The following is a 56832-nucleotide window of genomic DNA, read 5'->3' on the forward strand; positions in this document are numbered from 1 at the left end:
CCGTCCGGGGCCGCGGCGCGGGCTGCGAGGTCGCCGTCCCCGAACCAGGGGTAGTGCAGCACGTGCGGTGACACGGGGAGGCCGGGGACGGGCACCGGGGCGAGCACCGGGATCCCGGCGGCGGCGAGCCGGGTCAGCAGCACCGGGTCCGCGGGGGCGGGGCCGGCGGTGAGCTTCGTGACCCGGCCGGCCCCGCCGCTGTCGGCGCCCGTGAGGACCGCGCGGCGGCGGGGGTTGTAGCGCAGCAGCCGGGCGGGGTCCCCCGGCTGCCCGAGCCGCCGGGCCCGGTCCGGCCCGAGCACGGCGAGCGCGCGCCGCAGCTCGGGGTCCGTGCTGATCGTCCCCACGGCCAGACGGTGACCGGGGCGTCCCGGCACGTCCGCGACCAGCACGGGCGCCGGCCGGCCGTCCCGCGCGGCGCGGGCCAGGACCTTCTCGAGCTTGTCCCCCCCGTCCCCGGCGGGGGCGTAGGCGGCGACCCAGTGCACCGCGCCCGTGGTCCCGGCGTCCACGCGGGCCACGACCGAGACGCCGGGCTTGTAGCGCAGGTGGCTGGTGCGCAGCGGGCCGCCGAGCTGGTGGCCGAAGAGCTCGGTGAGCCGGCCGGGGTCGAGGACCGCGGCGAGCGCGGGCAGGCTCTCCCAGGAGTCGGGCAGGTGCAGCGTCACGAGCGGACCTCCCGGCGGTCCTGCGCCCGCTGCTGCTCGACCCACGCGGCGAACACGCCGTCCGGCCGGGCGAGCAGCTCCTCGGGGGCGCCGTCGAGCAGGATGCGCCCGTCCTGGACCCACAGCACGCGGTCGGCGGCGAGCGCGAGGGCGGCGTCGTGGGTCACCGCCAGGGACGTGCGGCCGCGGACCAGGCGCCCGAGGGCGTCCAGCACGTCCCGGGCGGACCGGGGGTCGAGTCCGGTGGTGGCCTCGTCGAGCAGCACGACGGGTGCGTCGCGCAGCAGGGCGCGCGCGATGGCCAGCCGCTGGCGCTGCCCGCCCGAGACGGTCGAGCCGCGCTCCCCCACCGGGGTGTCGTAGCCCTGCGGGAACGCCGTCACGAACTCGTGGGCCTGGGCGGCGGACGCGGCGGCCTCGACCTCGGCGTCGGTGGCCCCCGGGCGGCCGAGCCGGATGTTCTCCCGCACGGTGCCGTGGAAGAGGACGGAGTCCTGCAGCAGCAGGGCGGTGCTGCCGCGCACCGTGCCGAGGCTCAGGGCGCGCAGGTCGTGGCCGTCGAGGGTCACGGACCCGGCGACCGGGTCCATCATCCGCACCAGCAGGGAGACGAGGGTCGACTTCCCGGAGCCGGACGGGCCGACGACGGCGACGTGCTGGCCCGCCGGGATCACGAGGTCGACGTCGCGCAGCACGGTGCGCCCGCCGTGCTCCGGGTCCCCGTACGCGGCGTCCACGTGGTGGAGGGCGATCTCCCCGCGCACCCCGGGCAGGACCAGGGCGCCCGAGGCCTCCCGCACGTCCACGGGCTCCGCCACGAGGTCGGCCACCCGCTCCCCGGATGCCGCGGCGCGGGCGATGCGCCCGGTGTACTTGGCCATGTCCCGCAGGGGCTTCATGCACGTCTTGAGATAGGTCGTGAACAGGACCAGGTCGCCCAGGCTCATGGCGCCCTCGAGCACCCGCAGGCCGCCGCCGAAGATCACGGCCGCGGTGGCCACGCCCACGATCACGTCCGTGGCCCGCTCGAGCGCGGCGGCCAGACGGCGGGACTGCACGCCCTGGGTGAGAGCCTGCCGGTTGGCGCGGCCGAAGGAGCCGGCCATGTGCTCCTCCAGCCCGTAGGCCTGGACGGTGCGGATCGCGCCGAGGGACTCGTGGGCGGTGTTCGCCAGCGCGCCCTCCCCCTGCCGGGTCCGGCGCGAGGCCTCGGTGATCCGCCCGGAGGACCCTCGGCCCACCAGCAGGAAGGCCAGGATCGCCACGACCACCACGAGGGCCAGGAGCCAGTCGAGGAAGAGCATCACCGTGCACATGACCACGAGGGTGATGACGTTGGCCAGCAGCGGCAGGCCCGCGGTGACGGCCACCTCCTGGAGCTTGCCGATGTCCGAGACGAGGCGCTGGACCGTGTCCCCGGCCCGGGAGACCGAGTGGTAGCGGTCCGACAGCGCCTGGACGTGCGCGAACACCCGTTCGCGCAGGGCGGTGGAGACCCGGGAGCCGACGAGGGCGAACGCGACCGTGGCGAGGTAGTTGGCGAGCGCGCGGAACCCCACCACCGCGACCGTGGCCAGCCCGGCGGCCGCGAGCAGCTGCCACGAGGCCTCCGGGATCCACGGGTCGACGTTGTCGGCGCCGAGGGAGAGGGACACGGCGTCGACGACGATCTTCAGCGGCCACGGCTCGAGCACGCGGAAGGCCACCTCGGCCAGGAGCACCACGACGCCGCCCGCGGCGAGCAGCCGGTGCTCGCGCAGGTGCGGGGTGAGCAGCCCGAGGGTGCGCCGGAGGGCCCTGCGGTCGAGCCGCCTGCCCCCGCTCACCGCGGCGCTCCCTGCAGTGCTCCCGGTGCGGCCGGGCGCGGTGCGGCGCCGCTGCGGGGTCGCGTGCCGGTGGGATCCGGAGGGGCGAGGTCCGTGCCGGCGAGGATGCCGTCGAGCACCGCGGTCCAGGAGCGCCGGGCGACCGCGTCGCGGCGGCCGGCGCGTCCCAGGGCACGCCGCCGGCCGGGATCGGCCACCAGCGCGTCGACGGCGCCGGCCAGCGCGGTGGGGTCCGAGGGCGCCACGAGCAGCCCGGTCACCCCGTCCTCGACCGCGGCCGGCACCTGGCCCACGCGGGACGCGACGACCGGCAGGGCCGCGGCGGCGTACTCGTAGATCTTCAGCGGCGAGAAGTACTGGTCCGCGGCGTCCTCCGTGGCGGGATAGGGCGCGACGGCCACGGCGCAGTCGGCCAGCAGCCCGGGCACCGCGGCGGGGGGCACCGCGCCGGTGAACTCGGCGTCGACGCCCAGCTCGGCGGCCAGCTCCTCGAGGGACGCCCGCTGGGGGCCGTCCCCCACCACGCGCAGGCGCCAGTCGGCGGCGGCCTCCGCGCGGGCCCGGATCAGGTGCTCCACGCCGTGCCAGGGCTTGAGCGTGCCGACGAACACGACGACCGGCGGCACGGGGTCCGGTCCCCGGGCGGCGGAGTCGCGGCACGGACGGATGCGCTCCACGTTCACCCCGTTGGGGGCGACCAGGACCCGGCCGGCCGGCCCGCCGGTGTCGGCCACGGTCCGCTCCACCCAGCGGGCGACCGGCTCGGAGACGCAGGCCGTGCGCTCGGCGGCGGCGACCTGCGCGGCGAGCGCGGCGCGGGCGGCCGCCCCGTCCACGAGGTCGCGGTGGGTCCGCTGCTCGTCGATCAGCGGCGAGTTCACCTCGAGGACGCCGGGGACGCCGAGCGCGCCGGTGATCCCGGCCAGGGCGGTCGAGAACAGGGAGTGCCGCTCGTGCACCGCGTCGGCGCCGTCGGCGACGACCCGCTCCGCGATCCGGCGGGCGGCGTCCGCCTGGGCCCGCTCCCGGGCCGCGACGCGCGCGGCGCGGCCGGGAGCGGCGGACGCGGGGCCCGCCGGGACCGGGACGTGGACGACCGGGACGTCGGCGAGGTCGGCGGGGACGTCCTCGCCGAGCCGGGTGGCGTAGAGGCGGACCTCGGCGCCGCGGGCGCGCCAGGCGCGCAGGATCTCCTGGACGTGGACGGAGGCGCCCTTGGTGCCGAACACGGGGACGCCGGGGTCGGCGCAGACGTAGGCGAGACGCATCAGCGGTCGGCTCCTTCGCGGAGGGGGACAGGTCCTGGGACGGGGTCGGCGGCTCGGGCAGGGGCCGGGGCGGGCTCTCGGGTCCGGCCACGGGGCGGCAGCAGGCGCGGGGCCTCCGGGGGGCGTGCGGCGTGCCGGACAGGGCCCCGGGCCGGGTCGGGCTCCGCCCGGTCCGGGACCGGCGGGGGCAGCAGCGCCTGCAGGGCGGCGGCCTGGCCGGTCGAGTCGTAGTCCCGGGTCACGAGGGCGCGGGCGGCCCGGGCGGCGCCCACCCGGTCGAATCCGGGGTCGGCGACCGCGGCGAGCGCGCCGAGCAGGGCGTCGTCGTCGTCGGCGGGGACGAGGACCCCGGTGCGCGGGGCCGCGTTGCGGACCACCTCGGGGATGCCGGTGACGTCGCTCGCGATCACGGGCACGCCCATGGCCATCGCCTCGAGCAGCACGGTGGGCAGGCCGTCGGCGTTGCCGTCGGCGCCCACCGTGCACGGGGCCGCGAAGACGTCCGCGGCGCGCAGCAGCCGGCCGACCTCGGCCTGGGTGCGGGGCCCGACGAGGTCGACGACGTCCCCGGCGCCGAGCTCCGCGACCAGGGCGCGCAGCGGCCCCTCCAGCTCGCCGCCGCCGGCGACGGTGACGGACAGCCGCCCGCCCTGCTCCCGGTACCGGGCGGCCGCCCGCACGAGGCGGTCGAAGCCCTTCTTCTCCACGAGCCGCCCCACGGCCACGACCCGCAGGGTCTCCCCCACGGGCGCGGGGTCCCGGTAAGGGAAGCGGGCGAGCTCCAGGCCGTTGCGCACGAGCCGCAGCCGGTGCGCGTGCGCGGGGAACGCGGAGGCCAGGTGCCGCCGGTTGTACTCGGAGATCGCCACCACGTGCTCCGCCCGCTCGAGGGTGCGGCGCAGCCGGGCGGGGTCCACGGACTCGTGGAAGATGTCCTTCGCGTGGGTCGTCACGGAGAACGGCACCCCCGTGAGCCGGGAGGCGATCTCGGCGACGTGCGCGGCGAGGGTCGCGAAGTGCGCGTGCAGGTGCGTGATGCCCTGCTCCACGACCCGGGTGGCCAGCGCCACCCCCTGGTGGACCTCGGAGGCCTCCGTGCCGGCCAGCTCCGGGAGCAGGGCGGCGAAGCGGGGGCCGAAGCCGGGGACCACCTCCGCCGCGCGGGCCAGGACGGCCCAGCCGGCGGAGGCCCGCTCGGGGCGCTCCACGTGGTGGACCGGTGCCTGGACGCGGGCCGGCTCGGGGTGGAAGCGCGGGTCGGTGCTGTGCCGGAGGGCGAAGATCGTGAGGTCCTCGCCCTGGGCCTCCCGGGCCAGGACCTCGGTGACCACGAAGGTCTCCGAGAAGCGGGGGTAGACCTTCAGCACGTAGCCGATGCGGTGGCCGCTCACCGGAGGCCTCCGGCACGGGCCGGCACGGCCTGCGCGGGCTCCGGCGGCGGGCCCGCGGGCAGGAGCCGCGCCGCGAGGACGGGCACGGCGTGCAGTCCGTCGAGCGCCAGGTGCCGGCGCAGGCGCACGGTGCCGACCACGCGGTGCAGCCAGCCGCTGAGCGCGGCGCCGGTGAGGGCGTCGGCGGTCAGCACGTCCACCGCGCCGTGGGCCTGGAGGGCGCGGGCCCGGATCAGCTGCTCCTGCCGGGGCCGGTCGCGCGGGACCAGGAGCGCGGGGGTGTTCGTGGTGAGGATCTCGGCGACCGAGTTGTAGCCGCCCATCGACACCACCGCGCTCGCGTCCACCACCTCCGCGAGCGCGTCGGGCACGGACGGCAGGACGAGGGTGCCCGGCACGGCGGCGGCGCGCACCTGCTCGGCGTGCTCCTCCGGCATCTGCGGACCCGTGATCACCACGTGCCGGTGGCCGTGGGGCACCCGGGCGCGCGCCGCCGCGAGGGTCAGGCGGTGGCCGTCGGAGCCCCCGCCGGCCATGGTGAGGACGTAGGGGCGGTCCACGCCGCTCGTGCGCCGTCCGGCGGCCCGGCCGGTGGCGAGGTAGCCGGTGTGGCGGACCAGGTCGGCGAGCTCGGCGGGGATCTCGCCGGAGGCCACCGGGTCGTGCACCGCGCGGTCGCCGTACACCCAGATCTGGTCGTAGACCTCCCGCACGGGGTCCAGGTCCCCGAGCGCGGCCCACTCGCGGGCCGCGGCCGCGGGCTCGTCGAGGACCTCGCGCAGGCCGAGGACCACCGCCGTGCCGGGGCTCCGGTCCCGGAGCCTGCGCAGCGGCTCCAGCAGCTCCCGGTCCACCCCCCAGGCGTGGCGGTCGACGACGACGAGGTGCGGGCGGAAGGCCGTGAGCGCGGCGTCCACCATCCCGGAGCGCAGGGCGGTCAGGTGGCGCATGCCCACGGAGAGGTTGCGGGGCGCGTAGCCGCCCGCGCCCTTGCGGATCCCGGGCAGCACCACCCAGTCGAAGCCGTCGGGGCGCCCGTAGGACGTGGCGGCGTCGATGCCGGTCAGCAGCATGCCCGTCACCGGGCGCCCCGTCAGCGCCGGCAGGTGCTGGGCGAGGGACCGGGCGAGGGCCAGGTTCCGGCGGGTGTGGCCCAGGCCCTGGGAGTCGTGCGAGTACAGCACCACCCGCAGCTCGTCGTCGCTCATCGTGTCCTCCTCGGGGGATCAGCGCCGGTGGGTCCGGCGCCGGTGCGGCTGCCGCCCACTGTGGCCGAGGGACATGATGAGAACATGAGCCGTCGATGAAAAGGTTCTCATCTGCGGACGCCCGGCCCGCCGGGACCGGCCCGGAGGCCCCGGCGGGCCGGTCCGCCCGCGTGGACCGGCCGCGGGCCGGCTCAGCCGCCGAAGACCGGCGCGACCGCCTTGACCAGCTGCTGGCCGCCCAGGACGGCGAAGAGCAGGGCCGTGATGCCCAGGGCGATGTTGGTGTGGAGCTTGTTGGCCCACTCCTTCGGGATCCGGCTGCCGTTGAGCAGGCCCAGCAGCGTGAGGGCGAGGAACGGCATGAACAGCGAGCCGAGGACGCCGTAGGCCAGGATCAGGCCGATCGGCTGCCCCAGGGCGAAGAGGACCATGGGCGGGAACGTCAGCCACAGCACGTAGAAGCGGAAGTACTTGCCGCCCACCCGGGTGTCGGGGTGGCCGGACTCCTTGCCGCGGATGTTGCCCCAGAAGTCCGCGAACATGAGGGAGACGCCGTTCCAGACGCCGATGATCGAGGAGAAGGACGCGGCCCAGAAGCCGATGAGGAAGCCGGTGCCGACCACGTCGCCGTACTCCGCGCGCAGCACGGCGTAGAGGTCGAGCAGGCCCTCGTCACCGGAGCTGAGCGCCACCCCGGCGGAGCGGACCACCTCGGCGCCCACCACGAGCATGGCGATGACGAAGACCCCCGTCACGACGTAGGCCATGGAGTTGTCGATCCGCATGACGCGCATCCACTTGGGCGTGTACCACCCCTTCTCGCGCAGCCAGTAGCCGTAGGCGGCCAAGGTGATGGTGCCGCCCACGCCCCCGGCGAGCGCCAGCGTGTAGAGCACGCCGCCCTCCGGGATGACGGGCACCAGGCCCGTCAGCATCTCGGGGATGTTGGGGGCGGCGATGACCGCCAGCCCCACCACGGTGACGAACATCAGGCCGACCAGGGCGGCGGTGACCTTCTCGAAGAAGGAGTACTTCCCGAACCACACCATGACGAAGCCGAGCAGCCCCATGATGATCGCCCAGGCCCACAGGGGCAGGACGGGGAACACCGCCGCGAGGGGCAGCGCCGCCGAGGACATCGCGGTGGCGCCGTAGACGAAGCCCCAGATCATGATGTACGGGCCGAAGTACCAGGTGGTCCAGCGGCCCAGTGACCGCCAGCCCTCGAAGATCGTCCTGCCGGTGGCCAGGGTGAAGCGCCCGGCGCCCTCCACGAGGATGATCTTGAGGATCACGCCGAGGATCACCGCCCACAGCAGTCCGTACCCGTACCGGGACCCGGCGACCAGGGTGGCGACCATGTCGGCGGCGCCGACGCCCGTGGCGGCCACCACCAGGCCGGGGCCGATGATCTTCCACTTGGCGGGCGCCCCGCCGTCGTCGTCCGTGCGGGCTCGGTGGGCCGCGAAAGACTTCTCGTTCGCTTCGCTCATGCTGGTTCCTCGTCAGATCGGTCCGTCGGGTGGCCGGGGCCGTGCCCCGGATCACCCTACCGGGCCGGTGCCGATCAGAGCTTGGCGAGGCGGTAGCCGGCTCCGCGCACGGTGACGATGCGCTCCGCGCCGAGCTTGTTGCGCAGGTAGCGGACGTAGACGTCCACCACGTTGGACGAGCCGTCGAAGTCGTAGCCCCAGACCTTGTTCAGCAGCTGCTCGCGCGTCAGCACCTGACCGGGGCTCTCGAGGAACGCCCTGGCCATGGCGAACTCCCGGGCGGAGAGCTCGACCTGCCGGTCCTCGAGCACCGCGCACCGGGTCCCGACGTCGAGGGCGAGCCCGCCGTAGCGCAGCCCGTCGGCGGTCTGCTCGGCCACCGCGCGGTCCCGGAGCCGGGCCCGGACGCGGGCCAGCAGCTCCTGGAACCGGAACGGCTTCGCGAGGTAGTCGTCGGCCCCCTGCTCCAGCCCCGCGACGGTGTCCTCGACCGAGTCGCGGGCGGTGCACATGATCACGGGGATCGAGAAGCCCAGGGACCGCAGCACCGAGAGCACCTGGAAGCCGTCCATGCCCGGCAGACCCACGTCGAGGACGAGCAGGTCGAACTCCCCGGTGCTCGCGTAGTCGAGGGCGCTCGTGCCGTCCTCGACCACGGTGGTCGTGTAGCCCGCGGCGCGCAGGCCCTTCTGGATGAAGCGCGCGATGCGCTCCTCGTCCTCGGCGATGAGGATGCTGGCCATGGGGTGCCTCTACTTCCTGGAGGGTGCGGGGCTGAGGTCGGGACCGGGCACGGGGGCCGGAGGCACCGCGGCACCGGACCCGGCGGCACCGGACGGGGGGACCGGGGCCGCGGCGGGCGGGGACTCCGGCAGCCGGAGCGTGAACGTGGCGCCGCGGCCGGGGCTCGACCGCAGCCCCACGGTCCCGCCGTGCCCGTGGGCGATGGCGGCCACGATCGCGAGGCCGAGCCCGGAGCCCTCCACGGTGCGCCCGGTCTCGGCCCGGCCGAAGCGCTCGAAGATCCGCTGCTGGTCCTCCGGGGCCACGCCCACGCCGGTGTCCCGGACCCACACCTCGAGGCTGCGCGCGGGGGTGTCCTCGCCGGGCGCGGCGGGCCCGGTGGCCCAGGCGGCGCCGAGGGCCACGAGGTCCCCGGGGGCGGAGAACTTCACCGCGTTGGCGGCGAGCTGCACGACCGCCTGGGTGAGCCGCTGCGCGTCGGCCACGACCTGCCCCTCGGCCCGCGCCTCGAGCTCCCAGCGCCGGTCCCCCAGCGCGCGCAGCCGGTCCATCGTGTCGTCGAGCCAGGCGGGGACGTCCACGGGGCCGGGGCGGATGAAGTCGGCGCGCTGGGCCTTGGCGAGCAGCAGCAGGTCCTCCACGAGGCGGTTCATCCGCTCGATCTCGTCGAGGAGCATCGCCCGGGTCTCCTCGACGTCGGCGGGGTCGTGCTCGTCCATCAGCTCGAGGTTGCCGTGCAGGATGGTCAGGGGGGTGCGCAGCTCGTGCGCGGCGTCGTCGAGGAACTGGCGCTGCTGGACGAAGGCCGCCTCGATCCGGCTGAGCATGCCGTTGAAGTTCACGGCGAGCTGGCCCACGTCCGAGTCGTCCTGCGTGACGGGAACGCGTCGCCCCAGGTCGTCCGGGCTGATCTGCTCCGTGGCCCGGCGCAGGCGGGTGATCGGGGCGGTGACCCGGCCCACCAGGACGTAGGCCACCAGCCCCGCCACGACCGTCGTGAGGGCGGCGATGCCGAGGTAGCGCCACAGCGAGTCCAGCACGATCCGGCGCTGGGCGCTCATGTCGAAGCCGACCACGAGGTAGCCCTGGCGCGGGTCCTCGTCCAGGACCACCGAGATGACGCCGAGACGGAGCGTCCGGCCGTCCTGCTCGAGGTCGAAGACGACGGTCTGCCCGGGCCGGGCCCGCTCCACGGCCGCGGCGAGCGTGGCGGGGGCGTCGAGCTGGAACCGTGACCGGTCGGCGTGCTCGAACGCCGGCTCGCCGCCGACGAGCGCGAGGATGCTCTCGTGCTCCCCGGGCACCGTGGTGGTCATGAAGGTGTAGAAGAGCTGCGGCAGGTCCGTGAACGGCTCCTCGGCCGTGGCGTCCAGGTCCTCCGAGAGGGAGGCGTCCGGGCCGAGCGGTCCGCGCTGCGCGAGCCGCTGCAGCTCCCCCGCCTCCTGGACGATGTCCTGGCGCACGGACTCGTCGAGGTCCACCAGGCGCAGGTAGTGGGTGATCCCGCCCACGGCGAGGAGGGCGACCGCCAGGAAGGCGATGGTCGTGGCGAGCACCCGGCTGCGCACGGACCGCAGCTCCGTCCGCACCCTCTCCCACCGCGCGCCCGACATGCGCCCCAGCCTATCGACGGCACGTGAGAGGCAGATGAAGGAGGGACGGGCCGTGCGGCCCGTCCCTCCTCCCGGTCCGGGGTCCTGCCCCCGGGCTCAGTACTTCTTGCTGCGCGGCTTGCGGAACGGCTTCTCGCCGTCCCGGTCGCCCGCGGAGTACCCGGAGCGCTTGCCCTGGTAGCCGCCGCGGGAGTCGTCGCCCCGGGCGCCGCCGCCGCGGCGGGGGCGGTCCTGGTAGGAGGACGAGGTGCTGCGGGGCCGGGTCCGGCCGCCGGCGCCCGGGCCGCGGTCGGCCTCGAGCTGGATGAGCTCACCGTTGATGCGCGTGCGGGAGAGCCGGTCCAGGGTGGAGGCGGGCAGGTTCTCGGGCAGGCCCACGAGGGTGTGGGTCGAGCGGATGTCGATCGCCCCGATCTGCTCGCCGCTCAGCCCGCCCTCGTTGGTGAGGGCCCCCACCACGGAGCCCGGCGAGACGCGGTGCCGGTGGCCGACGGACATCCGGTAGGTGGCCATGCCCTTCTCGGTGCGCGGCTCGCGGCGCGGACGGTCGTCGCCGTCCCGCCCCGGACGGTCCCGGTCGCGGGTGCGCTGCACCGGCTCGGGCAGCTCCTCCACGAAGAAGGGCCGCCCGTCCTGGGCCATCACGGCGATCGCGGCGGCGATCTCCACGGCGTCGACGTCGTGCTCCGCCTGGTACTGCTCGACGAGCTCGCGGAACTGGCCGAGGTCCTCGGACTCCATGGTGTCCGTGATCTGCTGGGCGAACTTGTCCTTGCGGGTCTGGTTCACGTCCTCCGTGGAGGGCATGCGCATGAGCTCCACCGGCTGGCGGGTGGCCTTCTCGATCGCGCGCAGCAGGTACTTCTCCCGCGGGGTCATGAACAGGATCGCCTCGCCGGAGCGCCCGGCGCGGCCGGTGCGCCCGATCCGGTGCACGTAGGACTCGGTGTCGTGCGGGATGTCGTAGTTGACCACGAGCGAGATGCGCTCGACGTCGAGCCCGCGGGCCGCGACGTCCGTGGCCACGAGGACGTCGATCTTGCCCTCGCGCAGGGCCTCGACCGTGCGCTCGCGCATGTTCTGCGGGATGTCGCCGTTGATCGCGGCGGCCGCGTAGCCGCGGGCCTTGAGCCGGTCGGCGACCTCCTCGGTGGCGGCCTTGGTGCGCACGAAGACGATGACGCCGTCGTAGTCCCCGACCTCGAGGATGCGGGTCATGGCCTCCATCTTGTGGGAGCCCATGACCTGCAGGTACCGCTGGCGGGTGTTGGTGCCCGTGGTGGTCTTGCCCTTGACGGCGATCTCCTGCGGGTCCCGCAGGTACTGCTTGGCGATCTTGCGGATCGCGGGGGGCATGGTCGCGGAGAACAGGGCGACCTGCTTCTCGACGGGCGTCTGCGAGAGGATCTGCTCGACGTCCTCGGCGAAGCCCATGCGCAGCATCTCGTCGGCCTCGTCGAGGACCACGTACTGCAGGTGGGACAGGTCGAGGGACCCCTTCTTGAGGTGGTCGATCACGCGGCCGGGCGTGCCGACGACCACCTGGGCGCCGCGGCGCAGCCCGGCCAGCTGCGGACCGTAGGGGGAGCCGCCGTAGACCGGCAGGACGGTGAAGTCCTCGAGGTGGGTGGCGTAGGAGGAGAACGCCTCGCCGACCTGGAGGGCAAGCTCGCGGGTCGGGGCGAGCACCAGGACCTGGGTGTCGCGGGAGACGCCGTTGACGTCGGAGAGCTCGGCGAGCCGGGACAGCGCGGGCACGGCGAAGGCCGCGGTCTTGCCGGTGCCGGTCTGGGCCAGGCCCACCACGTCCTTGCCCTGCAGCAGCACCGGGATGGTGGCGGCCTGGATGGGCGTGGGGTTCTCGTAGCCGACCTCGTCCAGGGTGGCGAGCACCCGGGAGTCGATGCCGAGCTCGGCGAAGGTGATGGTGTGCTCCTCGGCGGTGCCGGGGGTGCTGGGGGTGTCGACGGTCATGGAGAAGTGCCTCGTTATCTGTGCGGGTGGCGGCCCGGGAGCATGCCCAGGGGCGTCGGCCACGGTCGTGGTGTCCGGACGTCCCTGCCAACCACTTGGAGCCCCGCACGGGGCGGGAGCGTCGGACTCGGCGCGGCACGGGCCGCGGCCGAACACGATGCGCGGACGGCATCGCGTTGCACGAGAAAGTGAGGGAGTGACCGGATTCGGTCCGTCCAGTCTAGCGCACGCGACGGCGCGGTCAGCCCCGGCGGCGCACCAGCACGAGGTGCTTCTCGTCACGCACCTCGGTGTAGCCGGCGCCGTAGCGCTGCCGGGCCCAGCCGGCCACGTCCCCCGGCGGGTTCCCGCCCCACGCGGCCCCGAGCCGGTCGACCACCACGTAGTCGGGGGCGGGATCGCCCTCGGACCCCAGCCAGTGCACCTGCGCGCCGGGCACGAGGTGGTGCAGGAGGGTCAGGTCCGTGGCCACGCTCGCCCCCTCGGGGACGGCCGCGACGACCGCGGCCTTGGCGCCCGCCCGGGGGTCCGGACGGTAGGCGGCGGGGTCCACGAGGTCGGCCAGCGGGCGCCCCGGGACCATCAGGAGCGCGACGACGAGCGCCAGTGCCGGCGCGGCCCGGGCGAGCCGCCGGAGGCGTCCGCCGCGCAGCCGCAGCACGGCGTCGAGCAGGGCGACGAAGACAATGGGCATGAGGACGGCGCTGTAGTGCCAGCCCGTGCCCCAGTAGCCGTGGTTCGGCGAGAGCATCCGCCAGAGCAGCGTGGGCAGCGCCACGAGCGCCAGCGGCGAGCGCACGGCGACCACCACGCCCACCGCCAGCACGGCCAGCCAGGTGTGCGCCTTCTGGCCCGGCAGCACCAGGGAGACCAGGGCCCCGGCGGGGTCGGCCGCCACCGCTGCGAGGTCCAGCCGGTCCGCGTACGCGAACCGGCCGTCCGGGCTCAGGGCGGGCAGCACCACGGTCACCGCGAGCGCGGACCAGGCCGCGCCCCACGCGGCGAGGGCGAGCCCGAGCGCCACCGGGCGCCGGTCCCCGTCCGCCTCGCGGTGCGCCCGCCAGGCGAGCACCAGGCCGAGCACCGCGACCGTGACGCCCAGGTCCTCCTTGACGAAGGCGACGGGGGCGGCCCACAGCGCGGCCGCCGTCCACCGCCGCTCCACCAGGCAGCCGAGGGCGAGAACCAGCAGCGGCAGGGCGAAGGCCACCTCGTGGAACTGCACCGCGACGGCGGCCTGCAGCCCGAAGCTGATCCCGTAGGCGAGCCCCAGGGCCGCGCCCGGGCCCGGGCCCAGCGCCCGGACCGCGAAGCCCGTCAGTGCCCCCGCGGAGACGGCCACGAGGACGTCCTGGACCACGAGGAGGGTCAGCGCGGACGGGAACAGCGCGTAGACCGGCCCCAGCAGCACCAGGATCGGGTGGAAGTGGTCGCCCAGCAGGTTCACGCCGTGGCCCTTGATGTGCACGACCGGGCCGTCCCCGGCGGCGTAGGACTTGGCGAGCTGGGTGAAGATCCCCAGGTCCCAGGACGGGACCTCCCAGCGGTGCCACTGGAGCAGGGACCACCACACGTACAGGACGAGCACGAGGAGCCCCACGCCCAGCGGCACCAGCCGCGCCCGCCCGGTCAGCGGCGCGGGACGGGCCGGCGGGGCGGCGCGGCGGAGCGCGGTGGCGGGCATGGCCTCCTCGGTGGCGGGGGGGGCGCCGTCGGACAGGACTGCCATCATGGTCTCATGGCCGTCACCGCTCCCCCGCCCGCCCGCCGGCTCCCGGTGGCCCCGGACGCCGAGCTCGTGTGGGACCCCGAGGGCGCGCTGCACCTGGGCCAGACGCTCGGCGTGCTGGGCCGCGGCAGCGCCGATCCCCTGGTCCGGGTCGCGGCGCCCGACGCCGTGTGGGTCACCGCCCGGACGCCGGCGGGCCCGGTCACGGCGCTGTTCTCCCGCACCGGCGCCGGCCGGCCCCTGCAGCGGCCCGTGCGCGTGCGCGCGTGGGGACCGGGCGCCGAGCAGTTCCTGCTGGAGGCCCCGCGCTGGGCGGGCGCGGAGGACGCGTGGGAGCGGTTCGAGGCCTCGGACGCCTTCGGCGCGCTCCCCCACCGGCTGCGCGTCGCCCGGCACCACCACCCGGGGCTGCGGCTGCCCTCGACCGGCCGGGTGCTGGACCGCGCCGTGCTCTCGGTGCTCGAGCAGCGCGTCACCGTCCGCGAGGCCGTGGCGGCCCACCGGCAGCTCGTCCGGCGCCACGGCGAACCTGCCCCCGGTCCGGCGCCGGAGGGGATGCGGATCGCCCCGACCGCCGAGGCGTGGTGCCGGGTGCCCGTGTGGGAGTGGCACCGGGCGGGGGTCGACGGCGCCCGGGCCGCCACCGTCCGCCGCGTGGCCGGACGGGCCGCCGCCCTGGAGCGCCTGGGCCGGGCCCCGCTGGACGCCGAGCTGCACCGGGGGCTGCGCTCGATCCCCGGCCTGGGGCCCTGGACGGTCGCGGAGATCGTCCAGTGCACGCACGGGGACCCGGACTCGGTCAGCGTCTTCGACTTCCACCTCGCGGACACCGTGTGCTGGTTCTTCGACCGGCGTCCCGGCGACGACCGCCGGATGCTGGAGCTGCTGGAGCCGTGGCGGGGCGACCGGCAGCGGGTCGTGCGCCTGCTGCGGGCCTCCGGCTTCCGCAAGCCCTCGTTCGCTCCGCGGCTGCACCCGGAGGACCACCGGCGCCGGTGAGCGCCGGTGGCCCTCCGGCGCGTGCCGGTGAGGACATCCTGTCCTTGCTGGCACGGCCGCACCGGCGGGCGTTCAATGGAGCCATGACCACCGAACACGTGATCCAGGAGCCCCACGGCGTGGGCTACACCGAGCGGATGAACAAGCTGCGGGCCGGGGTGCTGGGCGCCAACGACGGCATCGTCTCGGTCGCCGCGACGGTCGTCGGCGTCGCGGGCGCCACCGCCAGCTCGAGCGCGATCCTCACCGCGGGCGCCGCCGCGCTCGTGGGCGGGGCCCTGTCCATGGCCCTGGGCGAGTACGTCTCCGTCTCCAGCCAGTCGGACTCGCACCGGGCCCTGATCGAGAAGGAGGAGCGGGAGCTCGCCGAGATGCCCGAGGCGGAGCTGCAGGAGCTCGCCGAGATCTACCAGGCCAAGGGACTCTCCGAGGACACCGCACGGCGGGTCGCGGAGGAGCTGACCGAGCACGACGCCCTGGCCGCGCACCTCGACGCCGAGCTCAACATCGACGCGGAGGACATCGTCAGCCCCTGGAACGCGGCGGTCGCCTCCGCGCTGTCCTTCCTGCTCGGCGCCCTGCTGCCCCTCCTGGCGATCCTGCTGCCGCCGGAGGAGTGGCGGCTCCCCGTGACGTTCGTCGCCGTGCTCGCGGCGCTCGCCCTGACCGGCTGGCTCGGGGCCCGTCTCGGGGGTACGCCGCAGACAGGTCGCGCGGCCCTGCGCGTCGTCGTCGGCGGCGCCCTCGCCCTCGTCGCCACGTTCGCCGTGGGCTCCCTGCTCGGCGTCACGGGCCTCGTCTGAGCTGCCCCGGCACCCCCGGTGCCCCCGCGCCCGGGGGCACCGGGCGGTCCGGGCACGACGACGCCGGGCCCCGCCTCACGGAAGAGGCGGGGCCCGGCGCGGTGGTGCGGGAGGGGTCAGGCGTTGGGCGCGTCCTGGGACTGCTTGGCGACCTCGGCGCGGACCTCTTCCATGTCGAGGCCCTTGACGGCGTCGATGACCTGGTCGAGGGCGGAGGCGGGCAGGGCGCCCGGCTGGGAGAAGACCAGGATGCCCTCGCGGAAGGCCATGAGCGTGGGGATCGACGAGATCTGGGCCGACGCGGCGAGCATCTGCTGCTCCTCGGTGTCGACCTTCCCGAAGACGATGTCCTCGTGCTTCTCCGAGGCGGCCTCGTAGGTCGGTGCGAACTGCTTGCAGGGTCCGCACCACTCGGCCCACCAGTCGAGCAGGACGATGTCGTTCTCGGCGATGGTCTGGCCCAGGGTGTCCTGGGTGATGTCAACAGTAGCCATGCCCTCCAGCGTAGAGGCAGAGCCGGCCGGGGGCACAGGATTTCACTGCCGGCTCAAGACCGCACCGCCGGCGCGCACTAGACTGGGCGTCCGGGCCGGGCCTCCGGCGCGGGCTCCGGGACCGGGACGCCGGTCCGGGGACAGACCCCGTGCACGCCGAGGTGCGCCATGAACTTCGAGATCGGCATCTTCTCGCTGGGCGAGGTGGTCCCGGACCCCGTGACGGGCACCCGGCCCGACAGCCGCCAGCGCCTGCGGGACATCATCGAGCAGGCCGAGGCCGCGGAGCGTGCCGGGCTCACCGTGATCGGCGTCGGGGAGAACCACGGGACGGACGTGGTGGCGGCCTCCCCCGTGGTGCTGCTCTCCGCCATCGCCGGCCGCACCCACCTCCTGCGGCTCACCACGGCCGTCTCCGTGCTCACGGCCGGGGACCCGGTGCGGCTCTACGAGCAGATCGCCATGCTGGACAACATCTCCGGCGGCCGGGCCGAGATGATCGTGGGCCGCGGCGCCTCGCAGCGCGTGCTGCGCGCCCTCGGGCTGGAGCAGCAGGACCACGACGCCCTGTTCGAGGAGAAGCTGCGCCGGCTCCTCACGCTGCGGGAGACCAGTCCCCCGACCTTCGCCGGTCCGCTCGCCCGGGACGGCGTCGAGCTCGAGCTCGAGCCGCGCCCGCTGCAGCCGTGCCTGCCGATCTGGCTGGGCAGCTCCGGCACGCCGGCCTCCGTGGCCCGCGCCGGCGCCCTCGGGCTGCCCCTCGCCCTGCTGCGCACGCACGGCCCCTTCACCGGGGCGGTGCCCGTCGTCGAGGCCTACCGGCGGGCCCTCGAGGCGTCCGGCCGGGACGTCGGCACCCCGGTGGGCCTGAACGTGCCGGGCTTCGTCGCGCGCACCCCGGCGCAGGCCCGGGAGCTCAGCCACCCCTACTTCGCGGCGGGGGCCCGCAGCCACGGGCCTGTCGGGCCGGCGGATCCCCGCTGGTCCCGGGAGGAGTACGACCGGGAGTGCGGCCCGGACGGGACCCTCGTGGTGGGGGACGTGGACGAGGTGGTCGCCAAGATCGTGGCGCAGCAGCGCGCGCTCGGCCACCAGCGCCTCCTGCTCCGGATGGACGCGGGAGGCGTCCCGCACCACCTGGTGCTCGAGTCGATCACGCTGCTGGGCGCCGAGGTGGTGCCGCGGGTCCGCGCCGCCCTGGGCTGACGCCCGGTGCCGGGACCCGGCGCTCGGGGCCGGGGACTCCGGCTCAGGCCGGCGCGGGGGACGCCGTGAGCACCACGTTCTTCCCCCAGAGGTCCTCGGTGTAGCAGCTGACGATGACCAGCCGGTCCGGGACGATGCGCCAGATGTCGCTGTCCTTCAGGGTGTTCTTGTCGTGGGTGACCACCGAGTCCACCACGTACTCCAGCGTCCCGGACCCGGTCTCCAGCTCGATCTCGCTGCCCACGAGCCCGGGATCGCTCAGCCGGTTGAACGGGGCGTCCCGGTCCTCCCAGCTGTGGCCGGTGATGTACGTGGTGTTCTCCGAGCCCTCGCCCGGCATGCCGTACGGGGTGAGCCAGTAGCCGTCCAGGGTGTCCGGCGGGACCAGCAGCTCCGTGGCCAGCTCCTGCTCGCTCGGCGTCAGCGGCAGGACGGTCACGTCGAACCGGGCGTCCTCGACGGTCAGCCGCACGGGGGCCGCCGCCGCCGGCCGGTCGGCGGCGGGCGCTGCGACGGACGGCGTCCGCGTGGCCGCCGCGCTCGGAGGCATCACCGAGGATGCCTCCACCGGCGCGGTGGCCGTCGGGGCCGGGGAGCCGGTGTCCTCCGCGCCCCAGGGGCCGGTCAGCAGGACCGCGGACAGGGCGGCCACGGCGCCGAGACCGCCGACGGCGGCCCAGCGCGTGCCCGCACGACGGCGCGGCGCGGTCTGCTGCTCGGGTGCGTCCATGCTGGCGTCCTCCGGGGGTCGGCTCGGGAAATGGCTGCGCCCTGGTGCCGCGCGAGCGCGGCACCAGGGCGGTCAGCGGTTCGGGATCAGGCGCGGGCGCGGCGCACCCGGAAGGCCACGGCCCCGGACACGGCCGCACCGGCGGCCAGCAGGCCGGCCAGCACGCCGGTGCTGAGCCCGCCCTCCTCGGCGGTTTGCATGTTGATGCCCTGGTTCACGCCGGAGTCGGTGCCGGCCCCGTCGTCCGAGTCGCTCCAGTCGTCGGAGCCGCCCCCGGCGCCCAGGACGTCGCAGTTGCCCTGGAAGAGCGCCACGAGATCGGCGCCGTCCTCCATGAAGACCTCGCCCTGCGCGCGGGCGTCCACGGCGGCGGCCTGGAAGCCGGCCGCGGCGGCGGAGCTCGCCGCGTAGGCCTCGTCCACGGCAGGATCGCTGCTCGAGGCCGCGTAGGACTCCTGCAGGCGCAGGATCTCGGTCCAGGCGCCCTGCGCACGGTCGACGGTGGCGTCGTTCACGATGGCGTCCTCCAGCACGGCCTGCTGGGTCTGGAGCTGGCCCAGGACCGCCTGGTCGGTGACGAGGGAGTTGAAGTGCGTGCCCGCGTCGTAGAGGTGGTCGGCGGCGGTGACCAGGTTGGTCACCGCGGTGCTGGCGGCGGGGGCCACACAGGTGTCGGCATGGGCGGCGGGGGCGCCCAGGAACAGGCCTCCGGCCAGGACGGCAGCCGACGAACCCGCGGCCACCCACTTCTTCACAGCAGTCATATCGGTCTGTCTCCTCAATCATTCAGAACCCCGGGCCTGCCCCTGGGGTACCAGCGCGCGGCACAGTCCTTCCCAGCGTCCTCGGCGTGGCACGCCGGCGGGAGCGCTGCGGGGTCGGTCGTGCTGCTGGTCATCCGGAGTAGGGGGTCCCGACGTGCCGGCTCGGGGAGTGCTGGCACGTGGCCGGATGATGCTGTCGCCTCAAGCTACAAGGATATTCATGTTCTTAGCAATTGTTAAGGGTGGAACGGCGCGGCGGCGCCGTCGGCGTGTCCCCGGATCAGGGGACTCGGCGCGGAATTCCGCGCGGGCCGGGGCACCTCCGGCACCCGCCCGGGCACCGCCCCGGCGCTCTCCTGGCGGCTGGGGGCGGCGGGTGCGTCCCGGCGGCGGGGGACGTGGTGACCCCGCCGTGACCGGGGACGACGAAGGCCCCGGTCCGCGGACCGGGGCCTTCGTGGTGGAACTCGTGGCAGATGAGGGATTCGAACCCCCGTAGGCATTGCCAGCTGATTTACAGTCAGCCCCCTTTGGCCGCTCGGGTAATCTGCCGGGGTGCTCCCGCCGGCCCTTCCGGACCGGTGGTGGCCGCCCCCGCGTGCGGGAGCAGTTCAACAGTACAGAAGATCCGGCGCGATGCGAAATTGCCGGGGACGGCTCAGGCGGCGAGCCGCTCGCACACCTGCTGGAGGAACTTCTCCGCCTGCTCCGCGGTGATCTCGCCGTGGGTCACGGCGTCCGCGAGGTCCTCGGCGACGCCGATCAGCCGCTGCGCCGCCTGGGGGTCGAGCCGTTCGGTGGCCGAGGCCCCCGTGCCCGGTCGGGCCGGCGGCGCCGTCCCGTCGGCGGTCGCGGCCGCCGGTCCCAGCCCGATGCCCATCAGCAGGACCGCCGCCAGCGCGGTGGCCGCCACGGCGCTTCCGCGCCGGGTCCGCCCCGGGCCGGGCGTCACGTCGTCGTGACCCTCGGATGTGCTCATGCCGCCATCCTGGGAGACCGACCTGGACGGATCCTTGGGCGCAGGTCACGAAACGGTGACGGGGCCCTCCCCGGTAGGCTGGGACACAGTCCTGCGGGCCGCACGCCGCCCGTCCACCGTCCCAGCCCAGGAGGCAGCATGGCCAGCGATTCCTCGTTCGACGTCGTCAGCAAGGTCGACAAGCAGGAGGTGTCCAACGCCCTGAACCAGGCCCAGAAGGAGATCGCGCAGCGCTACGACTTCAAGGGCGTGGGCGCCGAGATCGACTTCTCCGGCGAGAAGATCCTCATGAAGGCGAACTCCGAGGAGCGCGTCAACGCCGTCCTCGACGTCTTCCAGTCGAAGCTGGTCAAGCGCGGCATCTCCCTGAAGTCCCTCGACGCCGGGGAGCCCTTCGCCTCCGGCAAGGAGTACCGGATCGAGGCCTCCGTGAAGGAGGGCATCGCCCAGGACCAGGCGAAGAAGATCACCAAGCTCATCCGCGACGAGGGCCCCAAGGGCGTGAAGGCCACCATCCAGGGCGACGAGCTGCGGGTGTCGTCGAAGTCCCGCGACGACCTCCAGGACGTCATCACGCTGCTCAAGGGCTCGGATCTCGAGGTGGACCTGCAGTTCATCAACTACCGCTGAGCTCGTCCCGCGGCGCGGCTCGCGCCGCTCCCCCCGTGCGACGACGGAGCCGCCCACCTCGCGAGGTGGGCGGCTCCGTCGTCGTCGGCGGGCGGGCTCAGCGGCGGCCGATCCCCGCCATGCCCTCGAGCCGGGCCACGCGGTCCGCGGTCGGCGGATGGGTCCGGAACAGGCTGGAGGCGCCGCCGCCGCGGAACGGGTTGGCGATCATCAGGTGCGAGGTGTTGACGAGCTTCTGGTCGGCGGGGTTCAGCGGCCGGGCGTTCGTGCCCATCTCGATCTTGCGCAGGGCGGAGGCCAGCGCGAGCGGATCGCCCGTGAGCTGCGCGCCGTCCTCGTCGGCGTCGTACTCGCGGGTGCGGGAGACCGCGAGCTGGATGACGGTCGCGGCGAGCGGCGCCAGGAAGGCCAGGAGCAGCCCCACGAGAGGGTTGCCGCGGTCACCGCCCCGCCCCCCGCCGAAGATGGCCGAGAACTGGAGGAACTGCGCGGCCGAGGTGATGATGCCGGCCACGGCCGCGGCGATCGAGGACGTGAGGATGTCCCGGTTGTAGACGTGCATCAGCTCGTGGCCCAGCACGCCCCGCAGCTCGCGCTCGTCGAGCAGCTGGAGGATGCCCTCGGTCACGCACACCGCCGAGTTCTCCGGGTTCCGTCCGGTGGCGAAGGCGTTGGGGCTCATCGTCGGGGCGATGAACAGACGGGGCATCGGCTGGTTCGCCCGCTGCGACAGCTCCCGCACGATCCGGTAGTAGCCCGGCGCCTGCTGCTCGGTGATCGGGATGGCGCGCATGGAGCGCAGGGCGAGCTTGTCGCTGTTCCAGTAGCTGTACGCCGTGGACGCCAGGCCGATCAGCGCGAAGACCCAGATGAAGACGCTGCTGCCCGTCCCGCTCGCCACGACCCACCCGATGGCCAGCAGCACCGCCCACAGGCCGCCGAGCAGCAGGACGGTCTTGAGCCCGTTGTTGTGGCTGTGCATCGCGGGTGCGGCTCCTTCATCGGGAACGGGGGTCTTCCGTTGGGCACAACGGCGCCGGCGGCGCCGGTCTTCCCGGGCCGGGCGACGCCCAGGGTTCTCCCAGCCGGCGCCGGGCGTGCTCGTCGCCCGGTGCCGGAGGGATCGCCGCGGTCACCCGCCGGGGGTGGGAGGAGTGGCACCGCCGGCACCGGGCTCCGGGCTCCGGGGACGGGTTCCCCGGCCCGGTTGCTCCGGTCGACGGGAGCTCCTCGGCCGGAGGCACCGTTGCCGCGGGCGCCGTTGCCGCGGGCTCTGACGCCGGGGCCTCGGGGGCCTCCGGAGCCGGGGACTCTGCCGGGGGCTGTTCCGCGCCCGGGGTCTCCGGGGCCGGGACCTCCTCCGCGGGTGGCTCGGTGCCCGGGCTCTCGGTCACCGGCGTCCTGGGCTCGGTCGGCCCGGCGGCCGGGGGTTGCTCGACAGGGGCCTCCCCGGCCGGGCTGCCGTCGTCGTCGGCCGCGGGCAGCGGCGCAGGAGTGCCGCCGCCGGCCGCCGAGGAGCCGCCGGGGGTGCCGCTGTCCGAGGGCCGTCCACCCGCCGCCGCGGGCCGGGGCGCTCGGCCGTCGTCCTGGACGCTCCCCCGGGTGGAGGGGGCCGCCTCGGTGCGACGCCCGGTCGACGCGCCGGCATCGGCGGCGGCCTCCCGTGAGCCGGCGGCCGGTCCGTCCGTCGTGGCCGCGGTGGTGATCGTTCCGCCGCCCGCCCCGGCGGTCCGTGCCTCGGCCGCGGCCTCGGTCAGGGGGCCGGGGGACGGCTCGGAGGTCGGCAGCGACAGCACCCCGCCGGCACCACCGGGCACCGCTGCACCGGCGCCGCGGGCCATGGTGGCCGCGCCGTCGTCCCCGGCGGAGGCCGCGGGTGCGGAGGCCTCCGGCGCGGAGGGGCCCGTCGCGCCGGAGCCGCCGAGGCGCCCCGTGGCCTGTGTCGTCCCGTCGCCGGGACCGCCGGAGCCGGTCACGACGATCCCGGCCAGCGCCGCCGCGGCCGCCAGGGCCCCGGCGCCGAGCAGCACCTTCCGGCCCCGCCGGGTGACGTGGACGGCGGCGAGGGCCCCGCCGGCCACGTCGGTGCCCGGGGCCGCGCCGAGTCGCCCGGCGCTCATCCGTCCCGCGGCCCGGACCAGCTCCACGAGCTCGTCGGTCCGGACGTCCCACAGCGGCACCCCGGCGAGCACGGGCAGCAGCCAGCCGCGCAGGCCTGCTTCGGTGTCCTGCAGGTACAGGTGGTCGGCGGTGCAGCGCGGGCACTCGTCGAGGTGGTCCTGCACGGCCTGCGTCCGCTCGGCGGACAGGCCGCCGTCGGCGAAGGCGCCGAGGTCGGCCGCGCAGTCCGCGCACCCGGCGAGGGTCGGCAGGTCCTGCCTGGCCCGGCGGTAGGCGGCCCGCAGCCCGGCGCGCGCCTCGAGGTGCAGCGCGGTGGTGGCGGCGGGGCTCAGCCCGAGCACCGCGGCCGTCCGCTCGAGCCCGAGGGCCTCGACCTCCAGGTGCCACAGCACGGCCTGCCACGACGCGGGGAGACCGAGATAGATGCCGGTGACCGTCCCGGCCGCGCTCGCCCGCTCCACGCCGGCCCGGCCGACGACGGCGACCAGCCGTGCCCGCAGGAAGACCCCCGGCCCGTCCTCGTCCTGCGTCTCCTCGCCGAGCTCCGCGAGGACCTGGTCGAAGGCGGTGCCCGCCAGCTGCTCCGCGTCCTGGCGGCTCGGCGTGTGGAGCCGCGCCACGACCACGGCGGTGTGCCAGTGCCGGTCCCGCAGGTCCGGGAAGGCGTCGGGCTGCTGCGCCCGCACCGCGGCGAGCAGCTCCTCGTCGGTGCGCGGGGTGCGCCCCTGGGCGAGCGGCTCGGTCGTGCGCGTCATGGGGTCTCCGTCGGTCTCGGGAACGCTCGGTCACCTTGCGGTGCGGGCGACCCGGGAGCGGTGCCGCAGGGCCGTGCCCCCGGCGAAGACGATGACGGCGCACGCCGACGGCGCGCGGTTCCAGAACTGTGGACCCCCCGGTCCCCCGAGCCCATGGTAGAGCGCCCCGGCGGAGCGCGGCACGCCGCTCCTGTCACGAGCCGTTCCCGTTCGTAACACAGTGCCGCCGAGGGCCGTGGGGCCGCCGGGCGACGCCAGGTCCCAGGAGGCGCGGGCGGGGCGGGGCGCTCAGCGGTGGGAGCGGCCCTTCCCCTGGTCGGCGTGGCCGCCGGAGCGGCCGGGCGCCCCGTCCGACCCCCGCTGGTGGTCGCGGCTGTGACGCCCCGAGTGCTTCCGCTCGCGGGACCCGTCGTCGTCCCAGCTCGTCCCGCGGTGCCGGGGCCCGCGCTCGGCGTACCGCACCCCGGGGGCGCCGGCCCCCTGCTGCGCGTGCCGGCGCCCGGGAGCGGCGTCCGAGCGCGTGGGGTCGCTCGGCGGTCCGGCCGTCCGGGCCGGGGGCGCCGGCGCCTTGAACGGCGCGGGGCTCGCGTCCACGACCGGCTGCGGCGTCAGGACCGACGGGACGGGCGAGGGGGTGCCCGCCTCCCGCGCCGGTGTGGGAGCGGTCGTGGGGGCGTCGGCCCTGCGGGCCGGCGGCGCGCTCCTCGGCGCGTCCCCGGACGACGCGTCCCGGGCAGCTCCGGCTCCATCGCCCGACGCCGCGCCGGGCGTCCCGGTCTTCGGGGCGCGGTCCCCGCCCGGCACCGACGCCGGCCGCTCCGCACCGGACCGCGGCGGGGTGGCACCCCCGTCCCCGGACGGTCCCGGCACGCCGCCGGCGGCCGCCGCAGCGCCCGCGTCGTCACCGCTGCGGCCGGCACCGGCCACAGCGTCACCGGCCAGGTCGTCATCGCTGCGGTCGGCGTCGGCCACGAGGGCCGCGGCCTCCGGCCCAGCACCGTCCTGGGTCGCGCCGGCCGGGGCGTCGCCCGGCGTCTGCCCGGCCGCGGCCTCGTCCGACCCGGACGGGCTCCCGTCGCGCTCCGCCGCGGAGACCCCGGCACCGGACTCGTCGTCGTCCTGCTCCGCTCCGGCCGCAGGACCGTCCGCGCGAGGCTTCTCCAGGTCCTCGGCGGTGCGCGGCGCCCGCTCGGCGGCGAGGCTGTCGGCGGCCGGGACCGGGTCGCCCCCGCCGGACACGCCCACCGCGGCGACCGCCACGGCGGTCGCCAGGGCCCCTGCGCCCAGGAGGACCTTCGTCCTGCGGCTCGACCACGGCGAGGTTCCCGGCGCGTCCTCCGGACGGGCACGGGAGGCCCCCGCGCCGGCGGCAGCGACCCCTGCGGGGGCACCGGCCGCGGCGGCGCCCGTTGCGGCCCCTGCTCCGGCGGCCGCGCCGGTCCCCGCACCGGCGGCGGCGATGAGGTTGGTGAGCTCGAGGGACTCGGTGCCCCACAGCGGCAGACCGGCCAGGACGGGCAGCGTCCACGTGCGCAGGCCCGTCCCGATGTCCTGTCGGCCCAGGTACTCGGCGGTGCAGCGGGCGCACCCGTCCAGGTGCGCCTTGACGTCCCGCCGGCTCCGCTGCCCGCGGGTGCCCCGGACGAAGTGGGGCAGCTCGGCGGAGAACTCCGCGCAGTCCGGTCCCGCTGCCCGGTCCGCCGAGGCCTGGCCGTAGAGCCCGCGGAGACCCCGGACCATGTCACGGTGCAGACCGGCGGCCGCGACCGCGCCGAGCCCCAGCGCCGCCGAGGCACGGCGGGCGCTCTGGCCCAGCACCTCGGTGCGCCAGAGGAAGCCCTGCCACTCGGCGGGCAGGCCGCTGAAGACCCGGACCAGGGACGCGGGGTCGGCGGGATCGTCCGGCAGCGCGACCGGCCGCGTGCCGCCGTCGGCCTCCCGCCCGACCATCCACACGACGAAGGCGCCGAGGAAGGCGCGGGGTCCGCCGCCCTCGCCGACGATCTGCTCGATCCGCCCGAGAGCCGCCGCGGCGACGCCCTCCGCCTCCTCCGTGCTGCCGGTCCGCGACCGCGCCACGGCGAGGGCCGTGCCGTGGTACCGCTCCCGCAGCACCCCGAAGGCGTCGGCGTCCCCGGAGTGGGCGGCGTCGAGGAGGACGTCGTCACGGAGCGCCTCAGGGTCGCCGGCGGGGCCGTTCGGACGGGCGTGGGCAGGACGGGTCATGTCTGTCTCCGTGGTGGTCGCGGTCGTTCGGGAAGAAAGAGCTCCGGGAACGTCCCGTCCGACCCGCGGGCGCGCACGCCACGACGACGGTGCCGGACCCCCATCCCCCGCGCACATCGTAAGCGCAGGTCAGAGGCGGGTGAAAGCCGGTGCCCGCCGGTGCGACCAGAACTGTCACGAGGGATCGACCATGGCGGACACGGGCGGGGCGGATGCGTCCCGCTATTGTGAGTCCATCGTGATAACGCTACGGTAGAAGGATGCAGACAACGGAACGCCCCGCACCGGACACCGCCCGGGCCGCCGCGTGGTCGGACCTGTTGCGCTCCCACGGCCGCCGGGTCACCAAGCAGCGGCTGGCCGTCCTCGACGCGGTGGACCGCCGCCCGCACTCCACCGCCGACGAGGTCCTCGCGGACGTCCGCACGGTGCTGCCGGCGATCACCCTGCAGTCCGTCTACGTGGTCCTCTCCGACCTCACGGCCGTCGGCATGCTCCGCAAGTTCGAGCCGCCCGCGTCCCCGGCCCGGTACGAGACCCGCACCGGCGACAACCACCACCACGCGTACTGCGTGCGCTGCGGAACGGTGGCCGACGTCGACTGCTCCGTCGGCCACGCCCCGTGCCTCACGCCCTCCGAGCACCACGGCATGCAGCTGCTCACCGCCGACGTCGTCTACCAGGGCATCTGCGCCGACTGCCTCGCGGCCGGAGCCGCCCCCGCGCAGGCCGCCCCGGAGCAGCCCTCCGCAGAGCAGCCCCTCCCCGCCGCGGGCTGACCCGCCCGCCGGGACTCAGCTCCGCCCGGTGCCGTCCCCGGCCGGAGCCGGCCCGGCCTCGGCGCCCCCTGCCTGCCCCGGCTCCTTCTCCACGAGGGCCAGGAGCTCCCGGAGCTGGTCGGCGGTCAGCGTGGCCACCGGGGGGTGCGCGTTGATGCTGACCTTCCGCGCCCCGGCGTCGAGGGCGAAGCGCAGCGCCTGGCGGGCCGGCGCGGAGCGGACCTCCAGGGTGGTGTCCAGCACGGCGACCTCGGGCGCGGACGTGAACAGCAGGAGGGTGTCCGGCGCGGCGCCCTCCTCCTGCGGCTTCGCGTAGACGGGCACGGCGCGCCCGTCCTGCACGCGCGCGCCGAGCAGCAGCACCGCGTCCGGGGCCAGGAGCCCGGCGAGCAGCTGCGACATGTTGTTCTCGAGCATCGCGGCCTTCACGGCGTCGTTGCGCGGCGCCCGCATCGCCCACTCCACCTGGGGGCGGCTGATCCGGCAGCCGCGGTGGGCCGGGTCGATGACCAGGTGGTCGTGCTGCGGGTCGTCGGCGAGCATCTTCAGGACCTTCACGGCGGACTCGCGCAGCAGCACGGGCTTGCCGCCGTCCGGGTGGTGGCGGTCGAACATGGCCTGGGCCTCCGCCGCCGAGGTGTAGGCGGCGAGGGACCGCGTGCCGTCCGGCTCCCCCAGGGTCTGGACGCGCAGGGTGGACTCCGGGCCCACGGCCTCCCCGCCCGGGCCCGCCACGAGGTCGCTGGCCGTGACGTCCAGCAGCAGGGAGCCCGCCATGCACTGCCGGACGACCTCGATCATCGCCTTGTTGTCGGGGGCGCTCACGAACCGGTCGACGGCCGCCCGCACGAGGGGGTTGACGACTCCCTCGGGGTCGGCCTGCTGCTCGGCGCCCGGGGCGAGGACGGGCAGCTCGACACCGTCCCGCCGGGCGAGCTCGAGGGCCCACGCGGGGATCCGGGCGCGGGTGCGGGGGAAGCGCTCGAGGTGCGCCAGGACGTCCTGGGCCGTGAACGGCCCCTCGGTCCCCCACTGGCGGGGCTCGCCGTCGAGGTCGTAGGTCCCTCCGATCCGGTGGGTCGGCTCGGGCCAGCCCTCGGCGAGGATCACGACCGTGGCCGTGAACCACGTCCCGCGCCCCGGGACGTGGACGTTCTCCCGCAGCTGCTCGACGGCGGGGATGACGGCGCTGTCCTCCTTGATGGGCCCGGCGGTGCCGGGCACCACCTCGTCGCCCCGCTGCTCGCGCACGCGCAGGTGCACGCGCCCGCCCTGGACCTTGAGGTCCACGACCATCCGGTCCCATCCCGGCTCCGTGCGCAGCACGGAGAGCACCCACGAGCCGATCGTGTTCAGCAGCTCCTGCCGGGCCGATCCGGGGGTCGGAGTGGCGGGGGTCTCGCTCATGCGGTGGCTCGTTCCCGGCCCGCGAGGGGGCCTGCTCTGATCGTGTGGTCACGGGACGGGCGCGGGGCCGGGCGCGGCACCCGCGGGGCCCCGAGGGTCTCGCCCCACCCTACCCAAGCGGTCCCCGGCCGCCGCGGGCGGAGCGGCCGTCCGGCGCCCCCGCCGACGCACCGGGCGGCGCCCGCCGTGACGCTCCCGCACCCGCGAGGGTTGCTAGCCTGGACGCATGACGAAAACGCTGCAGGAACTGATCGACGAGTCGATCTTCATCTCCACCGAGTACCAGGCCAGGCTGGCCGAGCTGACCCAGGGCGCCGGGTGGGACGTCGACTTCTCCGCGCCGGCGTTCACCCTGCAGACCGAGCCCCCCGTGACCCTGACGCCCTATCTGCTGGGCACCGAGTCCGCCTCCCGCGGCTCCTGGATCTGGTCCTGGCAGGAGCTGGGCCACTTCCCGGCCGCGGTGGTCTCCGCCGCGGTCCAGGCCCGCGAGGCCGGGGAACGGCTGGGCGTGGACGAGCTGTCCACCGACGAGCTGCCCGTGGCGGAGGGCCTCGCCCGCCGGCTGACGCTGGCGGCCAAGGCCGTGACGGGCGTGTACGCGCACTACCCCGCGGGAGCGGGCGGCGGCGTCACCGCGTGGCTGCTGCTGGACGGACCCGAGTTCGAGCTCCCCGAGCTCACCGTGGAGCGGATGATGCGGGTCATCGCCGAGGCGCTGACCACGGACACCGCGGTGGACCACAACCTCGCCGTGGACTCCTACGCCAAGCTGCGCGGCGCCCACATCGAGTGGGACACCGAGGCCACGTGCGTGGTGACCGTGCGGGACGGCGCGCAGCGGTTCTGGTTCGACGACCACCAGATCTCTGGTGTCGAGCCCGCCGAGCCGTCCGTGGGCCCCGAGATCCTGGTGGACCTGGCCGCGGACGCCCAGGAGCGCGCCGCCACCCTGCGCGAGGACCGTGCCGCCGCCGAGGCCACGGCCGCCCGGCAGGAGGCCGAGCCGCACCGCGCCGCGGCCCCGGCGGCTCCCGCGGAGACCCCGGTGCCCGAGGAGGCCCCCCGGGAGCAGCCCGAGCCGATCGAGGTGCCCGACTTCGTCGAGACGGAGCACGTCCGGCCCGAGCCGGCCGAGGAGCCCCGGCCGGCCGAGGAGCCGGCCGCCGCGCACGCCGGTGCCGCCGAGACCGACCTCCCGTTCGACCAGGAGCCCTCGGACCGGGAGGTGCGCCCGGGCCGCGTGAGCACCACGGTGGTGCCCGGCCCCGAGCCCGTCCGCCCGGCCAGCGAGGAGGTGCCCGAGCCCGCCGCCGCGCAGCACCGGGAGCCCGCCGCGGAGCCGCAGGTGGAGCGCGAGGTCGTGGCCGGCCCCGGTGTCCCGGGCGGCGCCGGGACGGAGCCCGTGGTGGAGGGCGAGGAGACCGCCGAGGAGGAGCAGGGCGAGCGGAAGAAGGGCTTCTTCAGCCGATTCTTCGGCCTCTGACCCCCGGCGGTACCCTCGAGCGTGACCGCCTACAACACCGCACCCGGCCCGGATCCCGACGAGCAGTCGAGGACCCGGGCCGGAGTGCTGTCCGGATTCGCCGCCTACGGGATCTGGGGCCTGCTCCCGCTGTACTTCGTGGCCCTGGAGCCGGCCACGCCGGTGGAGATCGTGGCGATGCGCGTGCTCTTCTCCCTGGTCTTCTGCCTGGCGCTGCTGGCGCTCACCGGGCAGCTGCACCCCCTGGGCCGGGCGCTGCGCGCTCCGCGCACCCTCGGGACCCTGGCCGTGGCCGGCCTGCTGATCGGGGCCAACTGGTGGCTCTACACGGTCGCCACGACCACGGGGAACACCCTGGAGGCCTCCCTCGGCTACTTCATCAACCCCCTCGTGGCCATCCTGCTCGGCGTGCTGGTGCTGCGGGAGCGGATGCGGGCCCTGCAGTGGACGGCCGTGGGGATCGGGTTCGTGGCGGTCGTGGTCATGGCCGTCTTCTACGGGCGGGTGCCGTGGCTCTCGCTGGGCCTGGCCTTCTCCTTCGGCTTCTACGGCCTCGTGAAGAACCGGATGGGCGGGTCCTACCCGGCGATCGTGACGCTGACCGTGGAGACGATGGCGCTGACCCCGGTGGCCGCGATCGTCGTGGCGCTGCTCGGGGCGGACGGCAGGCTGACCCTGGGCAGCGAGGGCACCGGCCACCTCCTGCTGATGCTGTCCTCGGGCGTGATCACGGCCGTGCCGCTGATCCTGTTCGGGGTCGCCGCGACCCGCCTGCCGCTGAGCACCGTGGGCATGATCCAGTACGTGGCGCCCATCGGGCAGTTCCTGCTGGCCGTGCTCGTGTTCGGCGAGCAGATGCCCCTGGAGCGCTGGGTCAGCTTCTGCTTCGTGTGGCTCGCGGTGCTGCTCCTCGTGCTGGACGCGGTGCGCGCCCCGCGGGCGCGCCGCGCCTGAGCACCACGCGCAGGAGGGCTCCCGGCGCCGCGCGGCGCCGGGAGCCCTCCTGCTGGTCCCGGGGGTGCGGGACGGGGTCAGGTGGTGCGGACGTAGTCGTCGCCGCCGAAGCCCTGGTCGTTGTCCGGGACCTCGGGGGTGCGCCGCAGGTGGAGCACGGCGGCGATGAAGCCGCCCCACACCGTGCACACGGCCACGATGAGCATGATGATGGCGGGAGTGGTCATCGGGGGTCCTCCTGGGATCCGGTGGTGCTGGACGTGGTGCCGGAGCTCCAGGGCGCCGTGCCGGTCGCCGCGGCGGGGGCCTCCGCGTGCCGGCCCGTGGACCCGGCCGTGCCCTCGGCGAGGGCGCGGTAGGAGAAGTCCTGGTCGAGGGCCGGGGTGCGCAGGGCGGTGTCCGACCAGTGGGAGAGGTGCCGGTCCCCCTCCATCCGGTTCCGGTCCGTGAAGGCGTCCAGGATCGCGGGGGACGGGCTGAGCTCGTTCGCCCGGGAGGCTCCTGGCCACGGGAGCTTCGAGAGCACGTAGGCGATCACGATGAGCCCGATCGCCATGCCCCAGCCGAACGTGTTGACGAACCAGGTGGGCATCTCGCCGTAGCCCTCCGCCACGGTGGTGGTGAGCGTGTCGATGAGGATGTAGCCCAGCACGATCGGGGTGAGCCCGCCGGCCACGACCATCCAGGTGCGCCCCAGCTTGAAGGAGGACACCGAGTTGAGGTGGTCCCGCAGGGTCGGCAGCGCGGAGAAGCCGGCCGTCAGGAGCATCACGGACACGAGTGCCGCGGCCACGATGCCGAACTGGTTGACGAAGTTGTCCGTGACGTCGAGCAGGTTCAGCCCCGTGGTGGTCGTGAACAGGGCCAGGGAGATCAGCGCCATGGGCACCACGACAGCCACCACGGCGGTGCGCCGGCGCAGGCCGAGCTTGTCCTGGACCGCCGCGACGACGACCTCGACGATGGACACGAGCGAGGTGAACCCGGCGAAGGTCAGCGACGCGAAGAACAGCACCCCGATGAGGGTGCCGAGGGGCGCCTGGGAGATGATCGTCGGGAACGCGATGAACGCGAGGCCGATGCCCGAGGTGGCGACCTCGTCGACGCCCACCCCGGCGACCCCGGCCATGAAGCCCAGTGCCGCGAAGACGCCGATGCCGGCGAGGATCTCGAAGCTGGAGTTGCCGAAGCCCACCACGAGACCGGAGCTGGTGAGGTCCGTCTTGGGCTTGAGGTAGGACGAGTAGGTGATCATGATGCCGAAGCCGACCGAGAGCGAGAAGAAGATCTGGCCGTAGGCGGCGACCCACACGGCGCTGTTGCCCAGTGCGGCCCAGTCCGGGGTGAACAGCGCGTTCAGGCCGTCCGTTGCACCGGGCAACGTCAGGGCGATGACGACGATCACGAGGAACATCAGCACCAGCAGCGGGATGAGCACGAGGTTGACCCGGCCGATGCCCTTCTGCACGCCCAGCAGCAGGACCACCAGCAGCGCCACCCAGGCCACGGCGGTGGTGCCCAGGACGCTGGGGACGAAGTCGAACGCGACGGTCACCTCGTCGGAGGTCTGCAGGACGTCCGCGAGGAAGAACGTGCCGGGGTCCTCGCCCCAGGCCTTGCTGAACGAGAAGAACGTGTAGAGCATCGCCCAGCCGAGGATGACGGCGTAGTACACGGCGATCACGAAGCTGATGCCCATCTGCCACCAGCCGATCCACTCGGTCTTGGGGTGCAGGCGGCGGTAGGCCAGCGGCGCCGAGGCGCGGAAGCGGTGGCCGATGCCGTACTCGAGCATCAGCAGCGGCAGACCGGCCGTCAGCAGCGCGACGAGGTACGGGATCAGGAACGCCCCGCCGCCGTTCTCGTAGGCGATGTAGGGGAAGCGCCAGATGTTGCCGAGGCCGACGGCGGAGCCGATCGCGGCCAGGATGAAGACGGTGCGGCTGGAGAACGCCTCGCGTGGCGCGGCGGCACGGCCGGGTGGGGACTGAGGGGTCATGGTCGTCCTCGGGTGCGGGAAGTGGTCTGCGGACGGCTACAGGCTAGCCCGTGGGACCGCGGGAACCACACCTGGCGCCACGGCCCGTGACGTACGGTGCGGAGCTCGCTCAGGCCTCGCGGTGGACGACGGCGTGCGCGAACGCCACGAGCGCGCGCTTGGCCACCGTGTCCGGCAGCGGCTCCAGCGACGCGATGGCCTCGTCGGCCCACTGCCGGGCGATCCGCCACGCCTCCTCGGTGGCCCGGTGCCCCGAGACCGCGGCCACGGCCCGGGCCAGGGCCTCGTCCGAGGTGAGGTCGGAGTCGAGGTGCTCGAGGGCGCGCACCGCGTCGGCGTCGCCCTCCCCTCCCATCCGGCGCAGGATGAGCACCGGCAGGGTGGGCACCCCCTCGCGCAGGTCGGTGCCGGGGGACTTCCCGGAGACCTCGTCCTCGCCGGTCACGTCGATCACGTCGTCGGCGAGCTGGAAGGCGATGCCGACCTTCTCCCCGTACTCGACCATGACGTCCACGACGTCCTGGTCGGCCCCGGCCAGGACCGCGCCGAAGTGCCCGCACGCCGCGATGAGGGAGCCGGTCTTGCCCGAGAGGACGTCGAGGTAGTGCTCCAGCGGGTCCTGCCCCTCGCGGGGGCCGACCGTCTCGTGCAGCTGGCCGAGCACGAGCCGCTCGAACGTGTCCGCCTGGATCTTGAGGGCCCGCTGGCCGAGCTCGGAGACCATCGAGGAGGCGCGGGCGAAGATGAGGTCGCCGGTGAGGATGGCCACCGAGTTGCCCCACACGGTCTGCGCGGTCGCGACGCCGCGGCGCAGCGGCGCGGAGTCCATGACGTCGTCGTGGTAGAGGGTCGCCAGGTGCGTGAGCTCCACGACGGCCGCGGACTCGAGGACGGCGTCGTTGATGCCGCCGCCGATCTCCCCGGCCAGCACGGTCAGCAGGGGCCGCACGCGCTTGCCCCCGGCCTGGAGCAGGTGGCGGGAGGTGACGTCGGCCAGGTGGTCGGCGCTGCGCACCGCCTCGTCGAGCCGCTCCTCGATCCGGGCCAGCGACCCGAGCACGACCGGGCCCAGCCGGTCGTCGGACGCGATGAGGTCGAAGCCGGCGGGCAGCCTCACCTGATCGGTGCCGAGACCTGCGGCGGGGCCGTCGGCGCTCGGGGAGGAGGATTCAGTCACGGTCCACCACTCTAGCGAGTTTTCGGGGGGCGGGTGTTGCCGGTCGCGGGCGTCAGGGCGTCCAGGAGGGAGACCACCCGGTCCTCCCACGTGGCGGCGGGGCGGTCGGAGAGCTCCGTCATGACCCGGACCACGAAGCGCATCAGGGCGGGCACGGCCATGCCGGTGCGCACGGCCGCCTTCATCACGGCGGGGCTGCCGATGAGCTGGGCCAGGACCCGGCCCTGGGTGAAGTGCGCGCCCCACTCCTGCCGGACCCGGTCGGGGTAGCCGGCGAGCACGAGCTCCCGCTGGGCGGGGCCGTTGGCGGCCGCGGCCGCCACGACGTGCTCGGCGGCGTAGCGGGCGGACTCCATCGCGTTGGAGATGCCCTCCCCGTTGAACGGGGAGACGAGGCCCGCGGCGTCGCCCAGCAGCAGCATCCCCGGGACGTGGTGCGGCGTGCGGTTGAACGCCATCGGCAGGGCCGCGCCGAGCACGCGGCCGCGGCGGTGCTCCTCGTCGAACGTCCACTCGGCGGGCATGGACGCGGTCCAGTCCGCGAGCACCTTCCGGTAGTCCAGGTCCCCGAACGCCGGGGAGGTGTCCAGGATCCCGAGTCCCACGTTGGCGGTGCCGTCCCCGACGCCGAAGACCCAGCCGTAGCCCGGCAGCAGCGCCCGCTGCGGGTCGGTGCCGTCGGTGAGCTCGAGCCAGCCCTCCATCCAGTCCAGGTCCGAGCGCGGGGACTCGAAGTAGGCGCGCACCGCCACCCCCATCGGGCGGTCGTCCCGCTTGTGCAGCCCGGCGGACACCGCGGTGCGGGAGGAGTTGCCGTCGGCCGCGAGCACGACGTCCGCCCGGTGCTCCTCGGTCTCGCCGGTGCGCCGCCCGGCGGCGTCGAGGACGTTGGCGCGGGCGCCGACGACCCGGCCGGAGCCGTCGCGGAGCACCCCGGTCACGGCCCGGCGCTCGAGCACCCGGGCCCCGGCGGCGCGGGCGTGCCCGGCCAGGTGCTCGTCGAAGCCCAGCCGGGTGCGCACGAGCCCGTAGGGCGGGAAGTCGCTCAGCTCGGGCCACGGCACCTCGACGCTGCGCTCGCGGGCCACGAGCCGCAGCCCCCGGTTGCGGGCGTAGCCGAGCTCGGGCCCGTGCGGGAGGCCCATGAGCCGCATCTCGCGCACGGCGCGCGGGGTCAGCCCGTCGCCGCAGACCTTCTCCCGCGGGAACGCGGTCTTCTCCAGGACGGTGACCTCGATCCCGTGCGCCGCGAGCCAGTACCCGGCCGTGGCGCCGGCGGGGCCGCCGCCGAGGACGAGGGCCCTCATCGGGCGGGGGCGTCCGCGGCGGGCTTGACGGCCCGGTGCACGGCCACGATGCCGCCGGTGAGGTTGCGGTACTGCACGCCGGTCCAGCCGGCCGCGAGGATCTCGGCGGCGAGGTCCTCCTGGTCCGGCCACGCCGCGATGGACTCCGCGAGGTACCGGTAGGCCTCCGGGTTGGACGCCGCGCGCGCGGCGATCCCCGGCAGCGCCTTCATGAGGTACTCCGTGTAGACGGTGCGCAGCGGGGCGGCCGTGGGGGTCGAGAACTCGCAGATCACGAGCCGCCCGCCCGGCCGGGCGACCCGCAGCATCTCGGCGAGCGCGCGGCGGTAGTCCTGGATGTTGCGCAGCCCGAAGGAGATGGTCACGGCGTCGAAGGACGCGTCCGCGAACGGCAGCCGGGTGGCGTCGGCCTGCACGAACTCGATGTCCGGGCGGCGGGCGCGGCCCACCTCGAGCATCCCGAGCGAGAGGTCCGCGGCCACGACGTCGACGCCTGCGTCCGCGTACGGCTCGGACGAGGTCCCGGTCCCGGCGGCGAGGTCGAGGACCTTCTCCCCCGGGACGGCGCCGACGGCCTCCGCGACGACCCTGCGCCAGCCGCGGGTCCGCCCCAGCGAGAGGATGTCGTTGACGAGGTCGTAGCGGGGCGCCACGTCGTCGAACATGGCGGAGACTTCGTGCGGCTGCTTGGACAGGTCTGCTCGGTTCACCCGGTCATTGTCGCACCTCGCTCCGACGCCCCCGCCCGGGCCCCTCCCCCGGCGCCCGCCCCGGACGCCCTCCCGGCGGCCCCGCCCGCGGGAGCGGGACCGGGGGCTGTCCGGCGGTCGGCCTAGACTGGGGGGCGATGTCTCCCACCGCCCCCGCCGCCGACCCCGCAGCCGCCCCGCCGGTCCCCGTGCTGCACGCCCTGACGGTGCCGCTGTCCGCGCTGGGCGCGGACCCCGCAGCCGCCCCGGACCTGCGGGACCTGCTCGCCGGACCGGAGCTGCTCACCTGGACGGTGGACGGGCGCGGACTCGTGGCCTGGGGCCGGGCCGCCGAGCACACGGTGCGCGGCGCGGACCGGTTCACGGCGGCCCGCGTGTGGTGGGACGACCTGGTCGGCGCGGCCGTGATCGAGGACCGCGTGGGAGTGCCCGGGACCGGGCTGACCGCCTTCGGCGCGTTCACGTTCGCGACCGCCTCCGCCGTGGACTCCGGGCTCGTGGTCCCGGAGCTGCTCGTGGGCCGCCGGGGCGACGTCGCGTGGGCGACCCTCGTGGTGGCCGTGGCCCCCGGGACCCCCTTCGCGCTGGGCGCCGACGACGTCGCGGCCGCCTGGCTGCGCCGGATCGGCTCCGCCCCCGGGCGCCCGCCCGCCGCGAGCGGGCCGCCCGCGGCGCCGGCCGTGGTCCGGCTGTCCTCCGGGACCCTGGGCGAGCACGAGTGGACGGAGGCGGTGCGCGAGGGCGTCGAGCGCATCCGCTCCGGCCGGATGGAGAAGCTGGTCCTGGCCCGGGACGTCGTGGCGCGCACGGACGCCCCGCTCGATGCCGTGGCCGTGGTGCGGGACCTCGCCCGGCGCTACGAGCAGTGCTGGACGTACTGCGTGGGCCTCGGCGGGGACCCCGCGGGCGCGGGCCGGCTCATGGGGGCCACCCCCGAGATGCTGGTGCGGGTCCTCGACGGCGTGGCCCACGCCCGGGTCCTCGCCGGCACCCTGGACCGGGACGCCGCGCCCCCGGACGAGGACCCGCACGAGTACGCCGCGCGGGTGCTCGGCGAGTCCGAGAAGCAGCAGCACGAGCACGGGTTCGCGATCGACTCCCTCGAGGCGTCGCTGGCCCCCTACACCGACGCCGTCACGACCTCCCCGGAGCCGTTCATCCTCGAGCTGCCCAACGTGTGGCACCTCGCCTCGGACGTCACCGCCGCGCTGCGCCCGGGCCCGGCCGGGGACCCGCCGTCCTCCCTCGAGCTCGCCGAGGCCCTGCACCCCACCGCCGCGGTGTGCGGGACGCCCACGGCGGTGGCCGCCGCCGCCATCCCGGAGCTCGAGCAGATGGACCGGGGACTCTACGCGGGCCCCGTCGGCTGGCTCGACGCGGCCGGCAACGGGGACTGGGGCATCGCCCTGCGCGGCGCGGTGCAGGAGGACGAGCGCACGGTGCGGCTCTACGCCGGGTGCGGCATCGTGGCCGCCTCCGACCCCGAGTCCGAGCTGGCCGAGACCTGGGCGAAGCTGCGGCCGATGCTCCAGGCCCTGGGGCAGCCGGCCGGCGGGGCCCCGGAGCGCCTCGTGCCCGCCCCGGGCCTGTCCGCCGGCTGAGCCGGAGCCGGGCTCGCACCGTATCCTGGTGCCCGAACACGCGCGGGGCCACCGCCCCGCAGGGCCGGCCCCGCGCCCGGCCCGTCCGCGCCGACGACCACTGCTCCCACCGGAGGAACCCCGCATGCCCCGTCCGACGACCCGCCCGTCCCGCGCGCACGCGCTGGCGGCGCTGTCCGCGATCGCCGCCCTCGCCCTGACCGCCTGCACGTCCGAGAGCCCCTCCGGGGAGGCCGCGGACGGCGGCGGGGAGACCGCGGGGGCCACCGCGTCCTCGGCCGTGGCCCTGGTGGAGCCCGGGTTCCTCACCGTGTGCTCGGAGTCCAACTACCCGCCGTTCGAGATGGAGGAGGGCGGCGAGATGGTCGGCCTCGACATGGACCTCGGCCGGGAGATCGCCGAGGACCTCGGCGTGGAGATGAAGAACGTCACGCTCGCCTTCGAGTCGATCCAGTCCGGCGCGGCCCTCGAGACCGACCAGTGCGACGTCGCGATCTCCGCCCTGTCCATCACCGAGGAGCGGCGGACGGTGATGGACTTCTCCGACCCCTACTACGACAACGAGGTCGGCCTCGTGACCGACGGGGCGGACGGGGTCGACTCCATCGACGCCGCCCGCGAGGAGCAGGTGCGGGTCGGGGTCATGCAGGGCACGGTCGGCGAGACCCAGGCCCGGGAGCTCGGCCTCAACGCCGTCCAGTTCGAGGACGCCACCACGCTGTTCACCGGGCTCAGCACCGGGAGCGTGGACGCGGTGCTCGACGACGTCACGGCGATCGCCCAGCACGCCCAGGACGACCCGGACTTCGTGGTGCAGGAGACCGCCGACCTCGACGACCAGCTCGGCGTGGCCGTGGCGAAGGGCGACGAGGCGATGCTCGGCGCGGTCGACGCCACCCTGGACCGCATCGAGGAGGACGGCACGCTCGAGAAGATCGTCGAGACGTGGATCCCCGTCCAGGAGAACTGACCCGGGGCCGGCGACCCGCACCCGGGACGCCGGCCCCGTCACCGTCCCACCCGTACCACCCAGAACGGACCAACCCATGGCCATGACCATGCACCAGAGAGCACGGCTCTCCCGCGGCGTCCAGTACGCCGTCCTGATCCTCGTCGTCCTCGCCCTCATCGCGGTCGCCGACTGGCCGCTGCTGGTCGAGAAGGTGTTCAACCCGGCCATCGCGGCCCAGCAGTTCCCCGGCATCATCGTGGTCGCGCTGAAGAACACGCTCATCTACACGCTCCTCGGCTTCGCGGTCGGCCTCACCGGCGGTGTGGTGCTCGCGCTCATGAAGCTCTCGTCCGTGGCGCCCTACCGGTGGCTGGCCACGATCTACATCGAGTTCTTCCGCGGCGTGCCCGCCCTGCTGGTCTTCCTCGCCTTCGGCTACGGCATCCCGCTGGCCTTCGGCTTCCGCTTCAACCACTACGTCACGGTGATGATCGCCCTGGGCCTCGTGGCCGCCGCCTACATCGCGGAGTCCCTGCGGGCGGGTCTGCAGGCCGTGCCGAAGGGCCAGTACGAGGCCGCGCGCTCCCTGGGCATGTCCCACGCCCGGGCCATGGTCACGATCGTCATCCCGCAGGCGCTGCGGATCGTGCTGCCCCCGCTGACCAACGAGGTGATCCTGCTGACCAAGGACTCGTCGCTGGTCTACCTGCTGGGCATGGGCGTGGGCCAGTACGAGCTCACCAAGTACGGCCGCGAGGCCATCTCCGGTGCCGGGGCGGGGCTCACGCCGCTGGTGGTGGCGGGTGTCTGCTACCTCATCATCACGGTGCCCCTGGGCATCCTGACCCGCCGCTTCGAGTCCAAGACCGACCGCATGAAGAAGTCCTAGGAGCCTGACTGTGAGCACTGCATCCTCCCCCACTCCCCGGTCCGGGCCCGGCGGCGCCGACGGCCTCGCGGACGCGGCCTCCGTCGTCGTCGAGGGCCTGCACAAGTCCTACGGCTCCCTCGAGGTCCTCAAGGGCATCTCCCTCAGCGTCGGCGCCGGCCAGGTGGTCTGCCTCATCGGCCCCTCCGGCTCCGGCAAGTCCACGCTGCTGCGCTGCGTCAACCTGCTCGAGACCCCCCAGCAGGGGCGGATCACGATCGGCGACTTCGAGGTCACCGATCCCGAGGCCGACGTCGACCGGATGCGCCGGCACGTGGGCATGGTCTTCCAGCAGTTCAACCTGTTCCCGCACCTGAACGTGCTCGAGAACTGCACCGTGGCCCAGCTCAAGGTGCTCAAGCGGGACCGGGCCGAGGCCGAGCGGATCGCCCGCGGCAACCTGGAGCGCGTGGGCCTGGCCGAGAAGGCGGACAACTACCCCGACCAGCTCTCCGGCGGGCAGCAGCAGCGCGTGGCGATCGCCCGGGCCCTGTCGATGGACCCGTCCCTCATGCTCTTCGACGAGCCGACCTCCGCCCTCGACCCCGAGACGGTGGGCGACGTCCTGGCCATCATGCGCAACCTCGCCGCCGAGGGCATGACCATGCTCGTGGTCACCCACGAGATGGAGTTCGCCCGCGACGTCGCCGACAAGGTGGTGTTCATGGACGGCGGGGTGGTCGTCGAGGAGGGCCCCGCAGCCGAGGTGATCCGCCACCCCCGCGAGCCCCGCACCCAGGCGTTCCTCTCCCGCGTGCTCAACCCCACGCAGGTGCAGGCCCCGGAGCAGTGACCCGGCGCGGTCCGGGCCCGCCGTCTGCGGACGACGGGCCCGGACTCATATCCACGACAGACCCGATCGAGGACATCAATACCTCAGGCATGTGAATCACCCCCTGGTGGATCCCTGGGTCTTTGCCTCATATGACCCGGATCACAGCTCTGCCAGGCTGGACGCAGCCAGGGGACGCACTGCCGGTCTCCCCCGCTTCCTGCCTTGTCCACGCGCTGCCCAGAGAGGTCCCGGGGAACATGACCCAACCACACACCATCATCGCGGAGAACCCGCTGCTCGAGCAGAGGACCGCCCGCTTCGTGGCGTTCATCATCTGCCTCGCCCTGCTCTTCGACGGCTACGACCTCGTCATCTACGGCGTGGTCCTGCCGGGCCTGCTCGCCGACCCCACCCAGATCGGGACCCTGGAGCCGGCCGTCGCCGGCCTGGTGGGCTCCTACGCCCTCATCGGCGTGCTCATCGGCTCGCTCGTCTGCGGGGCCATCGGCGACTTCTTCGGCCGCCGCCGGCTGCTGATCACCGGTGTCGCCTGGTTCTCCGTGGGCATGTTCGTCACCGCGCTCACCACCAGCGTGCTGGCCTTCGGCGCGATGCGCTTCCTCACCGGCATCGGCCTCGGCCTCGTGATCGCCACCGCCGGCGCCACCATGGCCGAGTTCGCCCCCGCCGGCCGCCGCCAGTTCTACAACGGCATCGTCTACTCCGGCATCCCCGCCGGCGGCGTCTTCGCCGCCCTCGTGGGCATCGCCTTCCTCGCCGACCTGAGCTGGCGCGGGCTCTTCATGATCGGGGCCCTCCCCCTCCTCCTGCTCGTCCCGCTCATGCTGTGGAAGCTCCCCGAGTCCCCGCGCTGGCTGCTCACCCGCGGCGAGACCGAGCGGGCCGAGGCCGTCGCCCTCCGGACCGGCGTCCCGCTGATCGAGGAGCAGGTCATCCAGACGGTGGGGGCCGCACCGCGCAGGACCGGCTACGCGGCCGTGTTCTCCAGGCAGTTCGCCCTGGCCTCGATCCTGCTGGGCTTCATGTCCTTCTGCGGCCTGCTGCTCACCTACGGGCTGAACACCTGGCTCGCCGTCATCATGAACGGCTACGGCCACAGCATCAGCCCGCTGTACTTCGTCCTCGTGCTCAACGGCTCCGCCCTGGTCGGCGGTCTGCTGGCCTCCCGCCTCGCGGACCGCACCGGGCCGCAGCGGATGATCGCCACGACCTTCGCGCTGGCCGCGATCGCCCTGGTCCTGATGACCTTCAGCTTCCCGCTGCCGCTGCTGTTCCTCTTCATCGCCGTGGCCGGCGTGGGCACCATCGGCACCCAGGTCCTGGTCTACGGGTTCCAGTCGAACTACTACACCACCAACGCCCGGGCCGCCGGCGTGGCGTTCTGCGCGAGCATGGGCCGGTTCGGCGGCATCTTCGGCCCGATCATCGGCGGCTGGCTCGCCGCGGCCGGCTTCGGCGGCCCCCAGGCGTTCTACGTCTTCGCCGGCGTGGCCCTGCTCGGTGCGCTGGTCACCCTCGTGGTGCCCCACCAGCGCGGGCTGGAGGAGGCCGAGCACCGGGTGGAGGAGCTCGCCGGGCACCCGCAGGCGCCCGCCGAGCAGGAGGCGCCCACCGTGCGCGGCTGACCCCGCGGCACCGCCTCCGGGCCCCGTCCCCCTCGCCGGGGGGCGGGGCCCGTCCGCGTCCCCGGCCCCGGGGCGCCGGCCGGCGCAGGGCACCCGGCGCACCTCGAGACCCCTCAGCGGCCGGTGCGGCCTCCCGCACGGTTGTCCGGAGCCGTGTCCTGCGTGGTGTCCTGAGCCGTGTCCTGCGCGGCGGCCTCCGCGGCGGCCCGGGCGACGGCGGCCCGGATCCGCGCGTGGAGGTCCCGCAGCCCGCGCCGGTCCACCACGACCTCCAGGACCGAGCGCCCCCGCACGGGCGCGGCGAGCGCCTGCTCGAGCTCGGCGACGCCGGCCGCACGCCGGTGGGCCACGCCGTAGCCGGCGCACAGCGCGTCGAGCCGGGCCTCGTGCGGGGTGCCGAAGAACCGCTCCACGACCGCCCGGTACTCCTCCTGCTCCCCCAGCGCGCCGTGCTCCAGGGTCGTGAAGATCCCCCCGCCGCCGTCGTTGAGGACCACGAGCTGGAGGTCGGGCTCGCGCTCGCCCGGGCCCAGCAGCAGGGACGAGACGTCGTGCAGGAACGTCAGGTCGCCCAGGAGGGCACGGACCGGCCGGCCGCCGCCGAGCGCCGCGCCGGCGGCCGTGGCCACCGTCCCGTCGATCCCGGCGAGCCCCCGGTTGGCGAGCACGAGCGGGGAGTCGGGGCCGGGCCGTGCGGCCAGGTCGAGGTCGCGCACGGGGTTGGAGGAGCCCGCCAGCAGCACGGCCCCGTCCCGCCGGCAGGCCTCCCACACCGCGGCGGCCACGGCCGGGCCCGTGGCCCGCCCCGGCGGCTCGGCGGCGAGCAGCCCGGCGACGGCGCCGTCCGCGGCGGCGCCCGCCTCCCGCCAGGCCTGCGCCCAGCCGGGGGCGCCGCGGCCGGTGAAGGCGGCCGCCTCGGCCCAGCTCGTGAGCACCCGCTCACGGCGCCGCCCGGGCTCGTACCAGGCCACGGGTGCCGGCCGCACGGCTGCGGTGGCGACGTCCTCCCGGGCGAGCAGGGCCCCGACCGGGCGGGAGAGCGTGGGCCGGCCCACGAGCAGGACCCGCTCGATCCGCCGGCCCAGCGGGGAGTCCAGCAGCAGCCGGTAGGCCCCCACGGCGTGCGGGCCGCTGCGCGCGTTCGAGGAGGGCTCCGCGAGCAGCGGCAGTCCGCACGCCTCGGCGAAGCGTGCCGCGTCCGGTCCGGCGCCGTCCCCGGCGACGACGACGGAGCGCGCCGTCCCGGCGTCCGGCGGCGGGACCGCGACGGGTCCGGCCGCCACCGCGGCCGGCCCCGGGTCCGGCCGTGCTCCCGTCCGGGCGGCCAGCAGCCGGGCCCGGGCCGCGAGCACCGGGCCGTCCTCCGGCGCGGGGTGCAGCGGCTCGCGCAGGGCCACGTTGAGGTGGACCGGTCCCGCCGGCCGGGGCCCCTGCGGTCCACGGCCGGCCAGGGCGGCGAGGACCTCCTCGAGCCGGGCGGGCACGTCGTCGTCCGGGAGGAGGTCCACGGCGGCGCGCACGTGGTCGCCGAAGATCCCGGGCTGGCGGGTGGTCTGGTTGGCGCCGGTGCCCCGCAGCTCCGGCGGGCGGTCGGCGGAGAGCACCACGAGGGGCACCTCGGCGTGGTCGGCCTCCAGCACCGCGGGGAGCAGGTTGCCCACGGCCGTGCCCGAGGTGGTGAGCACCCCGGCCGGCCGGCCGGTGGCCCGTGCGATGCCGAGGGCGGTGAACGCCGCGCTCCGCTCGTCCACCCGCACGTGGACCTCGAGGGCCCCGGCGGCCTGGGCGGCCGCCGCGGCGTAGGCCAGCGGCGCGGACCGGGAGCCGGGGGCTACGACGAGGTGCCGCATCCCGGCGGCGACGAGCTCCTCCAGGACGGTGCGGGCGGTGTCGAGAGAGGGTGTGGTCACAGGAGACCAGGGTAGTCCGGGAACGCAGCGGTCCCCGGCCCGCCGCGGGGCGGGCCGGGGACCGGTGGGCTCCGGACGCCTCCGGAGGCGGGGCTCAGTAGGAGCGGGACGCGGTCCTCGCGGCCGCCTTCGTCTCCGCGGTGGCCTTGCCCTTGTAGCCGCGGTAGCGGGGCCCGCGCTCGCCGTTCTTGCGCCGCTTGTGCTGGTTGCGGCCGTGGCCCGGCCGGTCGTGGATCGCACCGGGGAACTCGGGCTCCCCGGCCCGGTCCACGGCGAAGACCTGGGCCACGGACGGCCGCGGCAGCGACCACTCGCCCTCGCCCTGGCGGGTCTCCACCACGTAGTCCGGGAAGTAGGAGCGGGGCTCCTCGAAGGAGCCGTCCTCGCCCGGGTGCTGCACGGCCACGTAGACCATGCGCTCGCGGTCGTGGATCACGGGCCCGCAGGTCTCGGCGTCCTGCGGCACGGCGAGGAACTGCTCGACGTTGCCGCGCTCGCGCCCGGACAGTCCCACCTTGAACAGTCCGTCGTTGTAGCCGATGGTCCCCGGGGCGCCGTCCGTGGAGATCCACAGGTTGCCCTCCGTGTCGAAGGCCAGGTTGTCCGGGCAGGAGATCGGGGAGACCTTCTCCACCGGGTAGCCGGAGAAGTAGGTGGAGGCGTTCTTCGCCGGGTCCCCGGCGACGAGGAGGATGTTCCAGCCGAACTCGGTGGCGTCGGCACGGTGGTGGCGCTCCGTGATCTCGATGACGTGCCCGTCGCGGTTCTGGGTGCGCGGGTTGGCCTCGTCCGGGCCGGCCTTGCCCGGGGTGCCGCGGTCGGTGTTGTTGGTCAGCGCCACGTAGACCTTGCCGGTGTGCGGGGAGGGCTCGACGTCCTCGGGGCGGTCCATCTTGGTGGCGCCGACCTGGTCCGCGGCCAGGCGGGTGAAGACGAGGACCTCCTCCACGGACATGCCGGCCACGGCCGACTCCCCGTCCACCACCAGGGGCAGCCACTCGCCGGAGCCGTCGAACGCGCCGTCGGAGGGCAGCCGGCCGGAGCCGTCGATCTCGGCCGCGGTGTCCCCGGTGAACTTCGCGACGTACAGGTTGCCCTCGGAGAGCAGCGTCATGTTGTGGGCGCGGTCGCCCTCGACGTACTTCTGGGCGGAGACGAACTTGTAGAGGTAGTCGAAGCGCTCGTCGTCGCCGGAGTAGGCCACCACGGTGCCGTCCTCGGCCACGCGCACGTTGGCGCCCTCGTGCTTGAAGCGGCCCAGTGCGGTGTGCTTGACCGGGGTGGAGGCGGGGTCCTGGGGGTCGAGCTCCACGATCCAGCCGAACCGGTTCGGCTCGTTCGCGTAGCCCGGCAGGGTCGAGTCGAAGCGGGGGTCCACCTCGTGCCAGCGCCGGCTCGGGGCCTCGGCGGCGATCCCGTAGCGCTTCTGCTCGGCGGAGCCGTTGCCCTTGAAGTACTGGTTGAAGTTCTCCTCGCCGGACAGGACGGTGCCCCACGGGGTGGTGCCGCCGGCGCAGTTGTTCTGCGTGCCGAGGACCACGGTGCCGGTCGGGTCGTCCTGCGTCCTCAGCAGCGCGGAGCCGGCGGCCGGGCCGTCCACGGCGAAGGGCGTGCTCAGGGTGATGCGCCGGTTGCGGGCTCCGCCGCGGACGTAGGACCAGGGCCGGCCGGGGCCGGTGCGGGCGATCTCCACGACGGACATGCCGTGGGCGGCCATGGCCACCCGGGCCACCCGCTGGAGGTCGTCCTGCTGCTCGGCGGGGAACATGAGGTTCTCGTTGGTGTACTCGTGGTTGTTCACGAGCACTCCGCTGCGCCCGCCGCGGTCCTGGAGGATGTCCAGGTAGTCGCTGTTGTAGCCGAACTGGGCCGCCTGGGACTCCGGGGTCTGCCGGAGGGGGTCGAACTCCGGGGAGTCCTCGAACAGGGGGTCGCCCCAGCGGATGATCGGGGACCAGTCGAAGCCCTCGGGGACCGTGAGGTCGTCCACGGTGTTCGGCACGGGGGCGATGGGCGCGAAGGACAGCCCGGGGCGTCCGCGGCCGTGGGCCTGGGCGGTCTCCGGGGTGGCGCCGACGACGCCGACGGTCACGGCCGCCGCGGCGCCCAGGCCCAGGGCGGAGCGGCGGGACAGCGCCGCGCTCGCGATGTCGCGGAAGTAGCCGTTGCCGGAGGTGTTGCACTCCGGTCCGGCGCAGGCGCTGCCGCACTTGAGCTGGCACGTGACGGGGCTGCGCTTGCCACGTGTGTGGCCGAGCAGGGGCAGGACGGTGCGCTTGGCGGTGTCGGTCATGGCTCTCCCAGGGGACGGGGCCCGCGGCGGACCGCGGTCGGGGAACGGGTGCTCCGCCACTGCACCACCGCCCGGTGAGGCCCCGGGGGCGGCCGTGCGAACCGCAGGTGAACGGGCAGTGACCGGCCGGGGACCCATCCGCCTCTGATCAGCGGGTCCGTCCCGGGTCGAGTTCACTCAAAGAAACAATGCGCCGGCGGATTCCGCGGCCGTCCCGGTTCTGGGATGCTCGAGGCGTCAGACCGTCCCATCCGTCCAGCGCCCCGGACCGTGACCGGGAACGTCCGGAAGACCCCCCTCCTTCTGCTCGATCCGCCCACGGGCCGTGCCGCCGCGGCGGCGGAGCCGGCCGGGACACCGGCGGAGGAGGCGCGCGATGCACACCGAACCAGAGGGGGGACTGCTGTCCCCGCGGGAGCACGGGGGGAACGTTCCGCACGAGCACGGCGCGCACGGGTACCGGCGTGCGGCCGTGGACTGCCTGAGCATCCACCGCGCGTGGGACCTCCACCCGGGGGACTGCCTGCACGGACGGATCATCGCCTCCGTCCGCGGGGTGGTGGGGCTCGCCTGCAGCCCCGTGGCGGTCTTCTCCTTCACGGGCGACGACCCCGAGCACACGGCCCAGACCCGGATCGGCGCCGCCCACCCCGACATGGAGCTCGGCTGCGACGACGTGTGGCGCGCCGCCCGGGCCTGGGTCCGGGGCCACGGGCTGCACGAGGGCGAGCCGGTGGACCTGGACCGGCTCCGGGCCGAGGTCCTGGGGGTCGCGGCTCAGGGGTGAGGCGCGACCCCGGCCAGGGCGTGCACGCGGCGCAGCCGCTCCAGCCACCACCGGCGCCGGTCGGCGGGCACGGCGTGGCGCGCCAGCAGCTCGGGGTCCGGGACCGCGTCCCGCAGCTCGAGCATCCCGCCCACCGGCCGCAGCGGCTCCCGCAGGACGTCCGCCCGCATGAGGGACACCGTCCCGAGCCCGCAGGCGTACGGGAGCTCGGGCAGGGCGGCGGCGAGCGCGAGACCCGCCCGGATGCCCACGGAGGTGTCCAGGGCGGAGCTGACCACCGCCGGCAGGCCGGCCTGGGCGACCACGTCCAGGGCGCGGCGCACCCCGCCCAGCGGGGCCGCCTTGACCACGAGCAGGTCGGCGGCGCCCGCCCGGGCCACCGCCAGGGGGTCGTCCTCCTTGCGCACGGACTCGTCCGCGGCCACCAGCACCGCCACGCCCCGGTCGGCGAGGCCCTCCCGGACGGCGGCGAGGCCCTCGATCGTGGGCACGGGCTGCTCCGCGTACGCGAGCCCGTGCCGTCCGAGCCGTTCCAGGGCCGCGAGGGCCGTGGGCACGTCCCACCCGCCGTTGGCGTCCACCCGCAGCTCGGCCTCCGGCAGCAGGGCCCGCACGGCCGCGACCCGGGCGTCGTCGTCCCCCGGCCCCTGGCCGCGCTCGGCGACCTTGATCTTCACGGCACGCACCCCGCCCCCGAAACCGGCGAGGACCTCCCGGACCCGGGCCGCCGGCACGGCGGGCACGGTCGCGTTGACGGGGATGCGCGTGCGCCGGGGCGCCGGGAAGCCGTGCCACGCGGCGTCGACCGCGGCGCGGAGCCAGGCGCCCGCCTCGGCGTCCCCGTACTCGGGGAACGGGCCGAACTCCCCCCACCCCGCCGGGCCGCGCAGGAGCACCGACTCGCGCACGTCGACGCCGCGGAAGCGCACCCGCATCGGCAGGGCGACGACGTGCGCGTGCGCGAGCAGGTCGTCGAGCGGGGGCAGGACCACGGCGGGGAGCATGCTCCCCAGCCTAGGCGGCGCCTCTCAGCCCGCTCCGATCCGTGCGTGGAATGATGAGGGCTCCGCGGGTGCCCGCACGGCCGCGGCCGTGCCCGCGCCCCGACGATCCGCACCACCGCCCAGGAGCTCGATGACCACGACCGCCCGCCGCCCCGCCCCCACCATCCTGCAGATCCTGGGCCACCTGCTCGGCGCCGCCGCCCTGTGGGCGTCGGCCGCGCTGGTCGGGGTCGTGGCCCTCACCACCGCGACCGGGCAGTGGCTCGACGAACTGGCCCTGCGCCAGGCGAGCGGCGCCTTCCCCGACCTCTCCGACCGCGCCGCCCAGCTGCTCGACTCGGTCCCGTGGGTGGTGGGCGCCGTCTCCGCCCTGTGCCTCGCGGTCCTGGCCGTGCGCTCCCGGCGCCTCGCCCCGGCGGTGGTCGGGGCGGCGGTGGTCGTGCTCTCCAACCTCACGGTCCAGCTGCTCAAGCGGGTGCTGCTGGAGAAGCCGGACCTGGGGATCCAGGAGGCCGCCGTCAACTCCTTCCCGTCCGGGCACACGGCCGCCGCGGCCGCCGCCGTGGCGGTGGTGCTGCTCGCGGCCCCCGCCTCCTCCCGGCCGGTGGTCGGGCTGCTGGGGGCGGCCGCCACGACCGCGACCGGGGTGGCCACGCTGCTGAACGGCTGGCACCGGCCCTCGGACGTGGTGGCGTCCCTGCTGGTCGTGGCGGGCTGGGCGGCCTTGGGCGGGCTCGTGCTGCGCCTGACCGGGCCCGTGGAACGCCCCGTGCCCGGCGGGGGCCTGACCGCCCTGCTGGCCGTCTCCGGCGCGGGGGCCCTGCTGGTCGGCCTGCTGCCGCTGTGGGCGGCCCTACGCGTGCCGGGCGGGGGCTGGGCTGCGGTCGCGGCGTGCGCGGCGATCCTCGGGGTCAGTCTCCTGGCGGCAGCGGCGCTGACAGCGCTGCAAGCTCCTCGGTCGCGGCGTCCTCGGCCCTGATCCGCTCGAGCCGGTCCAGGAGGATCCGCGCCGCCCCCGGGTTGTAGGGCAGGCGGAACATCGAGGCCGTCACGGGCCGCATGCCGTCCGGCTGCGCCGCGGCGGCCTCGCTCGCGTCCACCCGCTCGATCGCGGTGCGCATGAGCCGGGCCTGCTGGAGCACGAAGCCGCGCTCCACCGGGTTGCCGTGGCCGGGGACGAAGACCTGGTACCGGTCGAGGGCGGCCAGGCTCTCGAGGGCCGTGGCCCAGCCCCGCGGGTAGGAGTCGTCGAAGCTGGGGTCGGCGCCCTGCTCCACGAGGTCCCCGGTGAACACGACGTCGTCGACGCCCACGCAGAGGTCGTTGTCGGTGTGGCCCGGGCCGAAGGAGAAGAGCACCGCCGCCCGCTCCCCCAGGTCCACCCGGGTCAGGGCGGGGCGCCGGCCCGTGCCCGGCAGGTGCCGGTTGGGCACGACGAGACGGGTGTCCGGCCCCTCGGCGGCGGCCATCTCGGGCTCGTGGGTGCCCACGAAGGAGCGCTGGAAGTCGCCGTGCGCCTGGATCGCCGCCGCGCAGCCGCGGTGCGCCCAGAAGTCCTCGGCCCCGGCGCGCTGGAACACGGCGTTGCCCAGGAAGTGGTCGTAGTGGGCGTGGGTGTTCACCACCGTCAGCGGCAGGCCCGTGAGCGAGCGGACGGCCTCCAGGATCTCGCGGGCTTGGCGCGGGCCCGCGCCCGTGTCGATCACGAGGGCGCGACGGGACCCGAGCACGACCCCGGAGTTCAGCCTCCAGTTGTCCGTGCTCACGGCGAAGACGCCGTCGCGGATTTCGTTGATGCGCGCCACCCGACCAGGGTACCGACCGCCGCTGGCTATCCTGGCAACCATGACCGTTCCGTCCTCGGGCCGTGCGGCCGGAGGCGCCGGCCGCTATGCTCCGTCCCCCTCGGGGGACCTCCACCTCGGCAACCTCCGCACGGCGCTGCTCGCGTGGGCCCTCGCGCGCTCCACGGGCCGGGGCTTCGTCCTGCGCGTCGAGGACATCGACCGGGTGCGGCCGGGGGCGGCCGAGCGGCAGCTCGCGGACCTCGCCCGGCTGGGCCTCGACTGGGACGGCCCGCCCCTGCTGCAGTCCTCGCGGGAGGCCGAGCACCGGGCCGTGGTGGAGCGTCTCACCGCGGCGGGGCGCACCTACGAGTGCTACTGCACGCGCCGGGAGGTGCAGGCGGCCGCGAGCGCGCCGCACGGGGCCCCGGGCGCCTACCCGGGCACGTGCCGGGACCTCCGCGACGCCGAGCGGGCGCGGCGCCGCCGCGAGCGGCCTCCGGCGGTGCGGCTGCGCGCGGACGTGCGCTCCCGCACGGTCGTGGACCGCTGGGCCGGGGCGTTCACGGGGCTCGTCGACGACTTCGTGCTGCTGCGCAACGACGGCCGCCCCGCCTACAACCTCGCGGTGGTCCTCGACGACGCCCACCAGGGCGTGGACCAGGTGGTCCGGGGCGACGACCTGCTGCCCTCGACCCCCCGGCAGGCGTACCTGGCCTCGGTGCTCGGTCTGGACGAGCCGGAGTGGGTGCACGTGCCGCTCGTGCTCAACGCGCACGGGCAGCGCCTCGCCAAGCGGGACGGCGCCGTGACCCTCGCCGAGCTCGCCGCGGCGGGGCACGGCGCCGAGGAGGTGCTGGGCTGGATGGCCGCGTCGCTGGGCCTCCCCGGCCCGCTCCGGTCGGCGCAGGACGTCCTCGCCGTGTTCGACGAGGACGTCCTGCCCCGGACGCCCTGGGTCGTGGACCCCGCCCGGTGGGCCGCTCAGGCGCGCGAGGACGCGGAGGTGCCGGCCTCCTCCGGGGCGTGCGGGTCCTCGGGCTCGGCCAGGAACCGCTCGTAGGCGGGGGTGGTCAGGAAGGCGGGGTAGTCGTCGCCCAGGGCCACCTCCTCGAAGATGGCGCGGGCGTCGTCGAAGCGGTCGCCCTCGGCGCGCTCGATCCTCGCGAACTCCTCCTCCAGCAGCTCCTGCACCCAGTCCCGGGTGATCTCCTCGCCCTCGTCCGTGATGGCGCGGGTGTTCACCCACTGCCAGATCTGGGAGCGGGAGATCTCCGCGGTCGCGGCGTCCTCCATCAGGTTGTGGATGCCCACGGCGCCGTTGCCGCGCAGCCACGCCTCGATGTAGCGGATCCCCACCTCCACGTTGTTGCGGATCCCCACCTCGGTGATCCTCCCCTCGGCCGAGGCGATGTCGATGAGCGCCTTGTCGTCGGGCACCACGTCCTCGCGGAGCCGGTCCAGCTGGTTCGGGCGGTCGCCGAGCACCGCGTCGAAGACCTCGCGGCACACGGGGACCAGGTCGGGGTGGGCCACCCAGGATCCGTCGAACCCGTCCTCGGCCTCGCGTGTCTTGTCGGCCTGCACCTTCTCGATCGCGGTGCGGTTGACCTCCTCGTCCCGGCGGGAGGGGATGAACGCGGCCATCCCGCCGATGGCCATCGCCCCGCGGCGGTGGCAGGCCCGCACGAGCTGCTCGGTGTAGGCCCGCATGAACGGCTGCGTCATGGTCACCGCGTTGCGGTCCGGGAGGATGAAGCGGGGCCCGCGGGTCCGGAAGTTCTTGATGATGGAGAAGATGTAGTCCCAGCGGCCGGCGTTGAGCCCCGCGGCGTGCTCCCCGAGCTCGTGGAGGATCTCCTCCATCTCGAAGGCCGCGGTGATCGTCTCGATCAGCACGGTGGCGCGGATGGTGCCGCGGTCCGTCCCCAGCATGGACTCCGCCCGGCTGAAGATGTCGTGCCACAGCCGCGCCTCCTGGTGGGACTCGGTCTTGGGCAGGTAGAAGTAGGGGCCCAGGCCGAGCTTCTTGAGCCGGCGCGCGTTGTGGAAGAAGTACAGGCCGAAGTCCACGATGGCGCCCGCGATGGGCTCGTCCCGCACGGACAGGTGCCTCTCCTCGAAGTGCCACCCGCGGGGCCGCACCACGATGGTCGGGTTGGCCCGGGCGTCCCTGTTCTTCAGCGCGTACTTCTTGCCGTCCGGGTTGGTGAACTCGATGGTCCCCTCGAGCGCGTCGATGAGGTTGAGCTGGTTGGTGACCACGTTCGTCCAGTGCGGGGTGTTGGCGTCCTCCATGTCCGCGAGCCACACCTTCGCCCCGGAGTTGAGGGCGTTGATGGTCATCTTCCGCTCGGTGGGACCGGTGATCTCCACGCGGCGGTCATCGAGCCCGGGCGGGGGCGGGGGCACGCGCCAGGAGTCGTCCTCGCGGATCCTCCGCGTCTCGGGCAGGAACGTGGGGTCGGTGCCGCGGGCGATCGCCTTGCGCCGCTCCTCGCGGGCGGCCAGCAGCTCGCGCCGGCGGGGCTCGAACTCGCGGTGCAGCGCCGCGAGGAAGCCGAGCGCGTCGGGGGTGAGCACACTGTTCTGCCGGGGCACGTGGTGACCGGTGAGGGTCACGCCGTTGATCGTCACGGGGTTGCTGGTCATGGTCATCATGGCTGGGTCCTCGCCTGAAGAGTGTCCTGGGGAGTTCGGGTGGGGCGGCTCCGGAGGGCGCCGGAGCGGGTCGTCGTCGGATGCGGCGCGGCCGGGGACCCTGTCGGGCCCCCGGCCGGTCACGGCCGTTCGGCTCAGGGCCGTTCGGCTCAGAACTGGGCGGTCTCGGTGGACCCGGCCAGCGCCGTGGTGGAGGACTGCGGGTTGAGGACGGTGGAGACCAGGTCGAAGTAGCCGGTGCCGACCTCGCGCTGGTGGCGGGTGGCGGTGTAGCCGCGCTCCTCGGCCGCGAACTCCCGCTCCTGCAGCTCCACGTAGGCCGTCATCTGGTTGCGGGCGTAGCCGTGGGCGAGGTCGAACATCGAGTAGTTCAGGGCGTGGAAGCCGGCCAGGGTGATGAACTGGAACTTGAAGCCCATCGCACCCAGCTCGCGCTGGAACTTGGCGATCGTGGCGTCGTCCAGGTGCTTCTTCCAGTTGAAGGACGGCGAGCAGTTGTAGGCGAGCATCTGGTCGGGGTGCTCCGCGTGGATGCCGTCGGCGAACTTCTTGGCCAGCTCGAGGTCCGGAGTGCCCGTCTCCATCCACAGCAGGTCGGCGTACGGGGCGTAGGCGTTACCGCGGGCGATGCAGGCCTCGAGGCCGTTGCGGACCTTGTAGTAGCCCTCCGCGGTGCGCTCGCCGGTGACGAACGGCTTGTCGCGGTCGTCGACGTCCGAGGTGATCAGGGTGGCCGCCTCCGCGTCGGTGCGGGCGATGATCAGCGAGGGGACGTCGGCGACGTCGGCCGCGAGCCGGGCCGCGCTCAGGGTGCGGACGTGCTGCTGGGTGGGGATGAGCACCTTGCCGCCCAGGTGGCCGCACTTCTTCTCGGAGGCCAGCTGGTCCTCCCAGTGCACGCCGGCCGCGCCGGCCGCGATCATGGACTTCATGAGCTCGTAGGCGTTGAGCGGGCCGCCGAAGCCGGCCTCGGCGTCGGCCACGATCGGGACCAGCCAGTCCTCGACCGTGCTCGTGCCCTCGGAGTGCTCGATCTGGTCGGCGCGCATCAGCGCGTTGTTGATCCGCCGCACGACCGCCGGGACGGAGTTGGCGGGGTAGATCGACTGGTCGGGGTAGGTCTGGCCCGCGAGGTTCGCGTCGCCGGCGACCTGCCAGCCGGAGAGGTAGATGGCCTTGAGACCGGCCTTGACCTGCTGGACCGCCTGGTTGCCGGTCAGGGCGCCCAGGGAGTTGACGAAGTCCTCGGTGTGCAGCTTCTCCCACAGCTGCTCCGCGCCGCGGCGGGCCAGGGTCATCTCCTCCTGCACCGTGCCGCGCAGGCGGACGACCTCCTCCGCCGTGTAGTCGCGGGTGATCTGCGCCCAGCGGGGATCGGCGTCCCACTCCTGGCGGATCTCGTCGGCGGTCTTGGGGGCGTTGGGGTAGGACATGTCGGCTCCTCGTTGAGTGGTCCGAGAACGGGTGCTTCGGCTTCGGGGTCACCGGGAAGTTCGCTCTTCCGTGGTGACACATCCCACTTTGCCCCAGTTCAAGGCGGATCAACCCCACATTTCTCATCGAACTTTCGCCATTTTTCGTCTATCGTGAAGAAATGACGACCAGCGCTTGGGGCACCGAGGAACCGACGACGGCGGAGCCGGCCGGCAGCACCGACCTGATCGGTCTCGGCCGGCGCATCCGCTCGCTGCGCAAGGACCGCGGCATGACGCTCGCGGAGCTCGCGGACCGGGCGGGCACCGCCACCTCGCAGCTGTCCGTGATCGAGAACGGGCGCCGCGAGCCCCGGCTCAGCCTGCTGCGGCGCCTCGCCGAGGTCCTGGGCACGAGCGTGGACGCCCTGCTCGGGGCCGAGCCCGGCACCCGGCGGGAGGCGCTCGAGATCCAGCTCGAGCGCGCCCAGCGCTCCCCGTTCTACGAGCAGCTGGGGCTGCCGACCGTCCGGGTCAGCTCCGCGCTGTCCACCGAGGTGCTCGAGGCGCTCGTGGCCCTGCAGGAGCGGCTGGCCGAGGCCCTCGAGAAGAACTCGGCCACCCCGGAGGAGGCTCGCCGGGCCAACGTGCAGCTGCGCCGGCTCATGCGGGCGCAGGACAACTACTTCCCGGACCTGGAGCAGGCCGCCAAGGAGCTGCTGACCCTGGGCGGCTACTCCTCGGGGCCCGTGTCCAACTCCGTGATCTCCGAGATGGTGGGCAGGCTCGGCTACAGCATCCACCACGTCACCGACCTCCCGCACTCGACCCGCTCGGTGACCGACCTGCTCAACCGGCGGATCTACCTGGTGCAGAGCCCCCGGGCGGACCACGACCCCCGGGCGGTGCTGCTCCAGGCCGTGGGGCACCAGGTGCTGGGCCACGAGCCGCCGAAGGACTACGCCGAGTTCCTCGCCCAGCGCGTGCAGACCAACTACTTCGCCGCCGCGGTGATGCTCCCGGAGGACAAGACCGTCCCGTTCCTGCTCGAGGCGAAGAAGGACCGGGATCTCTTCCTGGAGGACCTCAAGGACCGCTTCGCCGTGTCCCACGAGACGGCGGGCCACCGCTTCACGAACCTGGCCACCCGGCACCTGGGGATCCGCACCCACTTCCACAAGGTGCACTCGTCCGGGGTGATCCACAAGGCCTACGAGAACAACGGGCTGGCGTTCCCGACGGACCACACCGGGGCGATCGAGGGCCAGATCTCCTGCCGCAAGTGGTCCGGGCGCACCGTCTTCGACCAGCCCAACCAGTTCACGGCGTTCGCCCAGTACACGGACACCCCCTCCGGCACGTACTGGTGCTCCACGCGCACGGAGCTCTCGAGCCAGGGCGTGTTCTCCATCGGCGTGGGCGTCGCGTTCACCGACGCCCGCTGGTTCCGCGGCCGCGACACCCCGCACCGCACGGTGTCGACCTGCCCGGACCCCTCGTGCTGCCGGCGCCCGCCCGAGGAGCTCAGCCGGGTGTGGGCGGGCCACGCCTGGCCCAACACCCGGGCCCACTCGCACGTGCTCGCCGCCCTCCCGGAGGGGGCCTTCCCCGGCGTCGACGAGCGGGAGGTCTACGAGTTCCTGCAGGCGCACGACGACGCCTGAGCCGGCCCCGCGGGCCGCCGGCGCGGTCTCCCCGCACCCCCGGGACCGCCTCCCTACACCCGTAGTGGCTGGCCACTGCCCGGGAGCGGGCGTAAAGTTCTGTGGGACCTCTGCTCCACCCACCCCCCTGGACGCTGCGCTCCACCGGGCCGGCTCCGGGCGGAAAGGACACCATGCCCCAAGAGATAGCCCAGACGATCGCGATCGTCATCTACTTCGCCGCCATGATCGGGATCGGCCTCTACGCCAACAGCAGGACGAAGAACCTCGACGACTACATGCTCGGCGGGCGCAACCTCAAGCCCGGGACCGCCGCCCTCAGCGCCGGTGCCTCCGACATGTCCGGCTGGCTGCTGCTCGGTCTGCCCGGCGCGGTGTTCCTCTCCGGTCTGGTCGAGGCGTGGATCGCCGTCGGCCTGATCGTCGGCGCGTGGGTCAACTGGAAGTTCATCGCGCCCCGGCTGCGCTCCTACACCGAGGTCTCGCACAACTCGATCACGATCCCGTCCTTCCTGGACAACCGGCTCAAGGGCGGCAGCCGGCTGCTGCGCATCGTCTCCGGGCTCATCATCCTGGTGTTCTTCACGTTCTACGTCTCCTCCGGCATGGTGGCCGGCGGGCTGTTCTTCCAGTCGTCCTTCGGCTCGACGTACCACGCCGGGCTGCTCCTCGTCGTCGGCGTCACCATCGCCTACACGCTCTTCGGCGGCTTCCTCGGTGCGACCTACACGGACGTGGCCCAGGGCCTCCTGATGTTCGCGGCCCTGCTCCTCGTCCCCGTCGTGGGCGTGATCAACGTGGGCGGCTTCGGCCAGATGGCGGAGAACATCCGCGCCGTCCAGCCCGACGCCCTCTCCATGGTGTCCGGGGCCACGGCCATCGGCGTCATCTCGGCCCTGGCGTGGGGCCTCGGCTACTTCGGCCAGCCGCACATCATCGTCCGCTTCATGGCCATGCGCTCCCCCGCCGACGCCAAGACCGGCCGCCGGATCGGCCTGACCTGGATGGTGCTCAGCGTCATCGGGGCGATCGCCACCGCCCTGGTCGGCGTCGCCTACTACGGCAACCGCCCGGACGAGAGCCCGACCGACCCGGAGTCCGTGTTCCTGGACCTCGCGCAGGTCTTCTTCCACCCCGTGATCGCCGGCTTCGTGCTGGCGGCCGTGCTCGCGGCGATCATGTCCACGGTCTCCTCCCAGCTCATCGTCTCCTCCTCCGCCCTGGTGGAGGACCTGTACAAGCTGACGGTCAAGGAGTCCCCCTCCGAGCGCAAGCAGGTGTGGATGGGCCGCGCGGGCGTGGCCCTCGTCGCCCTCGTCGCCACGTTCCTGGCCTGGGAGCAGAACAACACGATCCTCGGCCTCGTGGCGTTCGCGTGGGCCGGCTTCGGCGCCTCGTTCGGCCCGATCGTGATCCTGTCCCTGTTCTGGCGCAAGCTCACGAACCTGGGCGCGATCACCGGAATGCTCCTGGGCGCGGTCACCGTGTTCGCGTGGACCGTGACCCCGTGGGCCGACCTCTACGAGATCATCCCCGGCTTCCTCGTGAGCCTCGTCTCCGCCGTGCTGGTCTCGAAGGCCACCTATCGGCGCGACGAGGAGATCGAGCGCGAGTTCGACGACGCCGTGCGCCTCGCCCACGCGGCGGAGGACGAGATGGCCGCCCGCTGACCTCTCGCACCGCTCCGCCGGGGCCCGTTCCGCACGCCGGAACGGGCCCCGGCGCCGTCCGGGGTCAGTACCCGATCGAGGCCAGGGTGGCCCGGATCGCCTCGGCGGAGCGGTGCAGCATGGCCAGCTCCTGCTCGTCCATGGGCACGGCCAGCCGCTCGACGACGCCCCGCCGCGCGACGATCGACGGCACGGACAGGGCGACCCCGCTGATCCCCCGGTAGTCGTCGAGGACCGTGGAGACGGGCAGCACGGCGTGCTCGTCCCGCAGCACGGCCTCCGCCACGCGCGCCCCGGCCAGGCCG

47 protein-coding genes and 1 tRNA gene (2 of these 48 only partly in view) are annotated in these 56832 nt (G+C 74.7%); 17 read left to right on the forward strand and 31 right to left on the reverse strand.

Annotated elements, in window-relative coordinates:
• From RF640_RS04080 to RF640_RS04125, 10 genes are all read right to left on the reverse strand, one after another.
• Positions 1–668, reverse strand: the 5' end (the start) of a protein-coding gene (locus RF640_RS04080) for a phosphotransferase (RefSeq protein ID WP_368826690.1). The gene continues 1870 nt to the left of window position 1, outside the view; the window shows 668 of its 2538 coding nt (coding positions 1–668); its start codon is at positions 666–668; its stop codon lies beyond the left edge, outside the window.
• Complete coding sequence (locus RF640_RS04085; RefSeq protein WP_095651597.1) at positions 665–2494, reverse strand: ABC transporter ATP-binding protein; 1830 nt, start codon at positions 2492–2494, stop codon at positions 665–667. The genes RF640_RS04080 and RF640_RS04085 overlap by 4 nt, the downstream gene beginning before the upstream one ends.
• The gene (locus RF640_RS04090) at positions 2491–3762 is read right to left on the reverse strand and encodes a glycosyltransferase family 4 protein (RefSeq protein WP_368826692.1); all 1272 of its coding nucleotides are present in this window, start codon (positions 3760–3762) and stop codon (positions 2491–2493) included. The genes RF640_RS04085 and RF640_RS04090 overlap by 4 nt, the downstream gene beginning before the upstream one ends.
• Entirely contained in the window at positions 3762–5153 is a 1392-nt protein-coding gene (locus tag RF640_RS04095) for a glycosyltransferase (protein ID WP_368826694.1), read from the reverse strand. Before RF640_RS04095 ends, RF640_RS04090 begins: the two co-directional genes overlap by 1 nt.
• Complete coding sequence (locus RF640_RS04100; protein WP_115162915.1) at positions 5150–6361, reverse strand: glycosyltransferase family protein; 1212 nt, start codon at positions 6359–6361, stop codon at positions 5150–5152. Before RF640_RS04100 ends, RF640_RS04095 begins: the two co-directional genes overlap by 4 nt.
• A 191-nt stretch (positions 6362–6552) precedes the next feature.
• Entirely contained in the window at positions 6553–7854 is a 1302-nt protein-coding gene (locus tag RF640_RS04105) for an Nramp family divalent metal transporter (RefSeq protein ID WP_368826697.1), read from the reverse strand.
• A gap of 74 nt (positions 7855–7928) precedes the next feature.
• The gene (locus RF640_RS04110; RefSeq protein ID WP_109222000.1) at positions 7929–8597 is read right to left on the reverse strand and encodes a response regulator transcription factor; all 669 of its coding nucleotides are present in this window, start codon (positions 8595–8597) and stop codon (positions 7929–7931) included.
• Positions 8598–8606: 9 nt separating this feature from the next.
• Positions 8607–10211: a cell wall metabolism sensor histidine kinase WalK gene (locus tag RF640_RS04115; RefSeq protein WP_081994267.1), complete on the reverse strand. Its 1605-nt coding sequence runs from the start codon at positions 10209–10211 to the stop codon at positions 8607–8609.
• 96 nt (positions 10212–10307) lie between these two features.
• Positions 10308–12185: a DEAD/DEAH box helicase gene (locus RF640_RS04120; RefSeq protein ID WP_035924945.1), complete on the reverse strand. Its 1878-nt coding sequence runs from the start codon at positions 12183–12185 to the stop codon at positions 10308–10310.
• A gap of 241 nt (positions 12186–12426) precedes the next feature.
• On the reverse strand, positions 12427–13917 hold the full coding sequence (locus tag RF640_RS04125) for a DUF2079 domain-containing protein (protein WP_368826699.1): 1491 nt from the start codon (positions 13915–13917) through the stop codon (positions 12427–12429).
• Between the two features lie 6 nt (positions 13918–13923).
• Here RF640_RS04125 and RF640_RS04130 point away from each other — a divergent pair, with 6 nt between their 5' ends.
• Both RF640_RS04130 and RF640_RS04135 read left to right on the forward strand, forming a co-directional pair.
• A complete protein-coding gene (locus RF640_RS04130; protein WP_017834261.1) occupies positions 13924–14913 on the forward strand; it encodes a DNA-3-methyladenine glycosylase in 990 nt (329 codons plus the stop codon).
• Between the two features lie 83 nt (positions 14914–14996).
• A complete protein-coding gene (locus tag RF640_RS04135; RefSeq protein ID WP_109221997.1) occupies positions 14997–15716 on the forward strand; it encodes a VIT family protein in 720 nt (239 codons plus the stop codon).
• Between the two features lie 116 nt (positions 15717–15832).
• Here the strand turns inward: RF640_RS04135 and trxA are convergent, their stop codons facing one another.
• Positions 15833–16210 (reverse strand): thioredoxin, encoded by a 378-nt coding sequence (gene trxA / locus RF640_RS04140; protein WP_035924949.1) that lies wholly within the window; start codon positions 16208–16210, stop codon positions 15833–15835.
• Between the two features lie 168 nt (positions 16211–16378).
• Between trxA and RF640_RS04145 the strand changes: the two genes are divergently transcribed.
• Positions 16379–17416, forward strand: a complete 1038-nt coding sequence (locus tag RF640_RS04145) for an LLM class flavin-dependent oxidoreductase (protein WP_109221996.1) — start codon at positions 16379–16381, stop codon at positions 17414–17416.
• A 43-nt stretch (positions 17417–17459) separates the two neighbouring features.
• Here the strand turns inward: RF640_RS04145 and RF640_RS04150 are convergent, their stop codons facing one another.
• From RF640_RS04150 to RF640_RS04165, 4 genes are all read right to left on the reverse strand, one after another.
• Entirely contained in the window at positions 17460–18146 is a 687-nt protein-coding gene (locus tag RF640_RS04150) for a class F sortase (protein ID WP_126350301.1), read from the reverse strand.
• 86 nt (positions 18147–18232) lie between these two features.
• Positions 18233–18910, reverse strand: coding sequence for a hypothetical protein (locus RF640_RS04155; RefSeq protein WP_368826703.1), 678 nt, complete (start codon positions 18908–18910; stop codon positions 18233–18235).
• A 470-nt stretch (positions 18911–19380) separates the two neighbouring features.
• Positions 19381–19462 (reverse strand) — tRNA-Tyr (locus RF640_RS04160).
• A 106-nt stretch (positions 19463–19568) separates the two neighbouring features.
• Positions 19569–19889: a hypothetical protein gene (locus tag RF640_RS04165; protein WP_017832434.1), complete on the reverse strand. Its 321-nt coding sequence runs from the start codon at positions 19887–19889 to the stop codon at positions 19569–19571.
• 138 nt (positions 19890–20027) lie between these two features.
• Here RF640_RS04165 and RF640_RS04170 point away from each other — a divergent pair, with 138 nt between their 5' ends.
• Positions 20028–20519, forward strand: a complete 492-nt coding sequence (locus RF640_RS04170; RefSeq protein WP_017832435.1) for a YajQ family cyclic di-GMP-binding protein — start codon at positions 20028–20030, stop codon at positions 20517–20519.
• A 97-nt stretch (positions 20520–20616) separates the two neighbouring features.
• On the opposite strand, the gene htpX is transcribed toward RF640_RS04170, so the two are convergent.
• The 3 genes from htpX to RF640_RS04185 form a co-directional block, all read right to left on the reverse strand.
• A complete protein-coding gene (htpX, locus tag RF640_RS04175) occupies positions 20617–21501 on the reverse strand; it encodes a zinc metalloprotease HtpX (RefSeq protein ID WP_017832436.1) in 885 nt (294 codons plus the stop codon).
• Positions 21502–21517: 16 nt separating this feature from the next.
• Positions 21518–23395 (reverse strand): zf-HC2 domain-containing protein, encoded by a 1878-nt coding sequence (locus RF640_RS04180; protein ID WP_368826706.1) that lies wholly within the window; start codon positions 23393–23395, stop codon positions 21518–21520.
• A 288-nt stretch (positions 23396–23683) separates the two neighbouring features.
• Positions 23684–25621, reverse strand: coding sequence for a zf-HC2 domain-containing protein (locus tag RF640_RS04185; RefSeq protein WP_368826708.1), 1938 nt, complete (start codon positions 25619–25621; stop codon positions 23684–23686).
• A 260-nt stretch (positions 25622–25881) separates the two neighbouring features.
• Between RF640_RS04185 and RF640_RS04190 the strand changes: the two genes are divergently transcribed.
• The gene (locus tag RF640_RS04190; RefSeq protein ID WP_251355416.1) at positions 25882–26400 is read left to right on the forward strand and encodes a Fur family transcriptional regulator; all 519 of its coding nucleotides are present in this window, start codon (positions 25882–25884) and stop codon (positions 26398–26400) included.
• Positions 26401–26415: 15 nt separating this feature from the next.
• Here RF640_RS04190 and RF640_RS04195 read toward each other — a convergent pair whose 3' ends face one another.
• Complete coding sequence (locus RF640_RS04195) at positions 26416–27807, reverse strand: SseB family protein (protein ID WP_368826710.1); 1392 nt, start codon at positions 27805–27807, stop codon at positions 26416–26418.
• Positions 27808–28033: 226 nt separating this feature from the next.
• Between RF640_RS04195 and RF640_RS04200 the strand changes: the two genes are divergently transcribed.
• Both RF640_RS04200 and rarD read left to right on the forward strand, forming a co-directional pair.
• Entirely contained in the window at positions 28034–29293 is a 1260-nt protein-coding gene (locus RF640_RS04200) for a DUF6882 domain-containing protein (RefSeq protein ID WP_115162919.1), read from the forward strand.
• 21 nt (positions 29294–29314) lie between these two features.
• Positions 29315–30247 carry an EamA family transporter RarD gene (rarD, locus tag RF640_RS04205; protein WP_109268142.1) on the forward strand — a complete coding sequence of 311 codons (933 nt, stop codon included), beginning with the start codon at positions 29315–29317 and terminating at the stop codon, positions 30245–30247.
• 77 nt (positions 30248–30324) lie between these two features.
• Here the strand turns inward: rarD and RF640_RS04210 are convergent, their stop codons facing one another.
• From RF640_RS04210 to RF640_RS04230, 5 genes are all read right to left on the reverse strand, one after another.
• The gene (locus tag RF640_RS04210) at positions 30325–30474 is read right to left on the reverse strand and encodes a methionine/alanine import family NSS transporter small subunit (protein WP_017832443.1); all 150 of its coding nucleotides are present in this window, start codon (positions 30472–30474) and stop codon (positions 30325–30327) included.
• Positions 30471–32246 (reverse strand): sodium-dependent transporter, encoded by a 1776-nt coding sequence (locus tag RF640_RS04215; RefSeq protein WP_176337817.1) that lies wholly within the window; start codon positions 32244–32246, stop codon positions 30471–30473. The genes RF640_RS04210 and RF640_RS04215 overlap by 4 nt, the downstream gene beginning before the upstream one ends.
• Before the next feature lie 109 nt (positions 32247–32355).
• Positions 32356–33363, reverse strand: a complete 1008-nt coding sequence (locus RF640_RS04220; protein WP_368826794.1) for a polyprenyl synthetase family protein — start codon at positions 33361–33363, stop codon at positions 32356–32358.
• A 71-nt stretch (positions 33364–33434) separates the two neighbouring features.
• Complete coding sequence (locus RF640_RS04225) at positions 33435–34730, reverse strand: geranylgeranyl reductase family protein (RefSeq protein WP_035924977.1); 1296 nt, start codon at positions 34728–34730, stop codon at positions 33435–33437.
• Positions 34727–35440: a demethylmenaquinone methyltransferase gene (locus RF640_RS04230; protein WP_081615708.1), complete on the reverse strand. Its 714-nt coding sequence runs from the start codon at positions 35438–35440 to the stop codon at positions 34727–34729. Before RF640_RS04230 ends, RF640_RS04225 begins: the two co-directional genes overlap by 4 nt.
• A 137-nt stretch (positions 35441–35577) precedes the next feature.
• On the opposite strand from RF640_RS04230, the gene RF640_RS04235 reads away from it, so the two are divergent.
• From RF640_RS04235 to RF640_RS04255, 5 genes are all read left to right on the forward strand, one after another.
• Positions 35578–37041: an isochorismate synthase MenF gene (locus RF640_RS04235; protein WP_081994271.1), complete on the forward strand. Its 1464-nt coding sequence runs from the start codon at positions 35578–35580 to the stop codon at positions 37039–37041.
• Positions 37042–37165: 124 nt separating this feature from the next.
• Positions 37166–38011, forward strand: coding sequence for an ABC transporter substrate-binding protein (locus tag RF640_RS04240; protein WP_251355419.1), 846 nt, complete (start codon positions 37166–37168; stop codon positions 38009–38011).
• A gap of 76 nt (positions 38012–38087) precedes the next feature.
• Positions 38088–38882 carry an amino acid ABC transporter permease gene (locus tag RF640_RS04245; RefSeq protein WP_017832450.1) on the forward strand — a complete coding sequence of 265 codons (795 nt, stop codon included), beginning with the start codon at positions 38088–38090 and terminating at the stop codon, positions 38880–38882.
• A gap of 97 nt (positions 38883–38979) precedes the next feature.
• Positions 38980–39714 carry an amino acid ABC transporter ATP-binding protein gene (locus RF640_RS04250; RefSeq protein WP_217905729.1) on the forward strand — a complete coding sequence of 245 codons (735 nt, stop codon included), beginning with the start codon at positions 38980–38982 and terminating at the stop codon, positions 39712–39714.
• Positions 39715–39953: 239 nt separating this feature from the next.
• Positions 39954–41342, forward strand: a complete 1389-nt coding sequence (locus tag RF640_RS04255; protein WP_017832452.1) for an aromatic acid/H+ symport family MFS transporter — start codon at positions 39954–39956, stop codon at positions 41340–41342.
• 113 nt (positions 41343–41455) lie between these two features.
• On the opposite strand, the gene menD is transcribed toward RF640_RS04255, so the two are convergent.
• Together menD and RF640_RS04265 are read right to left on the reverse strand one after the other, a co-directional pair.
• A complete protein-coding gene (gene menD / locus RF640_RS04260) occupies positions 41456–43252 on the reverse strand; it encodes a 2-succinyl-5-enolpyruvyl-6-hydroxy-3-cyclohexene-1-carboxylic-acid synthase (protein ID WP_368826716.1) in 1797 nt (598 codons plus the stop codon).
• 94 nt (positions 43253–43346) lie between these two features.
• Positions 43347–45545, reverse strand: coding sequence for a PhoX family phosphatase (locus RF640_RS04265; RefSeq protein ID WP_368826718.1), 2199 nt, complete (start codon positions 45543–45545; stop codon positions 43347–43349).
• 376 nt (positions 45546–45921) lie between these two features.
• On the opposite strand from RF640_RS04265, the gene RF640_RS04270 reads away from it, so the two are divergent.
• Positions 45922–46332, forward strand: a complete 411-nt coding sequence (locus RF640_RS04270; protein ID WP_035924992.1) for a hypothetical protein — start codon at positions 45922–45924, stop codon at positions 46330–46332.
• Here RF640_RS04270 and RF640_RS04275 read toward each other — a convergent pair.
• Positions 46323–47336, reverse strand: coding sequence for an o-succinylbenzoate synthase (locus tag RF640_RS04275; protein ID WP_109243605.1), 1014 nt, complete (start codon positions 47334–47336; stop codon positions 46323–46325). The two genes, RF640_RS04270 and RF640_RS04275, sit on opposite strands and share 10 nt — an antisense overlap.
• A gap of 130 nt (positions 47337–47466) precedes the next feature.
• Here RF640_RS04275 and RF640_RS04280 point away from each other — a divergent pair, with 130 nt between their 5' ends.
• Positions 47467–48315: a phosphatase PAP2 family protein gene (locus RF640_RS04280; RefSeq protein WP_109243606.1), complete on the forward strand. Its 849-nt coding sequence runs from the start codon at positions 47467–47469 to the stop codon at positions 48313–48315.
• On the opposite strand, the gene RF640_RS04285 is transcribed toward RF640_RS04280, so the two are convergent.
• Entirely contained in the window at positions 48248–49141 is an 894-nt protein-coding gene (locus RF640_RS04285; RefSeq protein ID WP_017832458.1) for an MBL fold metallo-hydrolase, read from the reverse strand. The genes RF640_RS04280 and RF640_RS04285 overlap by 68 nt on opposite strands.
• Positions 49142–49181: 40 nt before the next feature.
• Between RF640_RS04285 and gluQRS the strand changes: the two genes are divergently transcribed.
• On the forward strand, positions 49182–50183 hold the full coding sequence (gene gluQRS / locus RF640_RS04290; RefSeq protein ID WP_368826721.1) for a tRNA glutamyl-Q(34) synthetase GluQRS: 1002 nt from the start codon (positions 49182–49184) through the stop codon (positions 50181–50183).
• Here gluQRS and aceB read toward each other — a convergent pair.
• Both aceB and aceA read right to left on the reverse strand, forming a co-directional pair.
• Entirely contained in the window at positions 50105–51781 is a 1677-nt protein-coding gene (gene aceB / locus RF640_RS04295) for a malate synthase A (RefSeq protein WP_368826723.1), read from the reverse strand. The two genes, gluQRS and aceB, sit on opposite strands and share 79 nt — an antisense overlap.
• Positions 51782–51930: 149 nt before the next feature.
• On the reverse strand, positions 51931–53214 hold the full coding sequence (aceA, locus tag RF640_RS04300) for an isocitrate lyase (protein ID WP_017832461.1): 1284 nt from the start codon (positions 53212–53214) through the stop codon (positions 51931–51933).
• 161 nt (positions 53215–53375) lie between these two features.
• Between aceA and RF640_RS04305 the strand changes: the two genes are divergently transcribed.
• Together RF640_RS04305 and putP are read left to right on the forward strand one after the other, a co-directional pair.
• Positions 53376–54857, forward strand: coding sequence for a helix-turn-helix domain-containing protein (locus RF640_RS04305; RefSeq protein ID WP_109268150.1), 1482 nt, complete (start codon positions 53376–53378; stop codon positions 54855–54857).
• A gap of 173 nt (positions 54858–55030) precedes the next feature.
• Positions 55031–56527, forward strand: coding sequence for a sodium/proline symporter PutP (gene putP / locus RF640_RS04310; protein WP_017832463.1), 1497 nt, complete (start codon positions 55031–55033; stop codon positions 56525–56527).
• Between the two features lie 64 nt (positions 56528–56591).
• Here putP and RF640_RS04315 read toward each other — a convergent pair whose 3' ends face one another.
• On the reverse strand, positions 56592–56832 hold the final stretch of the coding sequence (locus tag RF640_RS04315) for an L-lactate dehydrogenase (protein ID WP_035924999.1). It continues 728 nt past the right edge of the window; only the last 241 of its 969 coding nucleotides appear in the window; its start codon lies beyond the right edge, outside the window — the gene reads right to left on this strand; its stop codon occupies positions 56592–56594.

This window comes from Kocuria sp. CPCC 205231, from assembly GCF_040980965.1.
GTDB lineage: Bacteria > Actinomycetota > Actinomycetes > Actinomycetales > Micrococcaceae > Kocuria > Kocuria rosea.

Bases quoted from the DNA above. Each gene is read 5' to 3' on its own strand.
- RF640_RS04090 (WP_368826692.1), bottom strand. From the start codon at position 3,762: ATGCGTCTCGCCTACGTCTGCGCCGACCCCGGCGTCCCCGTGTTCGGC.
- RF640_RS04100 (WP_115162915.1), bottom strand. From the start codon at position 6,361: ATGAGCGACGACGAGCTGCGGGTGGTGCTGTACTCGCACGACTCCCAG.
- RF640_RS04105 (WP_368826697.1), bottom strand. From the start codon at position 7,854: ATGAGCGAAGCGAACGAGAAGTCTTTCGCGGCCCACCGAGCCCGCACG.
- RF640_RS04110 (WP_109222000.1), bottom strand. From the start codon at position 8,597: ATGGCCAGCATCCTCATCGCCGAGGACGAGGAGCGCATCGCGCGCTTC.
- RF640_RS04115 (WP_081994267.1), bottom strand. From the start codon at position 10,211: ATGTCGGGCGCGCGGTGGGAGAGGGTGCGGACGGAGCTGCGGTCCGTG.
- RF640_RS04120 (WP_035924945.1), bottom strand. From the start codon at position 12,185: ATGACCGTCGACACCCCCAGCACCCCCGGCACCGCCGAGGAGCACACC.
- RF640_RS04125 (WP_368826699.1), bottom strand. From the start codon at position 13,917: ATGATGGCAGTCCTGTCCGACGGCGCCCCCCCCGCCACCGAGGAGGCC.
- RF640_RS04130 (WP_017834261.1), top strand. From the start codon at position 13,924: ATGGCCGTCACCGCTCCCCCGCCCGCCCGCCGGCTCCCGGTGGCCCCG.
- RF640_RS04135 (WP_109221997.1), top strand. From the start codon at position 14,997: ATGACCACCGAACACGTGATCCAGGAGCCCCACGGCGTGGGCTACACC.
- trxA (WP_035924949.1), bottom strand. From the start codon at position 16,210: ATGGCTACTGTTGACATCACCCAGGACACCCTGGGCCAGACCATCGCC.
- RF640_RS04145 (WP_109221996.1), top strand. From the start codon at position 16,379: ATGAACTTCGAGATCGGCATCTTCTCGCTGGGCGAGGTGGTCCCGGAC.
- RF640_RS04150 (WP_126350301.1), bottom strand. From the start codon at position 18,146: ATGGACGCACCCGAGCAGCAGACCGCGCCGCGCCGTCGTGCGGGCACG.
- RF640_RS04155 (WP_368826703.1), bottom strand. From the start codon at position 18,910: ATGACTGCTGTGAAGAAGTGGGTGGCCGCGGGTTCGTCGGCTGCCGTC.
- RF640_RS04165 (WP_017832434.1), bottom strand. From the start codon at position 19,889: ATGAGCACATCCGAGGGTCACGACGACGTGACGCCCGGCCCGGGGCGG.
- RF640_RS04170 (WP_017832435.1), top strand. From the start codon at position 20,028: ATGGCCAGCGATTCCTCGTTCGACGTCGTCAGCAAGGTCGACAAGCAG.
- htpX (WP_017832436.1), bottom strand. From the start codon at position 21,501: ATGCACAGCCACAACAACGGGCTCAAGACCGTCCTGCTGCTCGGCGGC.
- RF640_RS04180 (WP_368826706.1), bottom strand. From the start codon at position 23,395: ATGACGCGCACGACCGAGCCGCTCGCCCAGGGGCGCACCCCGCGCACC.
- RF640_RS04185 (WP_368826708.1), bottom strand. From the start codon at position 25,621: ATGACCCGTCCTGCCCACGCCCGTCCGAACGGCCCCGCCGGCGACCCT.
- RF640_RS04190 (WP_251355416.1), top strand. From the start codon at position 25,882: ATGCAGACAACGGAACGCCCCGCACCGGACACCGCCCGGGCCGCCGCG.
- RF640_RS04195 (WP_368826710.1), bottom strand. From the start codon at position 27,807: ATGAGCGAGACCCCCGCCACTCCGACCCCCGGATCGGCCCGGCAGGAG.
- RF640_RS04200 (WP_115162919.1), top strand. From the start codon at position 28,034: ATGACGAAAACGCTGCAGGAACTGATCGACGAGTCGATCTTCATCTCC.
- RF640_RS04210 (WP_017832443.1), bottom strand. From the start codon at position 30,474: ATGACCACTCCCGCCATCATCATGCTCATCGTGGCCGTGTGCACGGTG.
- RF640_RS04215 (WP_176337817.1), bottom strand. From the start codon at position 32,246: ATGACCCCTCAGTCCCCACCCGGCCGTGCCGCCGCGCCACGCGAGGCG.
- RF640_RS04225 (WP_035924977.1), bottom strand. From the start codon at position 34,730: ATGAGGGCCCTCGTCCTCGGCGGCGGCCCCGCCGGCGCCACGGCCGGG.
- RF640_RS04235 (WP_081994271.1), top strand. From the start codon at position 35,578: ATGTCTCCCACCGCCCCCGCCGCCGACCCCGCAGCCGCCCCGCCGGTC.
- RF640_RS04240 (WP_251355419.1), top strand. From the start codon at position 37,166: ATGCCCCGTCCGACGACCCGCCCGTCCCGCGCGCACGCGCTGGCGGCG.
- RF640_RS04245 (WP_017832450.1), top strand. From the start codon at position 38,088: ATGGCCATGACCATGCACCAGAGAGCACGGCTCTCCCGCGGCGTCCAG.
- RF640_RS04255 (WP_017832452.1), top strand. From the start codon at position 39,954: ATGACCCAACCACACACCATCATCGCGGAGAACCCGCTGCTCGAGCAG.
- RF640_RS04265 (WP_368826718.1), bottom strand. From the start codon at position 45,545: ATGACCGACACCGCCAAGCGCACCGTCCTGCCCCTGCTCGGCCACACA.
- RF640_RS04270 (WP_035924992.1), top strand. From the start codon at position 45,922: ATGCACACCGAACCAGAGGGGGGACTGCTGTCCCCGCGGGAGCACGGG.
- RF640_RS04275 (WP_109243605.1), bottom strand. From the start codon at position 47,336: ATGCTCCCCGCCGTGGTCCTGCCCCCGCTCGACGACCTGCTCGCGCAC.
- RF640_RS04280 (WP_109243606.1), top strand. From the start codon at position 47,467: ATGACCACGACCGCCCGCCGCCCCGCCCCCACCATCCTGCAGATCCTG.
- gluQRS (WP_368826721.1), top strand. From the start codon at position 49,182: ATGACCGTTCCGTCCTCGGGCCGTGCGGCCGGAGGCGCCGGCCGCTAT.
- aceB (WP_368826723.1), bottom strand. From the start codon at position 51,781: ATGATGACCATGACCAGCAACCCCGTGACGATCAACGGCGTGACCCTC.
- aceA (WP_017832461.1), bottom strand. From the start codon at position 53,214: ATGTCCTACCCCAACGCCCCCAAGACCGCCGACGAGATCCGCCAGGAG.
- RF640_RS04305 (WP_109268150.1), top strand. From the start codon at position 53,376: ATGACGACCAGCGCTTGGGGCACCGAGGAACCGACGACGGCGGAGCCG.
- putP (WP_017832463.1), top strand. From the start codon at position 55,031: ATGCCCCAAGAGATAGCCCAGACGATCGCGATCGTCATCTACTTCGCC.